Genomic DNA, 55,449 nt, shown 5'->3' with positions numbered 1-55,449 from the left:
TTGTTGCAGGACCACTGCATACCGACCTTGAGGGACGCGTTCGCGCACGGCGCGGAGGCGATGTCGTTGCCGACCTTGGTGGCCGTGTTGGGCAGGGTGTACGGCACCGGGGCCTGCACCGGGGTGTCGATGTCCGGGACCACGCCGTGCTCCAGGGCCGCGGCCGCGGTGAGGATCTTGAACGTGGAGCCGGGCGGGTAGATCTCCAGGGACGCCCGGTTGTTCATCGGCTTGGACTTGTCCTTGATGAGGGCGGTGTACCGGTCGCCCTCCTTGAAGGAGCTGCCCGCGAAGACGGACGGGTCGTACGACGGCGTGCTCGCCATGGCGAGGATCTTGCCGGTGCCCGGTTCGAGGGCGACCACGGCGCCCTTGGCCTTGAGGTCGGTCAGGCTCTTGTACGCGGCCCGCTGCGCCTTCTCGCTGATGGTCGTCAGCACGTCGCCGCCGCGCGGCTTCTCCCCGGTCAGGATGTCCTTGGCGCGCTTGAGGAAGAGCTTGTCGTCCTTGCCGCTGAGGATGTCCTTGTAGACGCCCTCCAGGAACGTGCTGCCCTGCGACTGCGAGGCGTAGCCGGTGATGGGCGCGTACATCGGGCCCTCCTTGTAGACCCGCTTGTACTTGAAGTCGCCGGTCGTCTCGACCGAGCCGGTGATCGGCTTGCCGCCGACGATGATGTTGCCGCGCGGATAGGAGAACGCCTCGATCTTCACCCGGCGGTTGTTGTCGTCGTTCGCCAGCGAATCCGCCTGGACGAACTGGACCCAGGTGACACGCACCAGCAGCGCCAGCACCAGCACTCCGCAGAAGACGGCTATGTGTCTCAGCGGCCTGTTCATCGCTCTCCACTCCCCATGCCGTACGGCGCGGTGCCGCGCGGGACCAAGGCCGTAAGGGCGCCCGGATTGCGGCCTTCAGGGGTAAAGGATGTCCCAACTGGGGGTGGCGGTTGCAGGCGGGGTGTGTGAGCTGGTCCTCTTCGTCCGAATGTGCGAGACGGGTGCCCGGACCTGTCGCCGTGGAGACCGCCGGTGACCGCGGGCCGCGCGCCGACGCCGTGCCCCGCCCATGCCGGGCCCGACACCGTCCCCCGACGTCGCGTCGCGAAGACCGCCCGCGGCCCGGCCCCCGGATCTCTCAGGCCCCGCCGACCAGCATCACCATCAGCACGACCGCGGCGACGGCCAGCACGATGCCCATCCGGCGGAGCATCGCCTGCACCTGGCGCAACTCCTCGGGAGGCTCGTCGGGCGGATCGGACCACAGCATCCTTCGATCCTCCGCCGGGAACGCCGACGGCGCCTGAGTACGCGTACTCAAGCGCCGTCGGGCGGAAGGACTAGCGGAGGGACCAGTGGAGGAGGGGCCGGCGGCGGGGCCGGGCCACGGACGTCAGCGCGGCCAGTAGCTCGTACGCCAGGCCCGCGGGCCCGGGTGCGGCAGCCTGCGGTGCGGGACCGTGGATGCCGGGTCGGCCCATTCGTCCGTACGTTCCGTGCCGGGCGCGGCGGAGGCGGCGGCAGCGGCCGCCGCCGCGCGGGTGCGAACCACCGCCAGTGCGGCGGCCAGCTCCTCGGGTGTGGGGTTGCCCCGGACGACCTTGATCATGGTCAACCGACCTCCTGGCTCTGGCGGAATTGCGGCGAACGGCGGTCAGGGCCGCCGACGGGCACCGGCGGCCCTACAGCGGGATGTTGCCGTGCTTCTTCGGGGGCAGCGACTCGCGCTTGTTGCGCAGCGTGCGCAGCCCGCGGACGATGTGCCGACGGGTCTCCGAGGGCATGATCACCGCGTCGACGTAGCCGCGCTCGGCCGCCACGTACGGGTTGAGCAGCGCGTCCTCGTACTCCTGGATCAGCTCCTGGCGGCGGGCGTCCTGCGCGTCCTGGTCCTCGATCGCGGCGAGCGTGCGGCGGTGCAGGATGTTGACCGCGCCCTGCGCGCCCATGACCGCGATCTGCGCCGTCGGCCAGGCCAGGTTCAGGTCCGCGCCCAGGTGCTTGGAGCCCATGACGTCGTACGCGCCGCCGAACGCCTTGCGGGTGATCACGGTGATCAGCGGGACCGTCGCCTCCGCGTAGGCGTAGATCAGCTTGGCGCCGCGCCGGATGATGCCGTCCCATTCCTGGTCCGTACCCGGCAGGAAGCCCGGTACGTCCACGAACGTCAGCACCGGCACGTTGAACGCGTCACAGGTGCGCACGAACCGCGCGGCCTTCTCGCTCGCGTCGATGTCCAGCGTGCCCGCGAACTGCATCGGCTGGTTGGCGACGATGCCGACCGCGTGGCCCTCCACCCGGCCGAAGCCGGTGACCATGTTCGGCGCGAAGAGCGCCTGCGTCTCCAGGAACTCGCCGTCGTCGAGGACGTGCTCGATGGCGGTGTGCATGTCGTACGGCTGGTTCGCCGAGTCCGGGATCAGCGTGTCCAGCTCGCGGTCGTACTCCGAGGTCTCCAGGTCCGCCTCCTCGGGGAAGGCGGGCGGCTCGGAGAGGTTGTTGGACGGCAGGTAGGACAGCAGCGCCTTGACGTACTCGATGGCGTCCTTCTCGTCGCCCGCCATGTGGTGCGCGACGCCCGAGGTGCTGTTGTGCGTCCGCGCGCCGCCCAGCTCTTCGAAGCCCACGTCCTCGCCGGTGACGGTCTTGATGACGTCGGGGCCGGTGATGAACATGTGCGAGGTCTGGTCGACCATGACCGTGAAGTCGGTGATGGCGGGGGAGTAGACCGCGCCGCCCGCGCACGGGCCGACGATCAGCGAGATCTGCGGGATCACGCCGGAGGCGTGCACATTGCGGCGGAAGATCTCCGCGAACAGGCCGAGGGCCGCGACCCCCTCCTGGATACGGGCGCCGCCGCCGTCGTTGATGCCGACGACCGGGCAGCCGTTCTTCAGGGCGAAGTCCATCACCTTGACGATCTTCTCGCCGTAGACCTCGCCCAGCGAACCGCCGAAGATGGTGAAGTCCTGCGAGTACACGCAGACCGTGCGCCCGTCGACGGTGCCGTAACCGGTCACCACGCCGTCGCCGTACGGCCGGTTCTTCTCCAGCCCGAAGTTGGTCGAACGGTGCCGCGCGAACTCGTCCAGCTCGACGAACGAGCCCTCGTCGAGGAGCAGCTCCACGCGCTCACGCGCCGTCAGCTTGCCCTTCGCGTGCTGCTTTTCCACCGCCCGCGCGGACCCGGCGTGGGTGGCCTCCTCGATCCTGCGCTGGAGATCGGCCAGTTTGCCCGCGGTCGTGGTGATGTGTGCTTCCGGCTCGGACATCGGGATGCGGCTCCTGCTCGTCCTGGACTGGTGCTCGTACGAGGGTGGTACGGGGGTTGAACGGGATGGGCTACCGCTTCGTAGCGTATCGGCGGGACTGCTCAGGGGCACTGCGTCGTTGACCACACCTAGGCTGGGGCCATGACGTCTCAACCACCGGAAAACCAGGACAAAGACCGCTCGGGCGGCGGCGACGGCGACGCGGCGCGCACCGGCTCGGGCCCGGAGGCGGGCTCCGGCGGGCGCTGGTCCGACCTGGACCGGCCGCCGCTGAACGGGACGGCGCTACGGCGCGCCCTGCTGCGTCCCGGCGCGCTCTGGACCGGCCTCGACGTCGTGCCGGCGACCGGCTCGACCAACACCGACCTCGCCGCGCGCGCCGCCGGAGGGCTGGCCGAGGGAGCCGTCCTCGTCGCCGAGGAGCAGTCGGCCGCGCGCGGCCGACTGGACCGCAGGTGGTCGGCGCCGCCGCGCTCCGGCCTCTTCTTCTCCTTCTACCTCACCCCGCGGGTCCCTCCGGAGCGCTGGGGCTGGCTGCCGCTGCTCGCCGGGGTGGCGACCGCCAGCGCGGTGGCCCGCGTCACGGCCGTGGACACCGCCCTGAAGTGGCCCAACGACCTGCTGGTGACCGTCGGTGACGAGGAGCGCAAGGCCGGCGGCATCCTCGCGGAACGCGCCGGCGACGGCGTGGTCATCGGCATCGGCCTCAACGTCACGCTGCGCGCCGAGGAGCTGCCCGTACCCGGTGCCGGCTCGCTCGCGCTGGCCGGCGCCAAGGTGACCGACCGGGACCCGGTGCTGCGGGCCGTACTGCGGTCGGTCGAGGACTGGTACGGGCAGTGGACCGCGGCGGACGGCGACGCGGCGGCCTGCCGCCTCCAGGACGCGTACGCGGCCGGATGCGCCACGCTCGGCCGCTCGGTGCGCGCCGAACTGCCCGGCGACCGGGCCCTGCTCGGTGAGGCGGTGGCCATCGACGGTGACGGGCGGCTGGTGCTCGCCACGGAGGAGGGCATGCAGCAGCCGGTCGCCGCGGGGGACATCGTGCACCTACGGCCGGCGGCGCAGGAGTAGGGGGCGGACGGCGGGGCGGCGCTGAGCGGGGTGGCGCCGCCCTGGCCGGATGCTGCCCCGGCTCGTGTCGTGGCCCGGCCTTGACCGGCCCTTCGGCTCGTGTCGTGGCCCGCTCGGTCTCCGTCCAACTGCCGTCCAACCGGCGGGGCGGAATGCCGGGGACTTTCGTACGGTGGCCGGGCCAAGGGCTCCGAACGCGCGGCCGATCCGCTTCCCGTCCGCATCGCGATCAAAAATGATCAGATCCTGGTCAAGAAACCTCGGGAGCAATCGCACTTATGTGCCGATCGGGGCGATAGCGACGAGGTGTGAGAGTGAGCCAGAGCACACCTGCCGTATCGTTGAGGCCGTCCGCCGTGGAGCGGGCGAACGAGCGAGAAGTGATCGGAAGGGCAGTGCGCAGGGAACGGACAGGGAGCGAGCGGTGACCGCCGACGACTCGGGCGCCGGCCCGCGCGAAGCGGACATCGCCCCTCGTGAGACGGGGGCCGCTCCACGTGAGGGGGACTCGGCGCCTGCGGACGGCACGGCGGGCGCCGACAGTACGGGCGACGGCGCGGCGCGCGCCGACAGCGCGGGTGACGGTCCCGACGACGACACCATCGCCATCCGCCTGGAACAACTGATCCTCGGCTCCGACCGCCGCTACACCCCCTTCCAGGCGGCCCGCAGCGCCGGCGTCTCCATGGAACTGGCGTCCCGCTTCTGGCGCGCCATGGGCTTCGCGGACATCGGCCAGGTCAAGGCGCTCACCGAGGCCGACGTGCTGGCGCTGCGCCGGCTGGCGGGCCTGGTGGAGGCCGGCCTGCTCAGCGAGGCGATGGCGGTGCAGGTGGCGCGCTCGACCGGGCAGACCACGGCCCGCCTCGCCGACTGGCAGATCGACTCCTTCCTGGAAGGGCTGACCGAGCCGCAGGACTCCGGCCTGACCCGTACGGAGATCACCTACCCTCTCGTCGAACTGCTCCTGCCCGAACTGGAGGAGTTCCTCGTCTACGTCTGGCGCCGCCAGCTCGCCGCCGCGACCGGCCGCGTCGTGCAGGCCCAGGACGACGCGGAGATGGTCGACCGGCGCCTCGCGGTGGGCTTCGCCGACCTCGTCGGCTTCACCCGCCTGACCCGCCGCCTGGAGGAGGAGGAACTGGGCGAGCTGGTCGAGGCGTTCGAGACCACCGCCGCCGACCTGGTCGCCGCGCACGGCGGCCGGCTCATCAAGACGCTCGGCGACGAGGTCCTGTTCGCCGCCGACGACGCGGGCACGGCAGCCGAGATCGGGCTCCGCCTCATCGAGACCATGGCCAACGACGAGACCATGCCGGAGCTGCGCGTCGGCATCGCGTTCGGCACGGTCACGACGCGGATGGGCGACGTCTTCGGTACGACCGTGAACCTGGCCAGCCGCCTCACGTCGATAGCGCCGAAGGACACGGTGCTGGTGGACGAGGCGTTCGCGGAGGAGCTGGGACGCACGGGAGAGGCGCCCGTCTCCGAGGCCGACGCGAAGGCCGCCGCCGCGGCGGCCGAGGACGGGGCCGGGCCGCTGCCCGAGTACCGCTTCGCGCTCCAGCCGATGTGGCAGCGGCCGGTGCGGGGGCTGGGCGTCGTCGAGCCCTGGCTCCTCAGCCGCCGCGGCTGAACCTCCGTACGTCACCGCCCGCTGCCCGAGTGCCTGTTGCGCCCCTGACTAGAGTGACGGAACGATCGTTGACCAGGGAGGGTGCTGCATGGACGCGCAACGCTTCGGGGACTTCGTCGGCGTACACCGGCACGGGCACGTGGCCGAACTGCGGCTCGACCGGCCCAAGGCGATGAACGCCGTGTCCACGGCCATGGCGGACGGCATCAGCGCCGCCTGCGCCGCGCTCGCCGCCGACCGGGACGTCCGCGTCACCGTCCTCACCTCCACCCACGAGCGGGCCTTCTGCGTGGGCGCCGACCTGAAGGAACGCAACTCCTTCAGCGACGCCGACCTGATGCGGCAGCGCCCGCGCACCCGGGCCGCCTACACCGGTGTCCTGGAGCTGCCGATGCCCACCGTCGCGGCCGTGCACGGCTTCGCGCTCGGCGGCGGCTTCGAGCTGGCGCTGTCCTGCGACCTGATCGTGGCGGACCGCACGGCGGTGGTCGGGCTGCCCGAGGTGTCGGTCGGCGTCATCCCCGGGGGCGGCGGTACGCAGCTGCTGCCGCGGCGGGTCGGCGCGGCCCGCGCGGCCGAGCTGATCTTCACGGGGCGGCGGGTGGAGGCGGCGGAGGCGCGGGAGCTGGGGCTGGTCGACCATCTGGTGGACGAGGCCCGGGACACGCCGGAAGCCCTGGACCTCGCCGGACGCATCGCCCGCAACTCCCCGGTCGGCCTCCGCGCCGCCAAGCGCGCGCTGCGCCTGGGCCACGGCCTCGACCTGCGCACCGGCCTCGACCTCGAGGACGGCGCCTGGCGCAGCGTCGCCTTCTCGGCGGACCGGGCGGAGGGCGTGGCCGCCTTCGTCGAGAAGCGCAGCCCGGAGTGGCCGGGGGAGTAAGGGGTACCCGGCCCCGCCCGGTCGGAACAGGTCGGTACCGGTCGGAAAGGGCGAACGCTGTGGAACATTCCTACGCTGTAGTGACACGTAGTGCTCACGGTGACGGAATGCGAGGTCCGGTGACGGACGACGGCGATGACAGGCTCCGGGCCGTGGTGGCACTCGCGCAGGCGATGGCGGCGGCGCACACCCCGCGCGCTTCGGCGCGGGCCGCCGCGGACGGGGTGCGGGCGGCCCTGGGGGGCTCGTTCGCGGCGGTCTCGGCCTGGGAACGTGAGCTGGGCCGGCTGAAGGTGCTGGTCAACGTCGGTGAGCTGGCCGACGGGGAGGTGCCGTACCCCGAGGACGAGTCCTACCCGGTGCACGAGTTCCCGGAGATCGTCGGATTCCTGCACGAGCAGTGGGCCGGCGGCGGCCAGCCCAACGCCTGGGTGGAGACCGCCGGGGAGGGGCCGCAGGACGGCCGGTACAACCACCAGCGGGTGGCCGCGCTGCGCCGCCGGGGGCGTGGCTGCTGCGTGGTCGCGCCGATCGTGCTGCACGGGCGGGCGTGGGGCGAGCTGTACGTGGCCCGCTCGGCCGGGGAGCCGGTCTTCACGCGCGCGGACGCGGACTTCGCCACCGTACTGGCCGCGGTGGCGGCGGCCGGGATCGCACAGACCGAGCGACTGGCGGAGGCGCGCCGGCTGGCGTTCACGGACGCGCTGACCGGCCTCGCCAACCGGCGCGCGGTGGACATGCGGCTCGACGAGGCCCTGGAGCGGCACCGGCGGGACGGCGCGGTGGTGAGCCTGGTGGTGTGCGATCTGAACGGGCTGAAGCGGGTGAACGACTCGTGCGGGCACGCCGTCGGTGACCGGCTGCTGGAACGTTTCGGTTCGGTGCTGTCGCTGTGTGGCGCCATACTGCCGGGCGCCCTCGCCGCCCGGCTCGGCGGCGACGAGTTCTGCCTCCTCACGGTGGGCCCGTCGGCCGACGAGGTGGCCAAGGTGGCCGCCGAGCTGTGCGACCGGGCGGCGGAGCTGGAACTCGGCGAGGGGGTGGCGGTCGGCGTCGCGTCGACCGGCGATCCGATCGGCCCGGTGCGCTCGGCCCGTCGGCTGTTCCGGCTGGCGGACGCGGCCCAGTACCGCGCGAAGGGCTCCGGCTCACGCGGACCGGTGGTGGCGGGCCGGGACGGCGGTACGGACGACCCGGTGATCCGCCTGGCCGACGCCCCGAAACGCACCTCGTCGACGGAACGCCGCCGCTTCCGGCGGTGACCGGGCCCGGCCCGCCCGCGGCGTCCGGCCCGCCCGCGTACGAGGCGCGGCCCGCGCGTACGGTGTCCGGCGCGCCGTACCGCACGACGGCCACCGAGGTGGAGATCCAGTGGTGACATCCAGGGATTCAATCTCTAGGGTGCCTGAATATGGATATGCACACTGTGGTGCTGGGGACGTCCGGCACGACCGCACAGGACGTCATCGCCGTCGCCCGCGGCGCCGCCCGTATCGAGCTGTCCGAGGAGGCCATGGCGGCCGTCGCCGCCGCCCGCGCGGTCATCGACGACCTCGCCGCCAAGCCGGACCCGGTGTACGGCGTCTCCACGGGCTTCGGCGCCCTGGCCGTACGCCACATCAGCCCGGAGCTGCGGGCCCAGCTCCAGCGCAACATCGTGCGCTCGCACGCCGCCGGCATGGGCCCGCGGGTGGAGCGCGAGGTGGTGCGCGCGCTGATGTTCCTGCGCCTGAAGACGCTGGCCTCCGGCCGTACCGGCGTCCGGCCGCTCGTCGTCGGCACGATGGCGGAGATCCTCAACGCCGGGATCACCCCGGTCGTCCACGAGTACGGTTCGCTCGGCTGCTCCGGCGACCTCGCGCCGCTGTCGCACTGCGCGCTGACGCTCATGGGCGAGGGTGAGGCGGAGGGCCCCGACGGCGTCGTACGCCCGGCCGGCGAGCTGCTCGCCGAGCACGGCATCGCGCCGGTCGAACTGCGCGAGAAGGAGGGGCTGGCCCTCCTGAACGGCACCGACGGCATGCTCGGCATGCTGGTCATGGCCTGCGCCGACCTGGCCCGCCTCTTCACCACCGCGGACATCACCGCGGCGCTCTCCCTGGAGGCGCTGCTCGGCACGGACAAGGTGCTCGCGCCCGAGCTGCACGCCATCCGCCCGCACCCCGGGCAGGCCGCCTCGGCCGCCAACATGCTCAAGGTCCTGGCCGGTTCGGGACTCACCGGCCACCACCAGGACGACGCGCCGCGCGTCCAGGACGCCTACTCCGTCCGCTGCGCCCCGCAGGTCGCGGGCGCGGGCCGGGACACGCTGGACCACGCCCGCCTGGTCGCGAGCCGTGAGCTGGCCGCCGCCGTCGACAATCCGGTGGTGCTGGAGGACGGCCGGGTCGAGTCGAACGGCAACTTCCACGGCGCGCCGGTCGCGTACGTACTGGACTTCCTCGCCGTCGCCGCGGCCGACCTCGGCTCCATCGCGGAGCGCCGTACGGACCGCCTGCTGGACAAGAACCGCTCGCACGGCCTGCCCGCCTTCCTGGCCGGCGACCCGGGCGTCGACTCGGGCCTGATGATCGCCCAGTACACGCAGGCGGCGCTGGTCAGCGAGCTGAAGCGGCTGGCGGCGCCCGCCTCGGTGGACTCCATCCCGTCTTCCGCGATGCAGGAGGACCACGTCTCGATGGGCTGGTCGGCGGCGCGCAAGCTGCGGACCGCCGTGGACAACCTGACCCGGGTGCTCGCCGTCGAGCTGTACGCGGCGACCCGGGCGGTGGAGATGCGCGCGGGCCTGACCCCGGCGCCGGCCACCCGCGCGGTGCTGGACGCCGTACGGGCCGCGGGGGTCCAGGGCCCGGGGGAGGACCGTTTCCTCGCGCCGGACCTGGAGGCGGCGTACGACTTCGTCCGCGACGGCCGGCTGGTCGCGGCGGTCGAGCAGGTCACGGGCGAGCTGGCCTGACGGACGGGGCGGTGGCGAGCCGGTGACCGGGCGGGGCGGGCGTGGCTCGCTCCGCCCGGTACGTGCTTGCGCTCCGCCGGGCCGCCGTCCGGAGATCCGCGCGGTTCTCCGCGCTTCTTTGCCAGGTCGGGGCCAGGTCGGGTCGGTCAGGCCGCGTCGCCGCGGGTGCGGCGGACGGAGAAGCCGACCAGCCCGGCGCCGATGCCGAGGAAGGCGGCCCCTCCGACGACGTACGGCGTGGTGTCGAACGCGCCGGTGTCGGCGAGCAGCGCCCCCCGCGCGGCAGCGGAACCCTGCTGGTCCGTGCCGGTCTGCGCGGCGGCGTGCGACTGCGTCCTCGGGGCCTGCTGGGCCGACCGGGGGGTGTCGTGCGGCGTCCGTTCGCCGTGTTCGACGGTGGCGTTCGCGGACGGTACGAACCACAGGGCGAGCAGTACCGATCCCGCGGCTGCGGCGGTCAGCAGTGGTCGACGTGCGGTCACGGGCACGGAAACGATCCCCCTTGTGGGCTCGGCAAATTGACCGTTGACAACAGATGTTAGTGACAGCCGCGGGTCGTGGGGAAGTCAGGAGCCGGTGGTGCTTACGCTCCCTGACATGAGCAACGACGAGACATCACGGTTTGTCCGGCTCCATGTCGAACTCGTCATGGAGGTCGCCGACTCGGACCGGCTGACCGGCGCGGCACTCGACCACATCAACGGTGACCCTTCTCTACCCGCGGAGGAGCGTGGCCATGCGCGGGAAACGGTCCAGACCGATCCGGCGGAGGCGCTGGCGTACCTCGTGGACCCCTTCGACCTGGTCGAGGGCGTCCCCGGAGTGGAGCTGACGCAGGCGTCCTGGAGCAGCGAGGAGATCGACTACGACGCCGACGCGGAGTGGGTCCTCGGGCACGACGCCGAGGACGACGACTTCCCGGAGGACGAGGAGCCCGGGACGGCCGGGGCGGACGGGACGTCGGCGGACGGGGTGCGCGTCCGCTTCTGAGGAGCCGTCCGCGGCCGACGCCACGCGATCTCCGTACGGCCGCCACGCGATCTCCGTACGACGGCCGTCGCCGTACGGGGGTCGCGTGGCATTTCCCACAGCCGCCGCAGGCATGGAACGGACGAAACGGAACAGGCGTTCCTGATGGTGTCGGCCGGCGGTCTGCGGCGCGACGCCCGGCTCGGGGGTTTCGGGTTCGGCAGCAAGGCAATGGAGAATCGTGTGATGACGGACAGCAAGCGTCGCAAGGGCCTGATAGCCACTGCCGCGCTGCTCGGGGGTGTGCTGACACTCGGGGCGTGCGGTGGCGGTGACGGCGGTGACGGGGGCGGCCAGGACAACACGAAGAAGGTCGACGAGGCGGCGGCCAAGGACGCCTCGGAAGCCAAGATCAAGATCGAACCGAAGAACGGCTCCACCGACGCGGGCATCAACAGTGCCGCCAAGGTCACCGTCGACGGCGGCAAGCTCACCGACGTCACGATGACCGCCGGTGAGAACAAGAAGCCGGTCGAGGGCACGCTCGCCGCCGACGGCAGCTCCTGGCAGCCGAAGAAGCAGCTGGAGCGCTCGACCAAGTACACGATCACCGCGCACGCCGCCGACGGCGACGGCCGCAAGGCGGTGGAGCATTCGACCTTCACCACGGTCTCCCCGAAGAACAGCTTCATAGGCAACTACACGCCGGAGGACGGCTCGACCGTCGGCGTCGGGATGCCGGTGTCGGTCAACTTCGACAAGCCCGTGAAGAACAAGAAGGACGTCCAGTCCGCGATCAAGGTGGCGTCCAGCAGCAACCAGGAGATCGTCGGCCACTGGTTCGGTGACCAGCGCCTGGACTTCCGCCCCAAGGACTACTGGAAGCCGAATTCCAAGGTCAGCGTGGACCTGAAGCTCGACGGCGTCGAGGCGGCGCCCGGCGTCAAGGGCGTCCAGAACAAGAAGGTCGACTTCCGGATCGGCCGCTCGCAGATCAGCACGGTCGACGCCAAGACCCACCGGATGACCGTGGTCCGCGACGGCAAGACGATCAAGACCATCCCGATCTCGGCGGGCAGCAAGGACCACCCGACGTACAACGGGAAGATGGTCGTCTCGGAGAAGTACCAGCAGACCCGGATGGACGGCTCCACCGTCGGCTTCACCAACAACGACGGCAAGGGCGAGTACGACATCCCCGACGTCCCGCACGCCATGCGGCTGTCCAGCTCCGGCACGTTCCTGCACGGCAACTACTGGGGCAAGGGCATCTTCGGCAACGCCAACACCAGCCACGGCTGCATCGGCCTGGAGGACGTGAAGGGCGCCGGCGACCCCAGCACGGACGGCGCCTGGTTCTACCAGAACTCGCTGGTCGGCGATGTCGTCCACATGGTCAACTCCCCGGACCGGACCATCAAGCCGGACAACGGCCTCAACGGCTGGAACATGGACTGGAACGAGTGGGTGGCGGGCAGCGCCGTGAAGTAGCGCACGGTCGTCCCACGGAGGGCGGGCCCCCGCCGGTGCGCAGGCGGGGGCCCGCCCTCCGTATCGTGACCACGTGAGCAAGCGCGACGACGGACAGCGGCGGCAGGGCGGCCGGGCGGCGGCCGGTGACCTGGTCGGCACCGTACTCGGCACCGTCCGGTACGCCGAGGACGGGACATCCGCCGAGGACGCCCTGGAGGCCGGCGCCTCGATGCTGGCGGCGGCGCCCGCGGGCCCGGAAGCCGTCAGCGCCGCGCTGCTGGCCGCGGCGGAGGACGCCGTACGGCGTTGCTGGCAGGGCGGCTGGCAGCCCGCCGACCTGGAGCGGATCGTACGGCGTGAGACGGGCGGCGGCCCGCGTACCGCCGTCGTCGTGGACGCGATGGCGGCCGAGGCGCAGCGCGCGGGCCGGGCGGCGGAACGCGCCCGCGGCTCCCGCTGGGCGGCCCAGCTACGCGACCTCGAAGCCGAGACCTGGTGGCAGTCGGACTCCCGCTACCTGCAGGAGCTGGCGCACCGCCGCCGCAGCTCACGCTTCGAGACGACGTACGACGTACTGGCAGCGCTGCGCGTCCTGGCGCGCCTGCCCCGCATCACGCCTCTGCCGACCGCTCGGCCCGTACGCGGGGGTGCCCCCGCCGAGTCGCGGCACCTCGGCCGTATCCGCGGGCTGCTGGCCAAGGCCGAGGCCACGGACTACCCGGAGGAGGCGGAGGCGCTGTCGGCCAAGGCCCAGGAGCTGATGGCGCGGCACAGCATCGACGAGGCGCTGCTCGACCTCGCCGGTGGCGATGGCGGTGCGGGTGCGGGTGTCGGCGCCGACGCGGGCCCCGGCACCGGCGGCGGCCGGGGCGCCGGCCCCTCGGCCATCCGCACCGTCCCCTCCGCCATCCGCATCGGCATCGAAGGCCCGTACGAGCAGGCGAAGGCCCTGCTGCTCGACGCCGTCGCCGCCGCCAACCGCTGCCAGGCCGTCTGGTCCGGCGACGTGGCCTTCTCCACCCTCATCGGCTTCGAAGCCGACCTGGAGGCCGCCGAACTCCTCTACACGTCACTGCTTCTCCAGGCCACCACCGCCATGCACCGCGCGGGCGACGCCCACCACAGCCGCGGCCGCTCCCGCCGCACCCGCGACTTCCGCCAGACCTTCCTCGTCGCCTACGCCGACCGCATCCGCACCCGTCTGACCGCGGCCACGCAGGAGGCGACCACCGAGGCCGTGGCCGGCACCCCGGACCTCCTGCCGGTCCTGGCCGCCCGCGAGGTCGCCGTCGCCGAAACCACCGGCGAACTGTTCCCCGACACCGCCGCCGTCCGGATGCGGGGCGTACGCGACGCCGACGGCTGGGAACAGGGCGCCGCGGCAGCCGACCGCGCCCGCCTGGGCCACCGAAAGCCCTGACCCCGGCGGCGGCCCCGAACCTTCCCCGTCCCCCTCGCCCCCTGCGTCATCCGGACCGCTGCGCGGCGCCGGCCGCGTAACAGGCTTCCGGATCCTCCCCTCCGCCCGTCGGCGTGGCGGCGATGACGGCGTCCAGCGTCTCCCGTGCGGCCAGCAGGCCGGCCACGGCCTCGTCGATGCGTTCCCGTTCCCGTTGCAGGTCGGGCAGCATGCCGGAACAGGCCGGCGCCAGGGTCTGCCCGTCGTCGACCATGCAGGGCAGCAGTTCGGCGATCGTGGCGGTGCGGAGACCGGCGCCGAGCAGCATGCGGATGCCCCGGACGGTGGCGATGTCCGCTTCCGTGAATTCGCGGTATCCGCTCACCCGGCGCGACGGCTTGAGCAGCCCCTGTTCCTCGTAGTAGCGCAGCAGGCGTTGGCTGACCCCGGTCCGCCGGGAGAACTCCCCCATACGCATGTGACGACCACCACGTCCAGTTGACTCTCACACCGATGTGAGACAGCAGTCTATTGCGCATGACCGACAACCGATCAGGACCCGTTCAGCACGACCCCGTTACCATCATCGGCCTCGGCCCCATGGGCCTCGCGCTCGCCGAAACGCTCCTGCGCAACGGCCACCCCACGACCGTCTGGAACCGCACCCCGGAGAGAGCCGACACCCTCGTCGCCAAGGGCGCCCGCCGCGCGGGGACGGCCGCCGAAGCGATCTCCGAGAGCCCTGTCACGGTCGTCTGCCTCAAGGACTACGCGTCCATGTACGCGGTTCTCGACTCCGCCGGCGACGCCTTGAAGGGCCGCACCCTGGTGAACCTCAACTCCGGCACGCCGAACGAGGCCCGCGCGGCGTCCAGTTGGGCGGCCGGGCGAGACATCGCCTACCTGGACGGCGCGATCATGGTGCCACCGCCGCTCGTCGGGCATCCCGGGTCCGTCTTCCTCTACAGCGGTGCACGGCATGTCGTCGACGAGCACCGGACGACGCTGGCGAGCATGGGCGACCCCCGGTACCTCGGCCCCGACCCCAGCCTGGCGGTGCTGTACAACACCGCGCTGCTCGACCTGATGTACGCGACCATGAACGGCTTCCTGCACGCCACGGCGCTGGTCGGATCGGCGGACGTCCCGGCAGTCGAGTTCGCCGATCTCGCCCTCAACTGGTTCATGCCCACAGTGGTGAACGCAACCCTCACCGACCAGGCCCCCGCCCTGGACAAGGGCGACTACCCCGGCGACGCGGGCACCATGGAAATGAACCTCCACGCGCTCGACCACATCGCCCGCACCTGCGGGGAACAGGGCATCCACACCGACCAGCCGCAGCTCATGAAGGCGATCGCCGAGCAGGCGATCGCCCAAGGCCACGGCGGCAAGAACTACCTGGCCGTGCACGAAGTCTTCAAGAAGCCGACCCGGCCCCACCGCCCCGACTGACCCCCCGGCACCTCTCCACTCCCCCCTCCGCGAGCGCCCGGAAGCCCTCCGCCGCCCCGCCCACCAGCTTCCGGGCCTCCCGACCCACCAGCCCGCTCACCACCGTCACCCCCGGGCCGCCGCCACTCCGTCATCCGCCGCTGCCTTACCCCCGGGGTAATGGCCTCCGACCGTCCTCCGCCGACACAGTGAGAACAACGAACCAGCCCCACAAGCGCCTTACGGAGGACCCGTGCCCGCCTACGCCTTCGCCCACCTCCGCGACCGCGAGCCCCACCCCGACGTGTACGCGTACCTGGAGCTGATCCAGGCCACGCTCGCGCCGTACTCCGGGCGCTTCCTCGCGCACGGGGACAAGCTGGAGGTACGGGAGGGGGAGTGGCCGGGCAGCCTCGTCCTGCTGGAGTTCCCCGGGCTCGCCGAGGCCCGCGCCTGGTACGGCTCCGACGCCTACCAGGAAATCCTCCCCCTGCGCACCCGCCACATAGCGGGCGACGTCATCCTCTTCCCCGGCCTTCCCGCCGCCTACGACCCCACCGCCCGCGCCGAAGCCCTGAAGGCGGCCGAAGCACGTACGCCGCCTCAGTGAACGACGACCCCGGGGACCAGGGCGACGAGCCCGGAGACGAAACTCCCCAGCCCGGCCAGCGTGATGACGATGGCCTTGCCGTCCGAGAACAGTCCCGCGCAGAACGCGCGCACCTGCCGCCGGACGATCAGCATCTTCAGCTTCTGCCAGCGGTGCTGGCGGATGTGGCACCCCAGCAGTAGCCCATAGGCGTTGTTGCGGCAGCCGTCCGTGCGTCCGCGCACCGGGGCGCCGCACGGCACCGGCGCCTGGAAGAAGCTCCACAGGAACACGGCTGCGGACAAGGTGATCACCACAGCCGGACCCGCGGCGGCATGAGCCCACGCCGCGATCAGCAAGACGCCGGCCAGAACGCCCCACCACTGCCTCAGTCCACCGAAATGCCCGCCCCGTGCCCCCGAAGTCGCCATGGGAAAAGGGTGGCGGCTCAGGGGCGCGATGACGCCCGGAAAGAGCTGTTCGTCTGAAAGTGAGACTGCGGCTTCCGCAACGGGCATCCGACTGGTCCACCGGACCCGAACGCAGTACCGGCCCCGGCCCGCCCCACCGTCCCCGGCACAGCCATCAACCCCTCACTCACCCCACACGGCCTGCGCCACCCCCCCCTCACCGGGCAGCTCACTCCCGTCCGCCCCGATTGCGCCGTACTCCCGCCAGAAGGAAAGGCGATCAAAGCGCCACTCCCCCCTTGTCCTGCGGTCGGCTCACAACCCGGTCACGTACCCGTCATCAGTGTTTGCCGTACACAGAGCAGTCTGGGCCCTCACGATGCACACACCATCGTGAAAGGCCACACATGACCACCACTCTCACCAAGGGCGGCAACGCACCTCTGCCGACCGGGACCTGCCGTGTCTCCCTCACATCGTCCGCCGGCATCGATGTCTCCGCCGTCCTTCTTGGACCGGACGGCAAGGTGCGAAGCGATGACGACCTCGTGTTTTACCACCATCTGTCACAAGACGGCGTCGCCGTGAAAGGCCAGACCATCGTCGCGAACCTGGCGGCGGTCCCGTCCACGGTGGAACGCATAGCAGTTGTCGCCAGCATCGATCCGGAGCTCCCCGTCGCCCACTTCGATACGAGTAACACTCCGCAGGTCGTCATCCACAGCGAGGGTGCAAAGATCAGTTTCGTGCCACCCCCTCTGAAGAATTCGGAGACAGTGGCCGTCCTGGTGGAACTGTACAGACGAGGCGACGGATGGAAGGCGCGGGCAGTAGGCCAGGGTTGGGACACAGGATTGGCGGGGCTGGCTGCGGACGTCGGGATTGTCGTCGACGACCCCGCGCCGTCCCAGGCCCCGTCCCCACCTGCCCCAGTGACGCCCCGGCCTGTGGTCCCGCTGGGCAAAGTCGCCCTCTCCAAGGCCGGTCGAGCCACCATCGACATGAGCAAGGACGACCCGGGCCTCGTCGTCACCGCCACCCTTGAATGGAACGGTGGCAGCGCTGCTCGACGGAGAGCAGGAGCTGATCTCGACCTGTACGCGTTTTTCGTCCCCGGAAGTCTTGTCACGCCGCAAGGGAAGCGCCCGAACAAGACCGATGACGTGGTCTACTACCGCCAACTCGGATCGCTCTCCGTAGCGCCCTACATGGCTCTGGACGGCGATTCCCGAGTGCCCGGTCGTGAGACGGTCACGATCCGTCGCCCTGACCTGCAGGGGTACGTCCTCTTGTGTGCCTACAGCGCCGTAGAGAACGGCACGGGTTCATTCAAGTCCTACGGTGCCCGCGTGGTCGTCACTGATGGGCGAGGATCCACCGTGACGGTGCCACTCTTCAACAATCGCAACCTGTCCTATTGGGTGGCTATCGCCCTGCTTGACTTCACCGTCCCCAGCGGTGTGCAGATCCGGCACGTGGAGAAGTACAGCGGAAACCACGTCGAGGCCCGGCCGGTGCTGTACTCCAGCGGGAACTTCCGGATGAGTACTGGAAAGGTCGAATTCAAGACCAGGTAGTTGTTGAGCGGCGTTCGACGAAGCTGGACTCTGGCCATGTAGTGATCGGCTCACTGGACGCAGAGTAAATCTCCAGCAGCGAGACACAGCCGTCCTTCGTGAAGACCAGCACTCCGGCGTTCTCCGGTTGCACGTACCAGGCGTCCGCAGCCGGATTGCCGTGAGGGGCTCAGTCTTCCGCCTTGGCCACCCCCACCGGGCAGCTCACCCCCGTCCCCCCGATCCCGCAGTATCCCGCCGGATTCTTGTCCAGGTACTGCTGGTGGTAGCCCTCGGCCGGGTAGAAGGGGCGGTCGGTGGCCGGGAGGATCTCGGTGGTGATGTCGCCGTGGCCGGCGGCGTGGAGGACGGACTGGTAGGCGGTGCGGGAGGCTTCGGCTGCCTGGTGGTCGGCGGGGGAGTGGGTGTAGATCGCGGAGCGGTACTGGGTGCCGGTGTCGTTGCCCTGGCGGAAGCCCTGGGTGGGGTCGTGGGACTCCCAGAAGAGCTTCAGGAGGGCGGCGTAGGAGACCTTGGCGGGGTCGTAGACGACGCGGACCGCTTCGGTGTGGCCCGTCAGGCCGCTGCACACCTCTTCGTAGGTGGGGTTCGGGGTGTGGCCGCCCTGGTAGCCGGCCAGCGTCGTCCAGACGCCCTCGGTCTGCCAGAACTTGCGCTCGGCGCCCCAGAAGCAGCCCAGGCCGAAGTCGGCGGTCCGCAGGTGCTCGGGGTAGGGGCCGAGGAGCGGGGTGCCGAGGACCGTGTGCCGGTCGGGGACGGTGAAGTCGCGTTCGGGGCGGCCCTTCAGGGCCTCCTCCGGGGAGGGCAGGGCGTTCTTGAAGCGGTTGAAGAGCATGGCGTCTCGCTCCGGGGGTGAGGGAAGAGGGCGGTGACCGGCTGCCGGGACAACGCCGGGCGCGGGAGCCGCATTCCGGGGGGCGGGGACGGAAGCGGGGTTGGAGGCGTCGCCGGGTCGGCCGGTGGTCACGGGTGCGGGCGGAAGTCGGACGACGTGCCGCCGCCGCGTTCCCAGCCGGCCACGGCCAGGGCGCGGTACGCGGCGTACTCGGCGGCGGGGCTGCTGCCGTACGACCACGGGACGGCGCCGACATGGCCGTCGACCAGACGGAGCTGCTCCACGGCTTCCGCGTAGCGCTCGGCGTGCACGAGGAACCAGATGAGCAGGTGCCGGACGTGCGGGGCCATGGGGTGGTCCGCCGGGGCCTCGCGCAGGGCGAAGTGCGCGCCTTCGATCGCGCGTTCGACGACGGCGCTCTGGAAGAGGCCGCGGACCATGTTGGCCTCGGGCAGGTGGTCGTAGACGGCGAAGAGCGGGAGAGCGGGGAGCAGGCTCTTGGCGGGGGCGGCCGAGGCTGCGCTCTCGGTGAACGCGGCGGCCTCCTCCTTGGAGCCGTGCCACTTCTGCGACCAGTAGGGCAGGGCGGCGAGGTGCGCGCCCATGTGGTGCGGGGCACGCTGGGCGACCTTCGACCACAGAGCGTCGTAGTCCGCGCGGCGGTCGCCGAGGCCGCGGGCGACGGCCAGCTCGGTGATGTACGGGACGGGGCTGCCGGGGGCCAGCAGGGCCGCCTCGTGGCAGACCGTCCGGGCCTCCTCCAGGATCATGCGGAAATCCTGCGAGCCGGGGTCGCGCAGCGCCTGGATGACGAGGAACTGGGCGTGGGTCTGGGCGCCGCCCGGGTCCTTGGGCGCCTCGGAGCGCCACGTACGCAGCCAGATGCCGCCCTGCCCGGGCCGCTCCGCCAGCTCGAACGCCGCGGCTCCGGCGAGCGTCTGCACCCGCTGCCAGCGGCGCTCCCAGTCCTCGCCGGTGGCGCTCAGCAGTTGGGCGGCCGGACGCCAGTCGTGGCCGCGCCGGATCTCGTCGAGGGTGTCCTCCAACTCCTGGTCGGGGCCCGGCAGCCGTACGTCGAGCTCCTGGGCCGGCACGAATCCGTAGCCCGCCATGGGGTCGGCGGCCACCGCCAGCCCCTGCTGGGCCTGCTGCGCGGCCTGCCGGCGCCGCAGCCAGGGCAGCAGGACAAGACCGCCGAGCGCGGCAGCGGCGAAGAGAACCAGCAGAACGTCCATGTGGTCAGTCTCGGATTCCGGTCTTGGGGTGCGGATGGGGGTGAGGGTGGAGACGAGGGCGGGGAGTGTGGCTTGGTGGTGTCGCGGCAAGGATGGAGCGGGGTGGAGCGCGTATGTGTCTTGTATGTATCCACTATCCAGCGAAGCAGAAAGTTCCGAAAAGTTCGCGGGTGTGGACGACTACCCTCGGCAGACATGAGCGATCAGCGCGAGCAGCGCCCCCAGAATTTCGAGACCCTTGCCATTCACGCAGGTCAGGAGCCCGACGAGGCGACCGGCGCGGTGGTACCGCCCATCTATCAGGTGTCCACCTACAAGCAGGACGGCGTGGGCGGGCTGCGCGGCGGCTACGAGTACAGCCGCAGCGCGAACCCGACCCGTACCGCCCTGGAGGAGAACCTGGCCGCCCTCGACGGCGGCCGCCGCGGCCTGGCCTTCGCCTCCGGGCTCGCGGCCGAGGACTGCCTGCTGCGCACCCTCCTGGTCCCCGGCGACCACGTGGTCATCCCCAATGACGCGTACGGCGGCACGTTCCGCCTCATTTCGAAGGTCGTCGAGCGGTGGGGTGTGGAGTGGTCGGTCGCCGACACCTCCGACCCGCAGGCCGTACGGGACGCGCTGCGCCCCCGTACCAAGGCGATCTGGGTGGAGACGCCCAGCAACCCGCTCCTCGGCATCACGGACATCGCCGCGCTCGCGGCCGTGGCGCGCGACGCCGGGGTCCGCCTGGTCGTGGACAACACCTTCGCCAGCCCCTACCTCCAGCAGCCGCTGGCCCTCGGCGCGGACGTGGTGGTCTACTCCACGACCAAGTACATGGGCGGCCACTCGGACGTGGTCGGCGGCGCGCTCGTGGTCGACGACGCCGAGCTGGGCGACGAACTGGCCTACCACCAGAACGCGATGGGCGCGGTCGCCGGACCGTTCGACGCGTGGCTGGTGATGCGCGGTCTGAAGACGCTGGCCGTACGGATGGACCGGCACAGCGCCAACGCGACCCGGATCGCCGAGCTGCTCGCCTCGCACGACAAGGTGTCGCAGGTCCTCTACCCGGGCCTGAAGGACCACCCCGGCCACGAGGTCGCCGCCAAGCAGATGCGTTCCTTCGGCGGCATGGTCTCGTTCCGTGTCGCGGGCGGCGAGGAGGCCGCGGTGGAGGTCTGCAACCGTGCCAAGCTGTTCACCCTCGGTGAGTCGCTGGGCGGCGTGGAGTCGCTGATCGAGCACCCGGGCCGGATGACGCACGCCTCGACGGCGGGTTCGCTGCTGGAGGTCCCGAACGACCTCGTGCGGCTCTCGGTCGGCATCGAGTCGGTCGACGACCTGGTCGCGGACCTCACCCAGGCGCTGGGCTAGGAAACGCTCAGGCGCTGGGCCGGGAGACGGCCCTGGCGCCGAACCGGGAGACGCCTTGGCGCCGAACCGGGAAACGGCCCTGGCGCCGAACCGGGAAACGGCCCTGGCGCCGGGCTTGAGGGGCGTACTCCAGACGCCGGCCTTGAGGGGCGAACCTCCGGTGCCGGGCTTGAGTGGCACTGTCGGGCGCCGACCTTGAGGGGCACCGTCAGGCGCTGGGACAGCGGCGCCTGAGGCGCCCGGCCCTCCGCTCACCACCCTTCCAGTGGAGGGGTGGTGTGCGCCGGCGGCGGCAGCCACGGCTGGTCGACGGCCGCCCAGGCCAGGAGCGCCGCCAGCGCCGCAACGGTCAGCAGCCACAGCAGCCGGCGCGCCAGCCGCCGGTGGACCAGCAGCCGCCGGCCGCTGGCGGCGGCGCGCAGCGCCAGGTCGGGCGGGACCGGCGGATGCGGTCCGTCCAGCATCCGCCGTACCTCGGCCTCCTTGCGGTCCGGAAGGCTCATGGCGCGGCGGCTTCCGGGTGCGGGGCCGGTGGAAGTGGCTCCGGGGCGGGCGGCGCGGGTGGTGCGGGTGGTGCGCCCGGCGCGTCGGCGGGCCTCGGTGCCGGCACGCCGGAGGGTTCCGCCGCCGGTGCGCCGACCCGTACCGGCGGCTCCCCGCGCCCGGCAGGAGGGCGGCTGCGCATGTGCCCCACGGCCCGCAGGCACAGCGTGTGGACGCGTTCGGCGGGCAGGCCCAACTGCGCGGCGGTCTGCTCCTCGGCGACGCCCTCGTAGAGGCGCAGGACGAGCACCAGCCGCTCCTGCGGGGACAGTCGCCCCAGAAGGCCGCCGGGCGGTGGTCGTCTGCCGTGGGCCAGGGCGCGGGGGAGCCGTTCCCGCCAGGCGGAGTGCGCGAAGCAGGCGGCCATCTCCTGGCGCGTGCGGTCGTACGGGTCCTCGCCGCGCAGCCGGTCCCAGGCGGCGTACGTACGGGCCAGCGCCAGGATCAGCAGGCGCTCGGCGGCGGGCGCGCGCCGGTCCTCCGGCTCGGCGGTCAGCAGCGTGGCGGCGCGCAGCAGACGGCCGGCCGCGCCCGCGACGAACGCCTCGAACTCCCGGGCACGACGGCGTTCCTGGGCTGCCCGCCGCTCTCGCACAGCTCCATGGCACGGCAGGCCCGGCACGCGGTCAAGAGGCGGCAGGGAAAAAACCGGGGGGCGAGCATGGCCGGCTGCCGCTACGCCGCTGCCGCGCGGCGGCCGGGCCGCCGGCCGCCGAGGAACCGACGGGACGGGGTCCGGCCGCTCAGGAGCTGGACGGCACCGGCGGCAGCGTCGCGGTGACCGTGGACAGGGAGGCGTTGAAGCGCGTCAGCAGGCTGCAGAAGGAGTCCCGCTCCTCCTCCGTCCACTCCTCCGTGACCAGCGCCATCAGGGCGCGGCGGGAGGCCCGTACCTCTTCCAGCCGGGACCGGCCGCGCTCGGAGAGCTGGAGCACGACCGCACGGCCGTCCTCGGGGTGCGAGGCGCGGTTGACCAGGCCGGAGTCGACCAGCGGGGCGACCTGCCGGGTGACGGTCGAGGAGTCGATGCCCATGCCGGCGGCCAGCGCCTTGACACCCATCGGGCCCTCTTTGTCCAGGCGGTTGAGGAGCAGGTAGGCGGCACGGTCCATGGAATTGCGTGCCTGGCCGACGCCGCCGAGCCGGCTCTGTTCGGCGCGGCGGGCGAAAACGGCGACTTGGTGTTGCAGCGCGTCGAGAAGAGCGGGGTCGGTGTGGGTCGTCATGTCCGAAGAGGTGGGCATGGCCGGGAGCTCGCTTCATGGGATGCGTACGGATTGGGGGACAGAGTACGCGGCCCCGGCGCGGACCGTACCGGCGCTGTCCAAAGACGTGCCTACGTGGCACCGGTCCGGCGGCCCCGGGCATCCGCCGCGGACCGAACTGTAAGACTGGGTTTCATGGCCGATCACACGCCGCACGAGCACGCTCCTGCCTCCGGTTCCCCTTCGGATTCCGCTTCCGCTTCTGCCACCGGTCAGCGACCCGGTCCGGCATCGGTCCCGGCGCGTGCGGAGGCGTCCGGTACCGGTGCGGAACCGGCGTCGAATTCCGGTTCCGCCTCCGTTTCCGGTCCGGGCGCGGGCCCGGTGGCCGCCGCCTCCGCCGCGCTCACCGTCGAGGACGTACGGGAGGCGCAGAAGATCCTGTCCGGCGTCTCGCGGTCCACCGCCTTGGAGGGGAGCCGGCACCTGTCCGGTCTGGTGGGGGCCCCGGTGCATCTGAAGTGCGAGAACCTGCAACGCACCGGCTCCTTCAAAATACGTGGCGCGTACGTGCGGATCGCGGCGCTCTCCCCGCGGGAGCGGGCGGCCGGTGTGGTCGCCGCCAGCGCCGGCAACCACGCGCAGGGCGTGGCGCTGGCGGCCTCGCTGCTCGGGGTGCGCTCGACGGTGTTCATGCCGGTCGGCGCGCCGCTGCCGAAGGTCGCCGCGACCCGTGAGTACGGCGCCGAGGTGCGGCTGCACGGCCAGGTCGTGGACGAGACGCTGGCGGCGGCGCGGGAGTACGCCGACGCGACGGGCGCGGTCTTCATCCACCCCTTCGACCACCGGGACATCATCGCGGGCCAGGGCACGGTCGGCCTGGAGATCCTCGAACAGTGCCCGGAGGTGCGCACGATCGTCGTGGGCATCGGCGGCGGCGGGCTCGTCGCGGGCATCGCCCTGGCGGTCAAGGCGCTGCGGCCGGACGTGCGGATCGTCGGGGTGCAGGCGGCGGGCGCGGCCGCCTATCCGCCCTCGCTGGCGGCCGGGCGGCCGGTCTCGATCGAGGCGCCGGTGACGATGGCGGACGGTATCAAGGTCGGGCGCCCCGGCGACGTGCCGTTCAAAATCGTCGGCGATCTCGTCGACGAGGTCCGTACCGTGTCCGAGGACGAGCTCTCCAGCGCTCTGCTGCTCTGCCTGGAGCGGGCCAAGCTGGTCGTGGAGCCGGCGGGGGCGAGTCCGGTGGCGGCGCTGCTGTCGAGGCCCGAGTCCTTCGAAGGCCCGGTGGTCGCGGTGCTGTCCGGGGGAAATGTCGACCCGCTGCTGATGCAGCGCATCCTGCGGCACGGCATGGCCGCGGCGGGGCGTTACCTGTCGCTGCGCCTGCGGCTGACGGACCGGCCGGGGGCGCTGGCGACGCTGCTCGCGGTGCTGTCGGAGGTCGACGCGAACGTCCTGGACGTGAGCCATGTGCGGACCGATCCGCGGCTCGGGCTCACGGAAGCGGAGGTGGAGCTGCATCTGGAGACCAAGGGTCCGGAGCACTGCACGGAGGTCAGTTCGGCCCTGGAGGCGGCGGGTTACACCGTCATGGGGTGAGGTGCGCCGCGGGCGGACGTGCACGACGTGCGCCGCGGGCGTACGTGCGTGAGGTGCGCCATGGGCGGATGTGTGCCGTGGCGCGCGGCTGAGCTGACCGGCCGCGCGGCCGCACACGCCGTCCAACGTATGTCGCGATGTATCGCGAGTGCGCTATGGTCCGGGTCCGCGGGGGAGCTGCGCCGTGTTTCGGGGCCCCCTCGGTGCCGGGTATATGCCCGTAGAGCGGCCCATATCCGGTGAAAGTAAGATTCTTCCTGGAGTTAACCCCATACCTTGGGAGTACCCAATGCCAGGCGCCATTTACGCCGAGGGGCTGGTGAAGACCTTCGGCAAGGTGAGGGCTCTGGACGGCGTCGACCTCGACGTCCCCGAAGGAACCGTCCTCGGACTGCTCGGCCCGAACGGTGCGGGCAAGACCACCGCCGTACGGGTTCTGACCACCCTCCTCCAGCCGGACCGCGGCACCGCGGTCGTCGCCGGTATCGACGTCCTCAAGCACCCCGACGAAGTACGCCGCTCCATCGGCGTGTCCGGCCAGTTCGCCGCCGTCGACGAGTATCTGACGGGCCGTGAGAACCTGACCATGGTCGGCCGGCTCTACCAGATGGGCGGGCGCGCGGCGAAGGCCAGGGCCACCGAGCTCCTGGAGCGCTTCCACCTCACCGACGCCGGCGACCGTCCGGCCAAGACCTACTCCGGCGGCATGCGGCGCCGGCTCGACCTGGCGGCCGCGCTGGTCGTCAGCCCGCCCGTGATGTTCATGGACGAGCCCACCACCGGCCTGGACCCGCGCAACCGCCAGCAGCTCTGGGAAGTCATCCAGGAACTGGTCGCCGGCGGCACGACCTTGCTCCTCACAACCCAGTACCTGGAAGAGGCCGACCACCTCGCGCACGACATCTGCGTGGTCGACCACGGCAGGGTCATCGCCCGCGGCACCTCCGACGAGCTCAAGGCGCGTACGGGCGGCGAGCGGGTGGAGGTCGTCGTGCACGCCGCCGAGCACATCGGCACGGCCGACGCGGTGCTGCGCGGCTTCGGCAAGGGCGCGAGCAAGATCGAGCAGCACACGCGAAAGATCACGGTGCCGGTGACGGGCGGCGCCAAGCTGCTCGCCGAGGTCATCCGCGAACTCGACGCACGCGGTGTCGAGATCGACGACATCGGGCTGCGCCGGCCGACCCTGGACGACGTGTTCATCTCGCTGACCGGCCACGCCGCCGAGGTGGCGGAGGGCAACGGCGAGAACGGGGGCGGCGAGGCCGGGGACGGCGGCAACGGGGCAGGCGAGGGCGGGGCCACCGCGGTCGGTGACGCGCCCGCGGCACGGCGGTCCGCCGCCGGAAAGGAGCAGACGTCATGAGCAGCGCGACCGACTCCCTGGTCCTCGCCCGGCGGAACCTGATCCGCATGAAGCGGATTCCCGAGGTGGTCCTGTTCGGCCTGGTGCAGCCGATCATGTTCGTGGTCCTCTTCACGTACGTGTTCGGCGGCTCGATCCAGGTCGGCGGCTCGCTCTCGCAGCAGACCTACCGCGAGTTCCTGATGGCGGGCATCTTCGCGCAGACCGTCACCTTCGCCACCGCCGGTGCGGGCGCGGGCATCGCCGACGACATGCACAAGGGCCTGATCGACCGGTTCCGCTCGCTGCCCATGGCGCGCGGCGCCGTCCTCACCGGCCGTACCCTCGCCGACCTCGTCCAGACGACGCTCACCCTGATCGTGCTGGCCCTCGTCGCGCTCCTCCTCGGCTGGCGCACACATGAGCACATCGGCAAGGTCGTGGCCGGATTCGCCCTGCTGCTCCTGCTCGGCTACGCGTTCTCCTGGATCGGCGCGCTGATCGGCCTGACCGTACGGACGCCGGAGGCCGCCACCTCGGGCGGGCTGATCTGGCTGTTCCCGCTGACGTTCATCTCCAACGCCTTCGTGGACTCCAACAAGCTGCCGACGGTCTTCCGGCACATCGCGGAGTGGAACCCGTTCAGCACCACGGTCCAGGCCGCCCGTGAGCTGTTCGGCAACCTGCCGCCCGGCTTCAGGACCCCGGATGCCTGGCCCATGCAGCACCCGGTCATCGCCTCGGTGCTGTGGTCGGTGCTGATCCTCGTCTTCTTCCGCACGCTCGCGGTCCGCAAGTACCGCAAGGCGGCCGGCTGACCGGAGGCCGGGGCCGGGACCGGGGGAACACGGAAACGACCGGCCCGGAGCCGCTGGGGCTCCGGGCCGGTCGTCGTCAGGCCACGGGCGGGTGCCGCCCGGTGCTCAGCCCGTGTACGGCTTGGCTTCGAGGATCTTCACCGAGGCCTTCTTGCCGTTGGGGAGCTCGTACTCGGCGGTCTCGCCGATCTTCTTGCCGTTCACTCCGGAGCCCAGCGGGGACTGCGGGGAGTAGGTCTCGATCTCCGAGCTCGCGTACTCCCGCGAGGCCAGCAGGAACGTCAGGGTGTCGTCCGGGTCTCCGTCGAACGCGATGGTGACGACCGTGCCGGGGGCCACGACACCAGTGGCGGCGGGCGCCTCGCCGACCTTCGCCGTCTCCAGCAACTGCTTGAGCTGGCGCATCCGAAGGTCCTGCTTGCCCTGCTCTTCCTTGGCCGCGTGGTACCCGGCGTTCTCCTTCAGGTCACCTTCCTCGCGGGCCGCCGCGATCTTCTCGGTGATCTCGGCGCGTGCGGGACCAGACAGGTGCTCCAGCTCGGCCTTGAGCTGGTCATACGCCTCCTGGGTCAGCCAGGTGACGTTGTCGCTGGTCTGGGTCACAGGTGCTCCTCGTCGGTGCTGGGGATAAATCAAACGCCCTACCAGGAAGGCCGCAGGCTGCGCCTCCACGGGTGGGCGAAACCACGAGCCTAACAATTCCGGCACAAAACGGGGAAGGGGAATTTCGCCGGGAACGTCATCCGGCCGGATCGTGCCCGGTCAGCGCGCCGGCCCGGACGGGCCCGGCGACACACCGGGCGGTGCGCGGTGCGGGCCTGCCGCCGGGGGGCTTGCGGGGCGGCCGCCGGAGGCGCTGGAGCCGGGTGTCGGGCGGAGGGCGGGGCGGCCGTCGGGGTGCGCCGGGGCCGGGCGTCGGGTCGAGGGCCGCGGGGCGAGCGCCGGGTCAGCCGCCGGAGGACGTGCAGCCGACCAGGACGGCGTTGGTCGCCCGCGCCGTCGTACGGATCGTGACCTCGACGTCCACCTGCTCCTTCGGAGCGTCGACGGTGACGTCCTTGCGCCCCACCTCGGCGCCGCTGTCGGCCTGCGAGCGCAGTGTGCACGTACCGGTGTCGTCCTTGCCCTTGACGACCTCCAGATGCACCTTGACGGCGCTGTCCGAGACACGGTCCCAGGTGATCACCCGGCCGCTGAGGTCCTGCCCGGAGATGTAGGAGAAACCGGACCAGCCGACCACACCGAGCAGCGCCACGCCCAGCACGGCACCGACGATCTTCAGCTTGCGGTCGGCGCGCTGGTCGGCGGAGCGGCCGTAGCGTCCGTCGGGCAGCCCTTCGCGCACCGCGCTCATGATCGCTCCTCCTGCCGGGGGCTTCGGAATTAATCGCCCCGCGCTTCGGTCACTATAGGAAACATCTTCTCCGGCCTTTCACTGAGGATCGAGTCTTGACTGAGCAGCTGCGACTGATGGCAGTCCACGCCCATCCCGACGACGAGTCGAGCAAGGGCGCGGCCACCATGGCCAAGTACGTGTCCGAGGGGGTGGACGTGCTGGTCGCCACCTGCACGGGCGGGGAGCGCGGCTCCATCCTCAACCCCAAGCTCCAGGGCGACCCGTACATCGAGGAGCACATCCACGAGGTGCGCAAGAAGGAGATGGACGAGGCCCGGGAGATCCTGGGCGTCAAGCAGGAGTGGCTGGGATTCGTCGACTCCGGGCTGCCCGAGGGCGACCCGCTGCCGCCGCTGCCCGACGGCTGCTTCGCCCTCCAGGACGTGGAGGCGGCGGCCGAGCCGCTGGTGAAGCTGATCCGCGAGTTCAAGCCGCAGGTCATCACGACCTACGACGAGAACGGCGGCTACCCGCACCCCGACCACATCATGACCCACAAGATCACGATGGTGGCCTTCGAGGCGGCCGGCGACCCGGAGAAGTACCCGGAGGCCGGCGAGCCCTGGCAGCCGCAGAAGCTCTACTACAACCAGGGCTTCAACCGGCCGCGCACCGTCGCGCTGCACGAGGCGCTGCTGGAGCGCGGCCTGGACTCCCCGTACGGGGAGTGGCTGGAGCGCTGGAAGGAGTTCGAGCGCCGCGAGCGCACGCTGACCACGTACGTGCCCTGCGCCGACTTCTTCGAGATCCGCGACAAGGCGCTGATCGCGCACGCGACGCAGATCGACCCCGACGGCGGCTGGTTCCGGGTGCCGATGGACATCCAGAAGGAGGTCTGGCCCACGGAGGAGTACGAGCTCGCCAAGTCGCTCGTCGACACGTCCCTCCCCGAGGACGACCTCTTCGCGGGCATCCGCAACAATTGACTCCATGATGAGCGCGACTAGCACCCTCGCCGTGACGCACTTCGTCACCCTTGCCGACAGCTTCGACAAGGACAAGGTGACCCCGGGCGTCCTCGGCTTCATCGTGTTCGCGGTCATCGGCGGCGCCGTATGGCTGCTGATGAAGTCCATGAACAAGCGGATGAAGAAGGTCGACTTCGAGGAGACCCCGGAGGCGCCCGGCGCCTCCGGCACGGAGGCCCCGGCCAAGGGCACCGCGAACAGCCAGGCGAAGAAGAGCCAGGTGAAGGGGCAGCCCTCGGGGAAGGCACGGCCCGAGGCGGGCTGAGCACGTCCCCGGACGCCGGGCGGGGCGGGACATCGTCCGCCGGCCCGTCCGGCGTCATCGCGAGCGGGGGCGCCTCCTCCGTCTCCGCGAGCGAAGGCACCCCCGTCACCGTGCCGAGGTGACGCCTCCGGTCACCGCGCCGAGGGAACGCCTCCGGTCACCTGTTCACTGCGCCGAGGGAACGGTCACCCCCATGACCTCGCGCGCGTGGCGGTTCGGAACCATGCCGAGCCGCCATGCCTCCCACCCCGTTTCCGGCTCGACGCCGCGCTCCAGCAGCAGCGCGAACGTCTCCGCGCAGTCCTCCAGCTTCGAGTCCCGGGTCGGGTGCCCTTCCTGCGCCAGCCGGGCCAGCTCCTCCTGCGCGACCGCCGCGCCGACCACCGAGCCGCCCGGTGAGGCGAACGGCAGCAGCGTGCAGCGCAGGAAACGGGCCCAGTCCTCGCCGCGCCGGTCCCCGTAACCGGCGAACGTCCGCGCCGCCTCGTCGGCCAGCTCCAGCGCCTGCGCCGCCCGCCCGTTGCCCGCGTCGATGATCACCAACTCCAGGCAGGACCACGCCTCCCCGTGCGGGACGCCGATCCGCTGGAAGTCCTTGCGGGCGTCCTGGAGGAGCTGCCGTGCGAAACCGCTGTTGCGCAGCGAGCCGGTCTGCGCGGCCCGCAGGTCCCGGGTGACGCGCCCCGAGTGGTGCCGGGCGCAGGCGAGGCCGTAGCCGTCCTGCATCCGGCTGAACATCGTCCGGGACCGCTCCAGGTGCCGCAGCGCCGCGTCCAGGTCGCCCTGCTCCTCCAACGCCTGGCCCAGGTAGTACAGCGTCCACGCCTCGCCGCGGGCGTCCTCGTAGCGGCGGTGCAGGGGCAGGGCCTGGCGCAGCCGGTCCACCGCCGGGTCCGGGTCGGCGTCCACCAGCCGGGCCCGCGCGAGCTGGGTCATCGCCCACGCCTCGCCGCGGTCGTCGTGCGTACGGCCGTACAGCTCCATCGCCGCGTGGAACTCGCGCTCCCCCTCCGGGACCTCGCCCATCCGCAGATACACCTGGCCGAGCTGGAAGTGCGCCCACGCCTGGCCGTGCAGGCTCTCGCTCTCCCGGTGCAGCTCCAGGGACTCGCGCAGCAGCGCCAGCGCCTCCGCCACCTGCGCGCGGTCCCGTTCCACGGCCGCCAGCGCGTGCAGCGTCCATGCCCGGTCGCCGCGCACGTCCGGGCCGGACTGCATCTCCATGGCCTCGCGCAGCTTGGCCGCGGCCTCCGTCAGATTGCCCTGCTGCTGGAGCGTGATGCCCAGGTCACGCAGGGCGCGCGCGGCGCCGACCGGGTGCTGCGCCTCGAAATACAGGTCGACCACCGAGGTCAGGGTCGTACGGGCCTTGTCCAGCTCACCGAGCTGCCGGGCCGCGATGCCGGTGCGCCACTGCACGGACCGTACGAGCAGCCCCCGGTCGGCGGCCTTGGTCAGCTCGCTCAGCTCGCCGAGGCGGTACAGGTCACCGCGCAGCAGGCAGTAGTCGGCCAGTGCGCCCAGCAGGTGCGAGACGGTCGCCTGGTCCACGTCCTGGTCGGCGTGGCGCAGCGCGGCGGTGATGAAGCTGGTCTCGTCGTCCAGCCACTGGAGCGCGGCGTCCAGCGAAGTGAAGCCGTGCGAGCCGAAGCGGTCGGCGCGGGTGGACGTCCGGCCGTCCACCAGGCGGATCACCGAGTCCGCCAGCTCCGCGTAGCTGCGGATCAGCCGCTCCTGGGCCGTACTGCGCCCGGCCGGGTCCTCCTCGTCCACCAGGCGGGCGTGCGCGAAGTGGTGGACGAGGGCGTGCAGGCGGTAGCGGTCGCCGCGCACGTGCTCGATCAGGCCCGTGGCGGCCAGGGCCGACAGTTGCCGCTCGGCCTCCGGCACGTCCACGCCCAGCAGTGCCGCCGCGGCGGCCGCCCCCAGACTGGCGCGCCCCACCAGCGCCAGCCGGCGCAGCAGTCGGCGGGCCGTCTCCGACTGGTCGCCGTAGCGCAGCCACAGCGCCGCCTCGGCCGGGGACACCCCGGGCCCGGCGGCCGGGCACCGCGCGGCGCTCTCCGCCAGGTCCGCCGCCAGCGTGGCGGGCGACCTGGGCCCCAGCGACGAACCGGCCACCCGCAGCGCCAGCGGCAGCCCTGCGCAAAGCTGCGCGATCCGCTCCACGGACTGGTGGTCGTACGGTCCGGTCTCGCCCTCGGACTCGTCGGCCGCGGCCCGCAGCAGCTCCTCGGTGCCCGCCGAGTCCAGCGCGCCCACCGGTAGCTGGTGCACCCACGCCTGGAGATCGCCGGGCAGGTCCATCGGCTCGCGGGTCGTCACCAGCACCAGGCTGTCGGAGCGGTCCGGCACCAGCAGGCGCACCTGCTCCGGGTCAGAGGCGTCGTCCAGCAGGACCGTGACGGGCAGGCCCGTCAGATGCTTGTGGTACAGCTCCGTGAGCCGCTTGACGTGCTGCTCCTGGGAGGGCCGCTCACGGAAGAGAAGCTGCTCGCGCGGCGCGCCGAGCCGGTTGAGCAGGTGCAGCAGCGCGTCCCGTGTCGGCAGCGGCGTCTCGCCCGGGGTGTCCCCGCGCAGATCCACCACGCACGCGCCGCGGAACTGGTCCCGAAGCTGGTGTGCGGCCCGCACCGCCAGTGCCGTACGTCCCGAGCCGGGCTCGCCGTGCAGCACCACGACCGTCGGCCGGGTCTCCGTGCTCGCCCGGGCCGCGTGCACCCACTGCGCGATCTGCGCCAGATGCGCCCGCCGCCCCGCGAACAACTGCTCCGGCTGCGGCAAGTGCGCGAACGACTGCTCCAGCACGGACCGCTGGCGGGCCGCCGCGCTGCGGTCCGCGCCGCGCAACTGCGGCACCCGGCTGCCGCGGGAGGCGGCGGGCGTGCCGGAGGAGCTGCCGCGCGTCGCCGCCGTCAGCATCCGCTGCTGGTCCAGGAACGGCCGGATACCGCGCACCTCCAGCGCGGTCAGCCACTGCAACCGCAGTTGCTCGGGCCCGCCCGGCTGGCCGCGCATCCCCGCCTGCCGGTGGGCCGCCGGCCAGTGCCCCGCCGTCAGCTTCACGACCGTCGCCGCGGCGCCCGCCGCCGCCACCGAGACACCGACGCCGAGGGCCGTACCAGGACCCGTCCCGAACGCGAGGTCCGTGCCGAAGGCGGCGACCGCCGCGACCGCCGTGGCCACCGCGGGGGTGCTCAGCTCCTTGCGCGACAGCCGCGCGGACAGCGGGCGCTGCCCGGCCGCGGACTCGTCCAGCGCGTGTACGTACGCGCCGTACTCCTCGGACGCCGCACCGGCCATGTCGTCCAGCACCGCACGCGCCCGGGCCAGCAGCACGCCCCGGTCCAGCGTCCCGCCCGAACGCCGGACCTCCTCCTCGACGGCCCGCGCCAACAGCCCGTCCGCTTCCGCCCGGTGACGGTCGCGCAGCACAGCCGGTGAGCCCGCCATGCCTTCCCCCTCCTGCAGTTCCCAGCGTCCCGGCAGGTCCCGGTGCTCCCGGCCACCCCCGGCCTCCCACCGCTCCCCGACAGCCGGTGCAGCACACCCGCCCCGGCCCGCGGTGATCGGTTTCCGTACCCACAGTGTTCCGCTTCCGCGCGAAATCCGGCAGGCCTGTGGATAACTCCCCCCGCGGGCCCTGGGCTATCCACCGCGGGGCATTTCGTCTGCGTGGGCAGGCCAGTGGCGCAGAGGTATAGGGACAGCTATACGTGTTCAGCGAGTGCGGGTGGGAGGTCTTCCTCGTCTTCACCTCAATTCGTGGCGCAGCAACCTCTTGCTGATCACGGGCGACAAGTCGGGCCGATGGTCCGAGTGGTACGACGAAGCGATCCCCCTGGCCGAGCAGCGCTGCAAGACCTACGTGAGCGACCGGGGGAAGAAGGCGGACGACCGTGAGTGGATACACGCGTTGGCAGGACATCCGCGCCGGGCACGTCGCGCGCGCCGGTGGCGAGGACGCCGTGCGGGCGGGCAAAGAGGAGCCGCTGGCGGAGACGACGGGGCGCCGACTGGCGGAACTGCGGCGGGCCCGTGGGCTGACCAGCAGGAGGTGGCCGACCGTACGGGCGTCACCAAGCGGCGGGTGTCACAGATCGAGCGCGGACACATCTCCGGCCAGGACGTCCACGCCCGCTTCGCCGTCGCGCTCGGCGGCCGGCTGCACCAGGCCACCTACTTCGACGACGGGGACATCGCGGTGATCGCCTGAGCCGGTGAGCACGCCGTCCCGGCCTCGTGGGAGACGCCATGAAAGCCTTGCGCGACACGCCCGTCCGGGGCAGCCGGATGCGGCGTCGTGTCACTGGCGCCGGCGCACTCGCTGACCCCGCATCCAGGCATGAGGGAAGGGTTTCCAGCGCTTCAGGCGGATCCCAGGTCAATGGCCACGGAGAAGGGAACGGCAGTCTCGATCGCGCCAGTGAACATCTCACCGTCCCTGTAAACCTTGGTGGCGGGGTCGAGAACGTAGGTGTAGGTGATGGGGACACCGGTGGCGGCCTGTTCGACACGCCAGTAGAAGGGGATGCCGGCCTTGGCGTACTGGTCCACCTTCACGATCAGGTCCGTGGTCTCCGAACCGGGCGACACGACCTCGACCACCAGGAGTACGTGTTCGGGGCGGGTGGGCGTGAGGTCGATGGTCTCCGCCCGGCAGACGATGACGTCCGGACGGCGGTTGGTGAGGGGAACGTCCTGCAAGCGGACATCGAAGTCCGTGTCGGCGTTCCACTCGGAGCCCGCGGCGGCGTCCAGGGCATTGGCCAGGAGCCGGGCCAGCCTGTTATGGCGCTTGGAGGCGCTCGGGCTCACGACGACCATTCCGTCCACGATCTCGATGCCCGCACACTGTTCCTCGGACCACGAGTCGTACTGCTCCGCGCTGATCTGGGTGTGCATCCACGTGGGCACCACCATCTCGGCGGTCATGGTGCCTCCTTCGAGGAGCCTCGACAGTTCACGCGCTGCTGGGTTCAGCCTACTGTTCCGCTTGCCGTGGATACCGTCGCCGACGGCCGTGCTTCCGGCTCCGCCAGATGGGGCGGGCGCTGTGAGAGGCTGGTCCGCATGAACCGGTTGGCTGGCGTGACCTCGCCTTATCTGCTTCAGCACGCGGACAATCCGGTCGACTGGTGGCCCTGGACGCCGGAGGCTTTCGAGGAAGCGAAGCGGCGTGATGTGCCCGTGCTGCTGTCGGTCGGCTACTCCGCGTGCCACTGGTGCCACGTGATGGCGCACGAGAGTTTCGAGGACGCGGCGGTCGCCGCCGTGGTCAACGAGCACTTCGTACCGGTGAAGGTGGACCGCGAGGAGCGGCCCGATGTGGACGCCGTCTACATGGAGGCCGTGCAGGCCGCCACCGGGCAGGGCGGCTGGCCGATGACCGTCTTCCTGACGCCCGAGGGTGAGCCGTTCTACTTCGGTACGTATTTTCCGCCCGCGCCGCGCCACGGTATGCCCTCCTTCACGCAGGTTCTCCAGGGTGTGCGGAGCGCCTGGACGGACCGCCGGGACGAGGTGGGCGAGGTCGCCGGGCGGATCGTCGCCGACCTGTCCGCCCGGTCGCTCTCCGCGTCGCTGGCCAAGGGGGAGCCGGTGCCGCCGGGCCCGGAGGACCTGGCCTCCGCGCTGCTCACGCTGACCCGCGACTTCGACGCCGTGCACGGCGGTTTCGGCGGCGCGCCCAAGTTCCCGCCGTCCATGGCGCTGGAATTCCTGCTGCGCCACCACGCCCGTACGCGGTCCGAGGCAGCCTTGCAGATGGTGCAGGCGACGGCGGAGGCGATGGCCCGCGGCGGGATCTACGACCAGCTCGGCGGCGGCTTCGCGCGCTACGCGGTGGACGAGACCTGGACCGTGCCGCACTTCGAGAAGATGCTGTACGACAACGCGCTGCTGTGCCGTACGTACGCGCACCTGTGGCGCGCCACCGGGTCGGACCTGGCCCGCCGTGTCGCCGTCGAGACCGCCGAGTTCATGGTGCGGGAACTCCGTACGGAGCAGGGCGGGTTCGCCTCCGCGCTGGACGCCGACTCCGACGACGGCAGCGGCCGGCACGTCGAAGGCGCGTACTACGTGTGGACGCCGGAGCAGTTGCGCGACGTCCTGGGGGAGAAGGACGCCGGGATCGCCGCGCACTACTTCGGTGTGACGCAGGAGGGAACCTTCGAGGAGGGCGCCTCCGTCCTGCAACTGCCCGACACCGACGACCTGGTGGACGCGGCGCGGATCGCGGGCATCAAGGAGCGGCTGCGCGCGGCCCGGGACGCCCGGCCGCGCCCCGGGCGGGACGACAAGGTCGTCGCCGCCTGGAACGGCCTGGCCGTCGCTGCCCTCGCCGAGACCGGCGCCTACTTCGACCGCCCGGACCTGGTGCAGGCCGCCACGGACGCCGCCGACCTGCTCGTCCGCGTCCACATGGACTGGCAGGCGCGGCTGCACCGCACCTCGCGGGACGGCGTCGCGGGCGCCAACGCCGGTGTCCTGGAGGACTACGCGGACGTCGCCGAGGGCTTCGTCGCACTCTCCTCGGTCACCGGGGAGGGCGTCTGGGTGGAGTTCGCCGGCCTCTTCCTGGACACCGTGCTCGTGCACTTCACCGCCGAGAACGGCACGCTCTACGACACCGCCGACGACGCCGAGCAGTTGATCCGCCGCCCGCAGGACCCCACGGACAACGCCACGCCCTCCGGATGGACCGCGGCCGCCGGCGCGCTCCTGGCGTACGCGGCGCTGACCGGCAGCGCACCGCACCGGGACGCCGCCGAGCGCGCCCTCGGCGTCGTCAAGGCGCTGAGCGGCCGGGCACCGCGCTTCATCGGGTGGGGGCTGGCCGTCGCCGAGGCCGCGCTGGACGGGCCGCGCGAGGTCGCGGTGGTCGGTCCGGACGGCGACCCGGCCACCCGTGCGCTGCACCGCGCCGCCCTGCTGGGCACCGCGCCCGGCGCGGTGGTCGCCCTCGGGGAGCCGGGGTCGGAGGAGGTGCCGCTGCTGAAGGACCGTCCGCTGGCCGACGGCCGGGCCGCCGCGTACGTCTGCCGCCACTTCACGTGCGAGCGCCCGACGACCGACCCCGAGGAGCTGGGGGAGAAGCTCAGCGGCGGGTGAGGGAGGGCGGGCAGGGGCCGGTCCCCTGGTCCCGCCCCGCTCCGTCCGAAGTCCTAGGCCGCAAAGCGGGCTTGAACTTCACGCGGGCGTCAACTTTTAGCGTGACGGCATGACGAACCGCACGAACCGCACCGGTGGCGGCCTGCCCGCCACCCACCACGAAGTCCGCCTCACCGGCCGCCCGCGGGGCCCGCTCACCGACGACCTGTTCGAGGTCGTCGAGGTGCCGGTGCCCGAGCCGAAGTCCGGGCAGGTGCTCGTACGCAACACCACCATGGCCGTCGCCGCCGTCATGCGGACGCTCATGGACGAGGACACCACGGTCCCGATGCCGTCCTTCGTGCCGGGCGAGGCGCTGTACGGGGCGGCCGTCGGCGAGGTGGTGGACGCGCCCGGCACCGACTTCGCCCCCGGTGACCTGGTGGAGCACAACTTCGGCTGGCGGGAGTACGCCCTGGTGGACGCCGCCGAGGTGCACCGCAGGGACCGTGACCTGATGCCCGACCCGGCCGCCTACCTGTCGCAGGGCCCGACCGCCTACATGGGTGTCGTCCGGGGCGCCGAGGTGCGGCCGGGGGACACGGTGTTCGTGTCCGGCGCGGCCGGCGGGGTCGGGTCGCTGGCCGGCCAGATCGCCCGGCTGCGCGGCGCCGGGCGGGTCATCGGCAGTACGGGATCGCAGCGCAAGGCCGATCACCTGGTCGACGAGTTGGGGTACGACGCGGCGGTGATCCGCGGCGCCGGGCCGTTCGAGGAGCAGTTGCGCAAGGCCGCTCCGGAGGGCGTCGACGCGGTCTTCGACAACGTGGGCGGCGAGCAGTTGCAGGCCGCCATCGCGCTCGCCAACCGCGGTGCCCGTATCGCGCTCGTCGGCGCGCTCTCCAACCAGCTCTCCGGTTCCGGCACGTCCACCACCGAGGTCGACACGCTGTCCCTGGTGGCGCGCGGCATCACCCTGCGCGGCGTCGCGCTCTACGACCACCCCGACCTGATCGGCGAGTGGAACGAGCAGTTCGGGCGCGGCCTCCGGGACGGCACCCTCACCTTCCCGCACGCGCGGTTGCAGGGCATCCAGGAGGCGCCGCGAGCCCTGCGGGAGCTGATCGAGGGGCGGCACCTGGGGGCGGTGCTCGTGGAGTTGTGAGGGGAGCCGCGAGCGGTCTTCCCGTGGCGCGGGCCCGTCGGTGTGCTCCCGGCCGACGACGTACGGTCTGAGTGAGTCGACGTACGCAGCGGGGCACACCGACCGGGCCCCGGCGGGGGAGGACCGGATGCGCATCGGGGACGCCGCGGCCGCGGCGGGCATGACGGCCAGGGCACTGCGCTACTACGAGGAGCACGGGCTGGTGATCGCCCGGCGTACGCCGTCGGGGCACCGGGTGTACGAGCCGGAGGACGTACGCAAGCTCCGCACGGTGCGGGAACTGCTCGACGCCGGGCTGACGGTGGGCGACATCCAGTCCTTCGCGCCGCTCCTCGACGCGTTGCCGCCCGACGGCATTCCGGAGCTGTTCTTCGTACAGGAGGGGGCACGGGACGGTGACGGGGGAAGCGCGGCGGGCGGCGCGGCGGATCCCGGGCCGGAGCAGCACTGCCGTACGGCGACGGAGGTGGCCCGCCGTCGGCTGGCCGACCTGGACGCCCGGATCGAGCGGCTGACGCGGTTGCGCGGGCGGCTGGCCCGGCGGCTGGGGGAGCCGGCCAGGGAGCCGGGGCGGGTGGCGCCGTACGGGAGAGCCTTACGGGAGTGAGGCGGGCCGGACGGAGGCTGGGGCGGGCGCTTCTGTCGGGGGGCGGAGGTCGGGGTGCGTGGTGCCGTCGGGGGCGGGCGGGGACCGGGGCGTGTCTTTCCGTCGAGGGGCGGGCGGGGCGCGTGTTCACAACGTGAGGCCCCGGCCGAGTACGTCCATCGACCGGCCGATGAGGGTGCCGAGATCGTCCTGCTGCCCGTCCGCCACCCAGAGCAGCAGCGCCTCCTGGAGCCCGGCCAGAATCGCCGTGGAGATCACCCGGACCTCCAGGTCGTCGGCGGAGCGACCGGTCCGCTCCGCCAGTACCGCGCTGATCATGGCGCTGTCCCGTACGGCGTTCTCCGCCGTACGGCCGCGGATCGCGGGCACCTCGCGGATGAGCCGGGCGCGCTGGACCAGTTCGGCGTGCTCCTCGGCCGGGAGCCGCCGCAGTGCCTCGACGGCCACGTGCCGCATCGACTCGGCCATCGGCTCGTCGGCGGGCCTGGCCCGCAGCTCCGCCTCCAGGAGCGGGAGGTACTCGTCGGTGAGGACGATGTCCTCCCGGGTGGGGAAGTAGCGGAAGACCGTGCTGGGGGAGACGTCGGCGGCCTCGGCGATCCGGTCGACGGAGGCCGCCTCGTACCCCTGCTCCGCGAAGAGCCGGTAGGCGGCCCGGCGGATCGCCTGCCGGGTCTGGATCTTCTTCCGTTCCCGCAGCCCGATCTTGGGAGTGCCGGGCTGAGCGGCGGTCTTCTGTGCGGAGGCCATGAGCGCCATTGTCCGGCGGTGCGGGCCGCTTCCGCACGCAGGAGGGTGTCGGTCGTCGGTGTTCCTTGATATGCCCTTGTCTGTCAGTGGTGTGTGTAACGCTTCAGCGAGGGCAAGGTCACCGTCAGTGATGCTTGGAGGGGGTGTGGCGGGTATGCGTACTGCGATTGATGTGTTCGCCGTGTTCGCGGCAGCGCTGTGCGTCGGAGGGTTCCTCGTCGGCGGCACGACCGCGGTGGTCGCGCTGGTGCTGGCCGGAGTGGCGGCCCTGACGTGGCAGGTGGCCGCGGCGTCGAGGCCGCGGCCACGTACGGGCGCGGGGGGCGCGCGCCGGCGGAGCGGGGAGGCCGGCGCGAAGGACGGCGGTGCGGGTGTTCCCGGTGTTCCCGGTGGCGCGGGTGCCGCGCCGGGCACCTCAGGCGTGCGAATAGGCCACCAATGAGATGCCGACGTAGTGCACCGCGAACGCCGCCAGCGTGAGGGAGTGGAAGACCTCGTGGAAACCGAACCACCGCGGTGAGGGGTTGGGGCGCTTGATGCCGTAGATGATGCCGCCCGCGCTGTAGAGGACGCCGCCGACGATGACGAGGACGAGGACGGCGACGCCGCCCTTGTGCAGGAAGTCGGGCAGGAAGAAGACGGCCGCCCAGCCCATAGCGATGTAGCAGGGGGTGTAGAGCCAGCGCGGCGCGCCCACCCAGAAGACGCGGAAGGCGATGCCGGCGAGGGCGGCCGCCCAGACGGCCCACAGGAGCGCCTGGCCCCGGCCGCCGGGGACGAGCAGCATGGTCAGCGGGGTGTAGGTGCCCGCGATGATCAGGAAAATATTGGCGTGATCCAGTCGCCGTAGCACGGCTTCGGTGCGCGGACCCCAATTTCCACGGTGGTACAGGGCGCTGATCCCGAAGAGCAGGCACGCGGAGAGGGTGTAGACGGCGCAGGCGATCCGGCCGCGGGTGCTGTCGGCCAGGGCCGTGAGCACCACACCGGAGACGAGGGCGGCGGGAAACATCCCCGCGTGCAGCCAGCCCCGCAGCTTGGGCTTGAGCGGCGCGGCCTTCGCGGCGACCGCGGATACTGCGTCGGCGGCCGCGCTGGTGACGGAGGAAGAGCGGCTTTCGGCGGCGTCGGGCGCGGAAGTCATGGCCGCAATGCTACCTACGCAACCGTAGGTTACAGATCGGTCCGGAAGTGGTGACGGTCACGAGAACCCCCTCTGGACAGATGCCCATGAGGATCGGATGATCAAATGAGTGCGGTCGGCACCGGATGAGCGGTCGCGAAGCATCCGGGTCGCAGCCCCCAAGGGGCAGGCATCTTCAGAAGCGGGCTCTGCCGGCGTGTACGCGGACAGTGGTCCGTCCAAAACCCTCATCTAGGAGCGATCGTGGCGCGCGACAACGCGGCTCCCTCCCCCGTACCGACCAACCACCAGGAACTGATCTCCTGGGTCGACGAGATCGCAGCCGTCACCGAGCCGGACCGCGTCGTGTGGTGCGACGGCTCGGAGGCGGAGTACGAGCGCCTGTGCGAGGAGCTCGTCGCGAAGGGCACCTTCACGAAGCTGGACCCGGTCAAGCGCCCCAACTCCTACTACGCCGCTTCCGACCCCTCGGACGTCGCCCGGGTCGAGGACCGCACCTTCATCTGCTCCGAGAAGGAGGAGGACGCCGGTCCGACCAACCACTGGAAGGCCCCGGCGGAGATGCGCGACATCTTCACCGGTGAGCAGGGCGTCTTCCGTGGCGCGATGCGCGGCCGGACGATGTACGTCGTCCCGTTCTGCATGGGCCCGCTCGGCTCGCCGCTCTCCGCGCTCGGCGTGGAGATCACCGACTCGGCGTACGTCGCCGTCTCGATGCGCACCATGACCCGGATGGGCCAGGCCGTCCTGGACGAGCTGGGCGAGGACGGCTTCTTCGTCAAGGCCGTGCACACCCTCGGCGCCCCGCTCGCCGAAGGCGAGGCCGACGTGCCGTGGCCGTGCAACTCCACGAAGTACATCTCGCACTTCCCCGAGGACCGCGAGATCTGGTCGTTCGGCTCCGGCTACGGCGGCAACGCCCTGCTGGGCAAGAAGTGTTACGCGCTGCGCATCGCCTCCGTCATGGCGCGCGACGAGGGCTGGCTGGCCGAGCACATGCTCATCCTCAAGCTCACCCCGCCGCAGGGTGAGGCCAAGTACGTCGCCGCGGCCTTCCCGAGCGCCTGCGGCAAGACCAACCTCGCGATGCTGGAGCCCACGATCTCCGGCTGGACGGTCGAGACCATCGGCGACGACATCGCCTGGATGCGGTTCGGTGAGGACGGCCGGCTGTACGCGATCAACCCCGAGGCCGGCTTCTTCGGCGTCGCGCCCGGCACCGGTGAGCACACCAACGCCAACGCCATGAAGACCATGTGGGGCAACTCGGTCTTCACCAACGTCGCACTGACCGACGACGGCGACGTGTGGTGGGAGGGCATGACCGAGGAGCTGCCCGCCCACCTGACCGACTGGAAGGGCAACGACTGGACGCCGGAGTCCGGCACCCCGGCGGCCCACCCCAACGCCCGCTTCACCGTTCCGGCCGGCCAGTGCCCGATCATCGCGCCCGAGTGGGAGGACCCCAAGGGCGTGCCGATCTCGGCGATCCTCTTCGGCGGCCGCCGCGCCAGCGCCGTACCGCTGGTGACCGAGTCGCTGACCTGGCAGCACGGTGTCTTCCTCGGCGCGAACGTGGCGAGCGAGAAGACCGCCGCCGCCGAGGGCAAGGTCGGCGAGCTGCGCCGCGACCCGTTCGCCATGCTGCCGTTCTGCGGCTACAACATGGGCGACTACATGGGCCACTGGATCAAGGTCGGCGCCGACAAGGACCAGGCCAAGCTGCCGAAGATCTACTACGTCAACTGGTTCCGCAAGGACGAGTCGGGCCGCTTCGTGTGGCCGGGCTTCGGCGAGAACAGCCGGGTGCTCAAGTGGATCGTCGAGCGCCTGGACGGCAAGGCCGGGGGCGTCGAGACGCCCATCGGTGTGCTGCCGACGAAGGAGTCGCTGGACACCGACGGCCTCGGCCTGGACGACGCCGGACTGGACTTCCTGCTCTCCGTCGACAAGGACGTGTGGCGCGAGGAGGCGGCACTCATCCCCGACCACCTGAACACCTTCGGCGACCACACGCCGAAGGAGCTGTGGGACGAGTACCACGCGCTCGTACGCCGACTGGGCTAGTACGGGAACGGCCCGGTACGGACCGGGCCCCACGGTCGACGGCCGGGGTCACGTGCACGAACACGTGACCCCGGCCGTCTCGTTTCGGCGGCTGGCGGCCCGCCGCCGTCACGCCCGTACCCGGCTCGGGCCCGTACCCGTACCCGGCTCGGGCCCGTACCCGGCTCGGGCCGGCTGGGATCGGGCCGGCTCAGGCCGTGGCCAGCTCCGGCACCGCCCCATCGGCCTCACGGGCCTCATGGATCTCCATACGCTCCGCCGCGAGCGCGGCGGCAGCGGCGTCGGCCCGCGAGGTGGCGACGGCCAGGGCGCTCCCGGCCAGCATCCGGGCCCGCCGGTGCAGCCGGGGCGCGCGGGCCGGGTCGCCGCCGCCGGTCGGCGCGGCACGCAGCGGGTGGACCCCGCCGCGCAGCCGCGTCACCTGCTCGGCGATGCGCTCGGCGGCGTCGTCCAGGGCGGGGTCGGCAACGGTGGCGCGCAGCTCGTCGGTGACGGTGAGCAGCGCGGTCAGATGACCGGCGAGCCGGATGTCCAGTTCCTCCGTGCGGGAACGGTGCGGGACCTCCTGGTCGACGGCCATGGAGTGGACCGACTTGGTGCGGATCGGTTCGTACATGGGACGGCCTCCTGGCAACGCTCAACGGCTAGGAGACCATCCTAGCTTAGACAGTGTCTAAAGTTGTGATCCGTACAGTCCGCGTACGGGTGACATTCCCCGGGGCGCGCTACCGGCCCGAGCTCAGTACTGCCCGTAGCCGTCCAGGAACCTGCCGATGCGGGTCACCGCGTCCGTCAGATCGTCCTTGTTCGGCAGTGTGACCAGGCGGAAGTGGTCCGGCTCCGGCCAGTTGAAGCCCGTACCGTGCACAATCATGATCTTCTCGGCGCGCAGCAGGTCCAGCACCATCTGCCGGTCGTCCTTGATCTTGTAGACCTTCGGGTCCAGCCGCGGGAAGGCGTACAGCGCGCCCTTGGGCCGGGTGCAGGTGACGCCCGGGATCTGGGTGAGCAGGTCGTACGCGGTGTCCCGCTGCTCCACCAGGCGCCCGCCCGGCAGCACCAGGTCGTTGATCGACTGGTGTCCGCCGAGGGCGGTGGCCACGGCGTGCTGCGCGGGCATGTTGGCGCAGAGTCGCATGTTGGCGAGGATCGTCAGCCCCTCGATGTACGAGGCCGCGTGCGCCTTCGGGCCGCAGACCGCCATCCAGCCGCTGCGGTAGCCCGCCACCCGGTAGGACTTGGAGAGCCCGTTGAAGGTCAGGGTCAGCAGGTCGGGGGCGAGCGCGGCGAACGGGGTGTGGGTGACGCCGTCGTAGAGGATCTTGTCGTAGATCTCGTCGGCACAGACGATCAGGTTGTGCCGGCGGGCGATCTCGGCGATGCCGCGCAGCAGCTCGTCGTCGTACACGGCACCCGTCGGGTTGTTCGGGTTGATGACGACGATGGCCTTGGTGCGGTCGGTGACCTTGCGCTCGATGTCGGCCAGGTCCGGCATCCAGTCCGCCTGCTCGTCGCAGCGGTAGTGCACCGCCGTACCGCCGGACAGCGAGACCGAGGCGGTCCACAGCGGGTAGTCCGGAGCCGGTACGAGCACCTCGTCGCCGTCGTCCAGCAGCGCCTGCATGGACATCTGGATCAGCTCGGAGACGCCGTTGCCGAGGTAGACGTCGTCGACCGACAGCTCGATGCCCTTGGTCTGGTAGTGCTGCATCACCGCGCGGCGGGCGGAGAGCAGCCCCTTCGCGTCGCCGTAGCCGTGGGCGGTGCCGACCGTACGGAGGATGTCCTCCAGGATTTCCGGCGGGCACTCGAATCCGAACGCCGCCGGATTGCCGGTGTTGAGCTTGAGGATGCGGTGTCCCGCTGCTTCGAGCCGCATCGCCTCCTCAAGGACCGGGCCCCGGATCTCGTAGCAGACGTTGGCGAGCTTCGTTGACTGGATCACCTGCATGCCAGCCACCATACGGGCGCGTAACACGCCCCGCCTGGTGTTTTAGTTCACCCTGGACACCTGGTGGTGTGGGGTTGCTCACCCGCCGTGACGGAGCGGGCGCCCCACGCGCCGCCGAGGGGCGTGCGCGAACGGCCCCCGCGCCCGGCGCATCAGCGGTACGCTCCGGCGCGGTGAGCGGACGACCACGGGGGCGGCATGGTGGCATCGGAACAACGGCTCGCGCTGCTCAACGACGAGCCGGTGGACACCGCCGGCACCGACCTGCTCGGCTCGGGGCAGGCCGCCCGGCAGCTCGCCGGCCTGCTGGTCGCCTCCCGCGCCTCCACCCCGTTCACCCTCGCCGTCGACGCCGGGTGGGGGATGGGCAAGAGCAGCCTGATGCGCTTGGTGGACGCGGAGCTGTCGTCGGTGCCCGAGGTGCACACCGTCTGGTACAACGCCTGGACCTCGACCGGCGCCGACGCCCTGGAAGGGCTCATCAAGTCGGTGCTGATGCGCTTCGACCGCAGACTGCTGCGGCGCGCGCTGCACCGGGCCTCCGAACAGCGGGCGCTACTGCGCGTCCTACGGGCGCTGGCGGCCCTCGTGGCCGGTCCGCTGGGCGCCGCCGGGCTGGTCGACGAGCTGTGGAGCAACCTGTCCGTCAACTCCCAGGCCCGCAACGAGATGCGCGACGCGATCCGCGACCTGGCCCAGGAGTGGGCCGAGAACGCGGAGTATTCACCGCGACGGATGCTGGTCGTCTTCATCGACGACCTGGACCGCTGCTCCGAGGAGACGGTGCTCGCGGTGTGCGAGGCGGTCAAGGTCTACCTGGACGTACCGGGGCTGGCGTTCGTCATCGGCTGCGACCGTTCGGCGCTGGGCCCGAGCGGCCTGCTGCGCGACCTGTCGCCGGCCGGGGCCGCCTTCATGGAGAAGATCTTCCAGACCACTTACCGCATCCCGGTGGCCGGCGGTCAGGGCGTGCAGGAGTACATCGGGTGGTGCGCGCGCACCGCCGGTATCGAGCGGCTGCTGGACGAGCCGCTGGTCGAACTGCTCGCCGAACGCTCGGCCCGTAACCCGCGCCGCATCAAACGGCTGGTCAACGGCTTCGTCCTGGAGGCCACCCTCAACCCGATGTGGGCGGACCACCCGCCGGAGGCCGTCCTCCGCACGTTGCTGATCCAGTACTTCTACGCCGACTTCTACCGGATGATGACCAGCCCGCCGGGGGCCGACGGCGGGGATGTGATCGCGGACTTCTGTACGTACCGGCGGGTGCGGACGCTGCTGCGGGCTCCGGGGGCCGTCCCCGAGCAGGAACGCCCGATGGTGAACGCCTTCCTGGAGCAGCGTGATGTGGCGCGCGACCCGGGGAATCCCCGTGCGGCGCTGCAACGCCTGGAGCGCGAACTGCCCACGGTCTTCCCCGACATGGTCGCCGATCCCGGCTTCAACTCCCTGCTCGACGGCCTGCTCGGCCTGCCGCGTGCCGAGGAGCTGGTGCGCAGGCTGCGCGAGGGCGCGCCGTCGATGGTGACGCTGCCGCGGCGAGGGCCGGGCCCGGTGACCGACGTGCCGTCCGTACGGGGTGGTGTGTACGGGCCGGACCCCGGCGCGATCGACTACGGGTCGCCCCGGCCCGCGGCCGCCGTTGAGCCCTTCACCAGCCGCACGATCCTCTGGGTCGACGACCATCCCGAGAACAACGTCACCCTGGCCGCCTGGTTCCGGGGGGAAGGGGCGACCGTGGAGACCGCCGTCGACTCCCGGTCCGCCGACGCCGCCATCGCCGCCCGGACACCGTCATTGATCATCTCCGACATCGCCCGGGGCTCGGACGGCCGGGCCGGATTCACCCACGTGGAGGCGCTGCGCCGGGAACAGCGCTACACCGGCCCGGTCGTCTTCTACGCAGGACGGGTCACACCCGCCCGCCAGGACACCGCCCGCGCGCTGGGCGCACTGGGCGTCGCGGCCGACGGCGACGAGCTGTTACGGCTGGTCAGGAGCGCGTTCGCCGCACCGACCGCCCCGCCAGCACATCCGTCCGCCGCCCGTCCTCGATGACGAACCGCCCGTCGATCAGGACGTGCGGGATGCCGGCCGGCAGCACCCGCGGCGTCTCGAAGGTGGACCCGGCGCCGACCGTCTCCGGGTCGAAGAGGACCAGGTCGGCGCGGTAGCCCTCGCGGACCAGGCCGCGGTCGGGCAGCCGCAGCCGGGCGGCGGCGCGCGAGGTCAGATGCGCGACGCACTCCTCCAGCGACAGCACACCCAGCTCCCGTACGTACGTACCCAGGTACTTCGGGAACGTGCCGTACGCCCGCGGGTGCGGCTTGTGGCCCTGGAGGATGCCGTCGCTGCCGCCGGTGTGCACCCGGTGGCGCATGATCGCGCGGACGTTCTCCTCGTGGCCGACGTGCTGGAGGATCGTCGAGCCGAGCCGGTCCTCGACCAGCAGCCGCCGGGCCGTCGTCCACGGCTCCTCGCCGCGCTCCCGCGCCGACTCGGCCACCGTCCGGCCGACGTACCCCGCCAGCGCCGGGTGGGAGACGCCGGAGATCTCGATGGTGTCCCACTCGATCGGCACGCCGTGGCAGCCGTCCGCGCCCTCCACCTCCATGACGTGCCGGATGCGCTCGGCGGCCGCGTCGTCCCGCAGCCGGTCCAGGATCGCGTCGGGCCCGCCCTCGCTCGCCCAGCTCGGCAGCATGGCGACCAGCGTCGTACAGCCAGGCGTGTACGGATACGTGTCGAGGGTGATGTCCGCGCCGGACTCCAGGGCGCGGTCCAGGAGGGCGAGGAGTTCGGGGGCGCGGCCCTTGTTCACGCCGAAGTTCATGGTGGCGTGGGCGAGGTGCAGGGCGCAGCCCGCCTGGCGGGTCAGGCCGACCATCTCCTCGTACGCGCCCAGCGCGCCCGCGCCGTACGAGCGGTGGTGCGGGCAGTAGTAGCCGCCGTAGCGGGCCACGACCCGGCAGAGTTCGGTGAGTTCGGCGTCGTCCGCGTACATGCCGGGGGTGTAGGTGAGGCCGGAGGACAGGCCGACGGCGCCCTGCTCCAGGCCCTCGGCGACGAGCTGCTGCATCCGGGCGGTCTCGCCGGGCGTGGCCGCGCGGTCGTCCCAGCCGAGGGCGAGCATCCGGACCGTGCCCTGCGGGATCAGGTACGCGGCGTTGACGGCGATGCCCTGGCCGTCGAAGCCGTGGTCGAGGCGGTCCAGGTACTCGCCGACCGTGCGCCAACTGAAGTCGATGTCCGAGCCGTCCCCGTTCCAGCCGGTGATCTGCGCGCGGACCTCGGCGAGCGTACGGTCGTCGACCGGTGCGTACGACAGGCCGTCCTGGCCGATCACTTCGAGGGTGACGCCCTGCGCCGCCTTCGCCTCGTGCGCCGGGTCGCGCAGCAGCGCGAGGTCGCTGTGCGCGTGCATGTCGATGAAGCCGGGGGAGAGGGCCAGGCCCGCGCCGTCCAGCACGCGGGCGGCGCCGGGGCGCGGCCCGGAGTCCGTCTCCCGGCGTATCTCGGCGATCCGGCCGTCGGCGAGGGCGACGTCCGCCCGGTAGGAGGGGGTGCCGGTGCCGTCGATGACGCGTACGTCGCGGACCACGGTGTCCATGACCGAACTGCCTTTCCTGTCGAACAAAGGCCTCGAGCCGGGCCGCGCCGCGCGGCCATGGCGTACGGGCCCCGCTCCGGCATCGGGGGGATGAGCCGGAGCGGGACCCGGGCGCGCCCGGGGGTGGGCGCGCCGGCCGGGGGCGGGGGGTGCCCCCGGCGTTCGGCACGGGACTCGGGGGTGGTGCCCCGCGCCGAAGTCTCGCGGCCCTCAAGGGGAGGGCCGTCGTACGGGTTCCGTCAGAAGAACGTACGGACGTAGTCCACGACCGTGCCGTCCGCCTCGGCCACCGGGATCAGCTGCCACTTGTCGAAGGACGTGCACGGGTGCGACAGACCCAGCCCGACCCAGTCGCCGACCTCCAGGTCACCGGCCCGCTCCGTGCTGACCCAGGCGTGCTGATCGGACAGTTGGGTGACGGTGACGCCGTCCGCGGGCCGTACGGTGCCGTCCCGGCCGGACCGTACGACCTGGGCCTGCGGCAGGTCGAGGTCGTACGCCGCGTCGCGCTTGCCCGCGTTCAGGAACGCCTGCTCCGGCGTCGGGCGGGAGACGACCTGGGACCAGAGCCGGAAGGCGGGCTGCAGGGCGCCCTCGTCCGGGACCCGGTTGAAGGGCGTCAGGCGGCGGTAGTGGCCGTCGTCGTGCGAGACGTACGCGCCGGAGCGCAGCAGCTTCAGCAGCGGCCGGGACAGCTCGGGTGCCTCGTCGAACACCTCGGCGACCGCGTCGAACCAGGCGCTGCCGCCCGCGCTGAGCACGATCTCGTCCAGGTCGGCGAAGCGTCCGGAGCGGTCGAAGGCGACGGTGAGCGCGAGGAGGCGGCGCAGCCAGGCCGTCACCCGCTCGTGCGTGGCGTCGGGCACCTCGCCCTCGTACCCGGCGATGCCGACCAGGCGCAGGGTGTCCACGCCCGCCACGGCGTCGGCCAGTTCGACGCACTCCTCGTCGGTCCGCACGCCGGTACGGGCGCCCTCGCCCGCGGCCAGCTCGACGACCACGTCCACCGGACGGGTCGCGCCCGCCTCGCGCAGGGCGGCGTCCATCAGCTCGATGCCGCGCAGCGAGTCGACGTAGCAGACGCAGTGGAAGCCGGGGTCGGCGTCCAGTTCGGCGGCGAGCCAGCGCAGCGCGGCGGCGTCGACCACCTCGTTGGCGAGGAAGATCCGCTGGATGCCGTAGGCGCGGTAGACGCGGGCCTGGTGGGGGACGGCGGCGGTGATGCCCCAGGCGCCGTGCGCGAGCTGGCGGGCGAAGAGCTGCGGGGCCATGGAGGTCTTGCCGTGCGGGGCGAAGGCCAGGCCGTGCCGGTCGGCGTAGGTCTCCATCAGCGCCAGGTTGTGTTCCAGCGACTCGGCGGACAGGGCGAGGACGGGGGTGGTGAAGCCGCCGGTGAACAGGTTCCGGCGGTCGGCCGCCAGCTCGCCGACGGTACGGCCCGCGGCATCCGGGGGAAGCCCCTTGAAACGGTGGTCGACCCGTTCGTCCGCGAGGGTCCTCGCGTGCCGCTCGGCGGTGGCTGCGTCGGCGCCGGGTGCGGCGCCGGTGGCGCTGCGGTCGGCGTGGGGCGCGGCGGCCATGGGGGCCTCCTCAAGTTCTTGTTGCACTATATGCAACACCCATTGCGCATATCGCTTACTGCTGTCTAACATCCGAGCCATCGCCGGGTCAATGGTGCGTAACACGTCGCGGAACGGCTCAACACGGCCCGTACGCAAAGGAGTGCAGGAAATCGTGACCACGTCCAGCAACGTCAGCGCCGACGGCAACGACGCGACGGACGGCACCGCGCCCGCCCGCGACGACGCGCCAGGCGGTACCGCACCCGCCCGGAACGACGCGGCGGACGCGACCGCGCCCGCCCGGCCGGGCGCCGATGTCGTCTGCCTCGGCGAAACCATGGTCACCTTCATGCCCACCCGGCCCGGGCGACTCGCCGACGTGCCCTCCTTCGAGCGCGGCGTCGGCGGCGCCGAGTCCAACGTCGCCTGCGCCCTCGCCCGCACCGGCCACCGCACCCGCTGGATCTCCCGCCTCGGCACCGACGGCTTCGGCGACCACGTCCGCGACGCCGTCGCCGCCTGCGGCGTGGACGTCTCCCACGTCCAGCGCGACCCGGTCCGCCCCACCGGCGTCTACTTCCGCACCGCCGGAGAACGCGCCACCGGTACGGAGACCGGAGCGGGCGAGGCCGAGGTGGCGTACTACCGCGCCGGATCCGCCGCCTCCGCCATGTCCCCCGAGCTGCTCGACGCCGACGCCCTGCGCGACACCCGCGTCCTGCACCTCACCGGCATCACGGCAGCCCTCTCCGACAGTTGCCTCGACGTGCTGCGCGCCCTCACCGCGCCGGCTCCCGGCCGCCCGCTCGTCTCCTTCGACGTGAACTACCGCGTCGGCCTCTGGCGCGACCGCACCGTACGCGGCCCCGAACTCCTCCTCGACCTCGCCCGCCGCTGCGACCTGGTCTTCGTCGGCGAGGACGAGGCCGCGGCCGCCTGGGACCTGCGCGGACCCGACGCCGTACGCGACGCCCTGCCCGAGCCCGCCGTCCTCGTCGTCAAGCAGGGCGCCGACGGGGCCACCGCGTACGCCCGCCGGACCGACGGCACCGACACGGTCACCCACGCCCCCGCCCTCACCGTCGACGTCGTCGCCCCCGTCGGCGCCGGAGACGCCTTCGCCGCCGGATTCCTCTCCGCCACCCTCCGCGACCTGCCCCTCTTCGCCCGCCTCCGGCACGGCCACCTGATGGCCGCGGCCTCCCTCACCGTCCCCGGAGACGTCGGCCCGCCCCCGTCCCGCGACCTCGCCGACCACCTTGCGGGCCTCGACCCCGCCGCCTGGGGGAGACTGCGACTCGGCCCCGGCTGGACCACCGACGGTGACGCACCCACTGACCGCAGCAGCGACACCACCAGCCACGGGGTGCACAACCCACGGGTGGAGGTCCGTACCCCATGAGTCAGACAGTCGACCGCGCACTGAGCATCCTGCCCCTGCTGGCGGAAGGCCCGGCCAACCTCGAACAGGTGGCGGGCCGTCTCGGCGTGCACAAGTCCACCGCCCTGCGCCTGCTGCGCACACTCCATGAACACGGCATGGTCTACCGCCAGAGCGACCAGCGCTACCGCCTCGGCGCCCGGCTCTTCGCCCTCGCCCAGCAGGCCGTGGAGAACCTCGACGTCCGCGAGATCGCCCACCCGCACCTCGTCGAACTGAACGAGCAGTGCGGGCACACGGTGCACCTCGCCGTGTACGAGGAGAACGAGGTCCTCTACATCGACAAGGTCGAGAGCCGCTATCCCGTACGGATGTACTCGCGCATCGGCAAGCCGGTCGCCATCACCGTCGCGGCCGTCGCCAAGCTGCTGCTGGCCGACCTGCCCGAGCCCGAGCGCCGCGCGCTCGCCGAAAAGCTCGACTACCCCCTCTACACGTCCCGTTCGACACCCCACGCTCAGGCATTCCTGGCCGAGCTGGCCAAGGTGCGCGAACAGGGCTGGGCCACCGACCTCGGCGGCCACGAGGAGTCCATCAACTGCGTCGGGGCCCCCATCCGCGGCGCGGACGGCCGGCTCGTCGCCGCCATGTCGGTCTCCGCGCCGAATGTCGTCGTCACGGCCGAGGAACTCCTCACCCTGCTCCCGCTGGTACGCCGCACCGCGGACGCCATCAGCCGGGAGTACTCCGGAAACACCCGCGTACCCGACACGCAAGACCAGAAGGAAGCCCGACCATGACCGAGAAGACCGCCCTCACCCCGGCCACCCACACCACCCCGCCCGCCAAGTTCTCCCACGGCGTCAAGAAGGGCAACATCCTCCAGGTCGCCGGCCAGGTCGGCTTCCTGCCCGCCGTCGAGGGCCAGGCCCCCACCCCGGCCGGCCCCACCCTGCGCGAGCAGACCCTCCAGACCTTCGCCAACGTCAAGGCGATCCTCGAAGAGGGCGGCGCGAGCTGGGACGACGTCATGATGATGCGCGTCTACCTCACCGACGTCGACCACTTCGCCGAGATGAACGAGATCTACAACGCCTACTTCGAGGCCGAGGGCCTCAAGGAGGCGCCGGCCGCCCGTACGACGGTGTACGTCGGCCTCCCCAAGGGCCTCCTCATCGAGATCGACGCCCTCGCGGTACTGGGCTGACCGGGGCCTCCCCTTGCCGTTACCGCCGCTGAACCCGCCGCACGGCACGGCGCCCCACCCGCCCGGGGCGCCGTGCCGCGGTCCCCCCTGCCTGGAACCACCCTGTCTGACAACGGAGTCGTCACATGGTCCACGCTTCCCTCGCCGCTGCCGCGGCCCCCGCCGCACCACCGGCCCCACCCCACACCGGCGGTCTGCTGGCCCTCATACCGGGTACCCCCGGCCTCCTCACGGTCGCCGCCCTCGGAATCCTCCTGCTCCTCTTCCTCATCATCAAAGTCCGCCTCCAGCCCTTCGTGGCGCTGCTGGGCGTCTCCATAGCCGTAGGTCTGGCAGCCGGCCTCTCGGTCACCGAACTCTTCGGCACCGTCCAGAAGTCGTCCCTCCCCTCCCTCATCGAGAGCGGCATGGGCGGCATCCTGGGCCACGTCGCCATCATCATCGGCCTGGGCACCATGCTCGGCGCGATCCTCGAAGTCTCCGGCGGCGCGGAAGTCCTGAGCGCGCGCCTGCTCGGCCTCTTCGGCGAACGCCGAGCCCCCCTGGCGATGGGCCTGACCGGCCTGATCTTCGGCATCCCGGTCTTCTTCGACGTGGGCATCTTCGTCCTCGCCCCCATCGTCTACGCGGCAGCCAAGCGAAGCGGCAAAAGCATCCTCCTCTACTGCATGCCCCTCCTCGCCGGCCTCTCCATGACCCACGCCTTCCTGCCTCCGCACCCCGGCCCGGTAGCCGCCGCCGGCCTGTTCAAGGTGGACCTCGGCTGGATCATCCTCATGGGCATCGTCTGCGGCATTCCCGCCGTCCTGGCCGCCTGGGCCTACGCCGCGTGGATCGGCAAGCGCCTCTTCGTCCCCGTACCGCAGGACATGGTCGAGGCCGCGGAGGAGGCCCGCGCAGCGGTGATCGCCGAGCAGTCCGCGGCAGGCGTCCAGCCCCACGAGAAGCCGGTGGCCCTCGGCACCGTCCTCACCATCATCGGCACCCCCCTCGTCCTCATCCTCCTCGCCACCTTCTCCTCGATCGCCCTTTCCCCCTCCACCCTCCGCTCGGTCGTCGAATTCTTCGGCAACCCCTTCGTGGCCCTGACGATCGCCCTGCTCCTCGCGTACTACCTCCTCGGCATCCGCCGCGGCTGGTCCCGCAAGTCCCTGGAAACCGTCTCCACCGCCTCCCTCAAGCCGGTGGGCAACATCCTGCTGGTGGTCGGCGCGGGCGGCATCTTCGGCGCCGTCCTCAAGGGCAGCGGCGTGGCCGACGCCCTCTCCGACACCTTCCACAACGTCGGCCTGCCCGTCATCCTGCTCGCCTGGCTGGTCTCCGTCGTCCTCCGCGTGGCCCAGGGCTCGGCGACGGTCGCCATCGTGACGACCGCCGGCATCGTCCTCCCCCTGGTCGACGGCCAGCACCTCTCCCAGCCCCACCTCGCCCTGATCATCATGGCCATCTCGGCCGGTTCGATCTTCGCCTCCCACGTCAACGACGGCGGCTTCTGGATGGTCGCCAAGTACTTCGGCATCTCCGAACGCGACACACTGAAGTCGTGGACGGTGCTGGAGACGGTGCTGTCGGTGGTGGGGTTCGCGGTGGCGGCGGTGGTGAGTCTGGTGGTGTAGGTCAGCCCTTTCCGCGCCCGAGCCCCGCGAGTACGGCGTCCGCCCGCTCGTCGGCGTCACCGAAGGTCGTGGCCGTACAGCCGCGGGCTCGGGAGACCCGCTGCTGAAGCGTGTGGCGCAGCGCGTCGTCATGAGCGAGCCTGCACCAGTGGTGTACGAGGCAGATCGCGGTCCGGCGCCGTGCTGGGTCGCGCATCGTGTCAACGAGCGCCGAGAACTGCGGTCGCGTGCTGCTCAGCGCATCGTCTCCCCGATCCACCCACAGGCCCGCGATCTGCCAGCCGTGGCGGTCGGCGTAGTTGACGCAGCCGGAGAGACGTAGGTCGAGGATGGCGCTGGACCGCGTCGCATTACGGTCGTAGATGAAGACGAGCGGTGACGGGGTAACTGTGTTCACCCCGTCAGATTCGTGCTTTGCGACTAGGATCTCGATACCCGGCCGGTAATCTCACGGTGCGATGACTTTCCGTCCCGCCGTGAGCACGAGGGGCGCCGATTTCGACGGTGATGATGCCGGTCGAATTGCCGGACTGTGCCTGGCAGCACGCGTATGTACGCCAGGCGTTGAGATCACGCGACATCGGTGCCGTGTTCCGGCATGTGCAGCAGTACGGCGGCGCCAGCCAGGCCCGTATCGCCATGGCGGTGGGCATGACGCAAGGCACGCGTCAACGAGGTCATCAACAGGCGCCGTGAAGTCGTACGTCTCGACGTGTTCGAGCGGATCGCCGATGGGCTGAGCTTGCCGGACGACGCACGCCACCTGCTTGGTCTGGCGGCAGGCCGGGAACGCCGTACTGGTGGTCCGGCCTTCGACCTGGCGTCGTACCCCGAAGTGGTCCGCGTCTACCAGACGCAGTCGGCAGCAGCCCAGGACATCCGTGGGCAGGCGCGTACTGCGTCGGAGTGGGACGTACTGGCCGTACGCGGACTCGGCCTCATCGGTTCGAAGGACTCGCTGCTGCGCCCTTGCCTGACCTGGCCGCAGGAAGCGTCGCCGCGCGTGCGGGTTCTCCTCCTGGACCCCGCGGCTCCTGCGCCGGCACGCCGGGCGGCCGAAATCGGTGAGTCGGCGGAATCATTGGCCGGCGGGGTGCGGCTCGCCGAGGCGCGACTCCGAGAACTTGCCGACGGCCGTGACGTGGCGGTGTACCGGTACAGGACCTTGCCCACGTGGCGGATCATCCGACTGGACTCCACCATGTTCGTGTCTGCTTTCGACTCCGGATGGGAAGGACACGAGTCCGCGACATACAAGGTGATGGAGACGCCGCACGGTCCGTTGTTCCACGGCTTCCGGCGCATGGTGGAAACGACCGTGGCCGACAGCGAACGTACGGTATGACGACGGGGAGCAGGGGCGTGATCGAAGCCGAGCTGAAAGCGCGTGTGCGCGAACCTGCGCTGGTGCGGGGGCGTTTGGAGCGGTGGACCGACGGGCGTGACGAGGTGTACCGGGACACGTATTTCGACACCCCGGGCGGGAGCTTGGGGGCAGGCGACCGGGAACTGCGGCTGCGCACCGTGGACGGTCCGGGCGGAACGCGGGCTCTGTTGACGTACGAAGAGCCACGGGTCGACGAAGCGTCGGGATCGAAGCCGGAGTACGAGACGGGTATCGGCGACCCGGCAGCCCTCCGGGACATGCTCAACGGTCTCGGATACATCGAGGCGATCGCCTTTGCGAAGCACTGCCGGAATTACGAATTCATCGCACACGGGCGGTCGATGCTTGCCACCCTCGTCCGAGTCCCGGAAATCGGTGGCACTTGGGTCGAGTTGGAAACGCAGGTGGCGGGTCGAGGAGAATTGCGTGACGCCCTGGAGGATGTGCGGGCGGTGCTTGCCGGGTTGGGGATCGGAGAAGGCGACCTGACCGCGGAGCTGTACACCGACGCCGTACGGGCGGTGCGTGCCGGGGAATCCTGACGGCCGGGGGCCGCTGTGCGGCGGCCCCCGGCCACTAGGCGGTGTCTTCAAATGATCTTGCGTGTTGGATCATGGTCGGGTGATACGTCGACATGAGCTGTCGGATGCCGAGTGGGAGTTTGTCCGGCC

At 71.6% G+C, this 55,449-nt stretch carries 53 protein-coding genes (1 of these 53 only partly in view); 30 read left to right on the top strand and 23 right to left on the bottom strand.

The window, feature by feature from the left end:
- From AB0A97_RS39505 to AB0A97_RS39490, 4 genes are all read right to left on the bottom strand, one after another.
- Positions 1–839: the 5' portion of a penicillin-binding protein 2 gene (locus tag AB0A97_RS39505; protein ID WP_361160260.1), read on the bottom strand. The gene continues 631 nt to the left of window position 1, outside the view; 839 of the gene's 1,470 nt are visible here — the first part of the coding sequence; it begins with the start codon at positions 837–839; the stop codon falls past the left edge of the window.
- Between the two features lie 298 nt (positions 840–1,137).
- The gene (locus tag AB0A97_RS39500; RefSeq protein WP_003981923.1) at positions 1,138–1,269 is read right to left on the bottom strand and encodes a hypothetical protein; all 132 of its coding nucleotides are present in this window, start codon (positions 1,267–1,269) and stop codon (positions 1,138–1,140) included.
- 123 nt (positions 1,270–1,392) lie between these two features.
- Entirely contained in the window at positions 1,393–1,608 is a 216-nt protein-coding gene (locus tag AB0A97_RS39495; protein WP_361160257.1) for an acyl-CoA carboxylase subunit epsilon, read from the bottom strand.
- A 73-nt stretch (positions 1,609–1,681) separates the two neighbouring features.
- Complete coding sequence (locus AB0A97_RS39490; RefSeq protein ID WP_361160254.1) at positions 1,682–3,271, bottom strand: acyl-CoA carboxylase subunit beta; 1,590 nt, start codon at positions 3,269–3,271, stop codon at positions 1,682–1,684.
- 141 nt (positions 3,272–3,412) lie between these two features.
- Here AB0A97_RS39490 and AB0A97_RS39485 point away from each other — a divergent pair, with 141 nt between their 5' ends.
- The 5 genes from AB0A97_RS39485 to hutH all read left to right on the top strand — a co-directional run bounded on the left by AB0A97_RS39485 (position 3,413) and on the right by hutH (position 9,820).
- A complete protein-coding gene (locus AB0A97_RS39485) occupies positions 3,413–4,345 on the top strand; it encodes a biotin--[acetyl-CoA-carboxylase] ligase (protein ID WP_361160251.1) in 933 nt (310 codons plus the stop codon).
- Positions 4,346–4,769: 424 nt separating this feature from the next.
- On the top strand, positions 4,770–5,981 hold the full coding sequence (locus AB0A97_RS39480) for an adenylate/guanylate cyclase domain-containing protein (RefSeq protein WP_361160248.1): 1,212 nt from the start codon (positions 4,770–4,772) through the stop codon (positions 5,979–5,981).
- A gap of 88 nt (positions 5,982–6,069) precedes the next feature.
- Positions 6,070–6,864, top strand: coding sequence for an enoyl-CoA hydratase-related protein (locus AB0A97_RS39475; RefSeq protein WP_361160246.1), 795 nt, complete (start codon positions 6,070–6,072; stop codon positions 6,862–6,864).
- 107 nt (positions 6,865–6,971) lie between these two features.
- Positions 6,972–8,126 (top strand): GGDEF domain-containing protein, encoded by a 1,155-nt coding sequence (locus AB0A97_RS39470; protein ID WP_361160243.1) that lies wholly within the window; start codon positions 6,972–6,974, stop codon positions 8,124–8,126.
- A 149-nt stretch (positions 8,127–8,275) separates the two neighbouring features.
- The gene (hutH, locus tag AB0A97_RS39465; protein WP_361160240.1) at positions 8,276–9,820 is read left to right on the top strand and encodes a histidine ammonia-lyase; all 1,545 of its coding nucleotides are present in this window, start codon (positions 8,276–8,278) and stop codon (positions 9,818–9,820) included.
- A gap of 146 nt (positions 9,821–9,966) precedes the next feature.
- Here the strand turns inward: hutH and AB0A97_RS39460 are convergent, their stop codons facing one another.
- The gene (locus AB0A97_RS39460) at positions 9,967–10,302 is read right to left on the bottom strand and encodes a hypothetical protein (protein ID WP_361160237.1); all 336 of its coding nucleotides are present in this window, start codon (positions 10,300–10,302) and stop codon (positions 9,967–9,969) included.
- Positions 10,303–10,417: 115 nt separating this feature from the next.
- Here AB0A97_RS39460 and AB0A97_RS39455 point away from each other — a divergent pair, with 115 nt between their 5' ends.
- From AB0A97_RS39455 to AB0A97_RS39445, 3 genes are all read left to right on the top strand, one after another.
- The gene (locus tag AB0A97_RS39455) at positions 10,418–10,810 is read left to right on the top strand and encodes a hypothetical protein (protein ID WP_125054538.1); all 393 of its coding nucleotides are present in this window, start codon (positions 10,418–10,420) and stop codon (positions 10,808–10,810) included.
- A gap of 225 nt (positions 10,811–11,035) precedes the next feature.
- A complete protein-coding gene (locus tag AB0A97_RS39450; RefSeq protein ID WP_361160233.1) occupies positions 11,036–12,280 on the top strand; it encodes an Ig-like domain-containing protein in 1,245 nt (414 codons plus the stop codon).
- Positions 12,281–12,353: 73 nt separating this feature from the next.
- Positions 12,354–13,682 carry a DUF2786 domain-containing protein gene (locus AB0A97_RS39445; protein ID WP_361160230.1) on the top strand — a complete coding sequence of 443 codons (1,329 nt, stop codon included), beginning with the start codon at positions 12,354–12,356 and terminating at the stop codon, positions 13,680–13,682.
- A 46-nt stretch (positions 13,683–13,728) separates the two neighbouring features.
- Here the strand turns inward: AB0A97_RS39445 and AB0A97_RS39440 are convergent, their stop codons facing one another.
- Positions 13,729–14,139, bottom strand: a complete 411-nt coding sequence (locus tag AB0A97_RS39440; RefSeq protein ID WP_361160227.1) for a MerR family transcriptional regulator — start codon at positions 14,137–14,139, stop codon at positions 13,729–13,731.
- 59 nt (positions 14,140–14,198) lie between these two features.
- Between AB0A97_RS39440 and AB0A97_RS39435 the strand changes: the two genes are divergently transcribed.
- Positions 14,199–15,116, top strand: coding sequence for an NAD(P)-binding domain-containing protein (locus tag AB0A97_RS39435; RefSeq protein WP_361160224.1), 918 nt, complete (start codon positions 14,199–14,201; stop codon positions 15,114–15,116).
- Positions 15,117–15,348: 232 nt separating this feature from the next.
- Entirely contained in the window at positions 15,349–15,705 is a 357-nt protein-coding gene (locus AB0A97_RS39430) for a DUF1330 domain-containing protein (RefSeq protein WP_361160221.1), read from the top strand.
- On the opposite strand, the gene AB0A97_RS39425 is transcribed toward AB0A97_RS39430, so the two are convergent.
- Positions 15,699–16,115, bottom strand: coding sequence for a hypothetical protein (locus AB0A97_RS39425; protein ID WP_361160218.1), 417 nt, complete (start codon positions 16,113–16,115; stop codon positions 15,699–15,701). The two genes, AB0A97_RS39430 and AB0A97_RS39425, sit on opposite strands and share 7 nt — an antisense overlap.
- A gap of 386 nt (positions 16,116–16,501) precedes the next feature.
- Here AB0A97_RS39425 and AB0A97_RS39420 point away from each other — a divergent pair, with 386 nt between their 5' ends.
- Positions 16,502–17,671 (top strand): TerD family protein, encoded by a 1,170-nt coding sequence (locus AB0A97_RS39420; RefSeq protein WP_361160215.1) that lies wholly within the window; start codon positions 16,502–16,504, stop codon positions 17,669–17,671.
- Positions 17,672–17,840: 169 nt separating this feature from the next.
- Here the strand turns inward: AB0A97_RS39420 and msrA are convergent, their stop codons facing one another.
- Positions 17,841–18,506, bottom strand: a complete 666-nt coding sequence (msrA, locus tag AB0A97_RS39415; protein ID WP_361160212.1) for a peptide-methionine (S)-S-oxide reductase MsrA — start codon at positions 18,504–18,506, stop codon at positions 17,841–17,843.
- A 128-nt stretch (positions 18,507–18,634) separates the two neighbouring features.
- The gene (locus AB0A97_RS39410) at positions 18,635–19,741 is read right to left on the bottom strand and encodes a hypothetical protein (RefSeq protein WP_361160209.1); all 1,107 of its coding nucleotides are present in this window, start codon (positions 19,739–19,741) and stop codon (positions 18,635–18,637) included.
- Between the two features lie 195 nt (positions 19,742–19,936).
- Between AB0A97_RS39410 and AB0A97_RS39405 the strand changes: the two genes are divergently transcribed.
- Positions 19,937–21,097: a cystathionine gamma-synthase gene (locus AB0A97_RS39405; RefSeq protein ID WP_361160206.1), complete on the top strand. Its 1,161-nt coding sequence runs from the start codon at positions 19,937–19,939 to the stop codon at positions 21,095–21,097.
- A gap of 251 nt (positions 21,098–21,348) precedes the next feature.
- On the opposite strand, the gene AB0A97_RS39400 is transcribed toward AB0A97_RS39405, so the two are convergent.
- From AB0A97_RS39400 to AB0A97_RS39390, 3 genes are all read right to left on the bottom strand, one after another.
- Positions 21,349–21,600: a hypothetical protein gene (locus tag AB0A97_RS39400; protein WP_361160203.1), complete on the bottom strand. Its 252-nt coding sequence runs from the start codon at positions 21,598–21,600 to the stop codon at positions 21,349–21,351.
- Positions 21,597–22,235 carry a sigma factor-like helix-turn-helix DNA-binding protein gene (locus AB0A97_RS39395; RefSeq protein ID WP_361160200.1) on the bottom strand — a complete coding sequence of 213 codons (639 nt, stop codon included), beginning with the start codon at positions 22,233–22,235 and terminating at the stop codon, positions 21,597–21,599. Before AB0A97_RS39395 ends, AB0A97_RS39400 begins: the two co-directional genes overlap by 4 nt.
- Positions 22,236–22,383: 148 nt before the next feature.
- Entirely contained in the window at positions 22,384–22,884 is a 501-nt protein-coding gene (locus AB0A97_RS39390; RefSeq protein WP_031007890.1) for a MarR family transcriptional regulator, read from the bottom strand.
- A gap of 345 nt (positions 22,885–23,229) precedes the next feature.
- Between AB0A97_RS39390 and ilvA the strand changes: the two genes are divergently transcribed.
- The 3 genes from ilvA (at position 23,230) to AB0A97_RS39375 (ending at position 26,610) form a co-directional block, all read left to right on the top strand.
- Entirely contained in the window at positions 23,230–24,447 is a 1,218-nt protein-coding gene (gene ilvA, locus AB0A97_RS39385) for a threonine ammonia-lyase (RefSeq protein ID WP_361160196.1), read from the top strand.
- Between the two features lie 289 nt (positions 24,448–24,736).
- Positions 24,737–25,813, top strand: a complete 1,077-nt coding sequence (locus AB0A97_RS39380) for an ATP-binding cassette domain-containing protein (protein WP_361160193.1) — start codon at positions 24,737–24,739, stop codon at positions 25,811–25,813.
- Positions 25,810–26,610, top strand: coding sequence for an ABC transporter permease (locus AB0A97_RS39375; protein WP_361160190.1), 801 nt, complete (start codon positions 25,810–25,812; stop codon positions 26,608–26,610). Before AB0A97_RS39380 ends, AB0A97_RS39375 begins: the two co-directional genes overlap by 4 nt.
- A 105-nt stretch (positions 26,611–26,715) precedes the next feature.
- Here the strand turns inward: AB0A97_RS39375 and greA are convergent, their stop codons facing one another.
- On the bottom strand, positions 26,716–27,213 hold the full coding sequence (gene greA / locus AB0A97_RS39370) for a transcription elongation factor GreA (RefSeq protein WP_361160187.1): 498 nt from the start codon (positions 27,211–27,213) through the stop codon (positions 26,716–26,718).
- Between the two features lie 343 nt (positions 27,214–27,556).
- Positions 27,557–27,964, bottom strand: coding sequence for a DUF4307 domain-containing protein (locus tag AB0A97_RS39365; protein WP_361160184.1), 408 nt, complete (start codon positions 27,962–27,964; stop codon positions 27,557–27,559).
- Between the two features lie 95 nt (positions 27,965–28,059).
- Between AB0A97_RS39365 and mca the strand changes: the two genes are divergently transcribed.
- Both mca and AB0A97_RS39355 read left to right on the top strand, forming a co-directional pair.
- Positions 28,060–28,932 (top strand): mycothiol conjugate amidase Mca, encoded by an 873-nt coding sequence (mca, locus tag AB0A97_RS39360; protein ID WP_361160181.1) that lies wholly within the window; start codon positions 28,060–28,062, stop codon positions 28,930–28,932.
- 4 nt (positions 28,933–28,936) lie between these two features.
- The gene (locus AB0A97_RS39355; protein WP_361160178.1) at positions 28,937–29,239 is read left to right on the top strand and encodes a hypothetical protein; all 303 of its coding nucleotides are present in this window, start codon (positions 28,937–28,939) and stop codon (positions 29,237–29,239) included.
- 165 nt (positions 29,240–29,404) lie between these two features.
- On the opposite strand, the gene AB0A97_RS39350 is transcribed toward AB0A97_RS39355, so the two are convergent.
- Positions 29,405–32,692, bottom strand: a complete 3,288-nt coding sequence (locus AB0A97_RS39350; RefSeq protein ID WP_361160175.1) for a tetratricopeptide repeat protein — start codon at positions 32,690–32,692, stop codon at positions 29,405–29,407.
- 604 nt (positions 32,693–33,296) lie between these two features.
- On the opposite strand from AB0A97_RS39350, the gene AB0A97_RS39345 reads away from it, so the two are divergent.
- Positions 33,297–33,455, top strand: coding sequence for a hypothetical protein (locus tag AB0A97_RS39345; RefSeq protein WP_361160171.1), 159 nt, complete (start codon positions 33,297–33,299; stop codon positions 33,453–33,455).
- A gap of 152 nt (positions 33,456–33,607) precedes the next feature.
- On the opposite strand, the gene AB0A97_RS39340 is transcribed toward AB0A97_RS39345, so the two are convergent.
- On the bottom strand, positions 33,608–34,174 hold the full coding sequence (locus tag AB0A97_RS39340) for a Uma2 family endonuclease (protein WP_361160168.1): 567 nt from the start codon (positions 34,172–34,174) through the stop codon (positions 33,608–33,610).
- A 138-nt stretch (positions 34,175–34,312) separates the two neighbouring features.
- On the opposite strand from AB0A97_RS39340, the gene AB0A97_RS39335 reads away from it, so the two are divergent.
- From AB0A97_RS39335 to AB0A97_RS39325, 3 genes are all read left to right on the top strand, one after another.
- The gene (locus tag AB0A97_RS39335; protein ID WP_361160165.1) at positions 34,313–36,352 is read left to right on the top strand and encodes a thioredoxin domain-containing protein; all 2,040 of its coding nucleotides are present in this window, start codon (positions 34,313–34,315) and stop codon (positions 36,350–36,352) included.
- Positions 36,353–36,461: 109 nt separating this feature from the next.
- Positions 36,462–37,496, top strand: a complete 1,035-nt coding sequence (locus AB0A97_RS39330) for an NADP-dependent oxidoreductase (RefSeq protein WP_361160162.1) — start codon at positions 36,462–36,464, stop codon at positions 37,494–37,496.
- Positions 37,497–37,623: 127 nt separating this feature from the next.
- Positions 37,624–38,103: a MerR family transcriptional regulator gene (locus AB0A97_RS39325; RefSeq protein ID WP_361160160.1), complete on the top strand. Its 480-nt coding sequence runs from the start codon at positions 37,624–37,626 to the stop codon at positions 38,101–38,103.
- A 126-nt stretch (positions 38,104–38,229) separates the two neighbouring features.
- Here the strand turns inward: AB0A97_RS39325 and AB0A97_RS39320 are convergent, their stop codons facing one another.
- On the bottom strand, positions 38,230–38,862 hold the full coding sequence (locus tag AB0A97_RS39320) for a TetR family transcriptional regulator (protein ID WP_361160157.1): 633 nt from the start codon (positions 38,860–38,862) through the stop codon (positions 38,230–38,232).
- A gap of 406 nt (positions 38,863–39,268) precedes the next feature.
- Positions 39,269–39,997, bottom strand: coding sequence for a hemolysin III family protein (locus tag AB0A97_RS39315; protein WP_361160154.1), 729 nt, complete (start codon positions 39,995–39,997; stop codon positions 39,269–39,271).
- 243 nt (positions 39,998–40,240) lie between these two features.
- Here AB0A97_RS39315 and AB0A97_RS39310 point away from each other — a divergent pair, with 243 nt between their 5' ends.
- Positions 40,241–42,064, top strand: coding sequence for a phosphoenolpyruvate carboxykinase (GTP) (locus AB0A97_RS39310; RefSeq protein ID WP_361160152.1), 1,824 nt, complete (start codon positions 40,241–40,243; stop codon positions 42,062–42,064).
- A 190-nt stretch (positions 42,065–42,254) separates the two neighbouring features.
- On the opposite strand, the gene AB0A97_RS39305 is transcribed toward AB0A97_RS39310, so the two are convergent.
- Positions 42,255–42,680: a hypothetical protein gene (locus AB0A97_RS39305; RefSeq protein WP_361160149.1), complete on the bottom strand. Its 426-nt coding sequence runs from the start codon at positions 42,678–42,680 to the stop codon at positions 42,255–42,257.
- Positions 42,681–42,803: 123 nt separating this feature from the next.
- A complete protein-coding gene (locus tag AB0A97_RS39300) occupies positions 42,804–44,015 on the bottom strand; it encodes a pyridoxal phosphate-dependent aminotransferase (RefSeq protein WP_361160146.1) in 1,212 nt (403 codons plus the stop codon).
- Between the two features lie 198 nt (positions 44,016–44,213).
- Between AB0A97_RS39300 and AB0A97_RS39295 the strand changes: the two genes are divergently transcribed.
- Entirely contained in the window at positions 44,214–46,073 is a 1,860-nt protein-coding gene (locus tag AB0A97_RS39295; RefSeq protein ID WP_361160143.1) for a P-loop NTPase fold protein, read from the top strand.
- On the opposite strand, the gene AB0A97_RS39290 is transcribed toward AB0A97_RS39295, so the two are convergent.
- Positions 46,009–47,625 (bottom strand): D-aminoacylase, encoded by a 1,617-nt coding sequence (locus tag AB0A97_RS39290; RefSeq protein WP_361160140.1) that lies wholly within the window; start codon positions 47,623–47,625, stop codon positions 46,009–46,011. The genes AB0A97_RS39295 and AB0A97_RS39290 overlap by 65 nt on opposite strands.
- 239 nt (positions 47,626–47,864) lie before the next feature.
- Entirely contained in the window at positions 47,865–49,205 is a 1,341-nt protein-coding gene (locus AB0A97_RS39285; protein ID WP_361160137.1) for an amino acid deaminase, read from the bottom strand.
- Between the two features lie 154 nt (positions 49,206–49,359).
- Between AB0A97_RS39285 and AB0A97_RS39280 the strand changes: the two genes are divergently transcribed.
- The 4 genes from AB0A97_RS39280 (at position 49,360) to AB0A97_RS39265 (ending at position 53,391) form a co-directional block, all read left to right on the top strand.
- Entirely contained in the window at positions 49,360–50,589 is a 1,230-nt protein-coding gene (locus tag AB0A97_RS39280; protein WP_361160134.1) for a sugar kinase, read from the top strand.
- Positions 50,586–51,368, top strand: coding sequence for an IclR family transcriptional regulator (locus AB0A97_RS39275; protein WP_361160131.1), 783 nt, complete (start codon positions 50,586–50,588; stop codon positions 51,366–51,368). Before AB0A97_RS39280 ends, AB0A97_RS39275 begins: the two co-directional genes overlap by 4 nt.
- The gene (locus AB0A97_RS39270) at positions 51,365–51,775 is read left to right on the top strand and encodes a RidA family protein (RefSeq protein ID WP_030020660.1); all 411 of its coding nucleotides are present in this window, start codon (positions 51,365–51,367) and stop codon (positions 51,773–51,775) included. The genes AB0A97_RS39275 and AB0A97_RS39270 overlap by 4 nt, the downstream gene beginning before the upstream one ends.
- A 125-nt stretch (positions 51,776–51,900) precedes the next feature.
- Positions 51,901–53,391, top strand: coding sequence for a gluconate:H+ symporter (locus tag AB0A97_RS39265; RefSeq protein WP_361160127.1), 1,491 nt, complete (start codon positions 51,901–51,903; stop codon positions 53,389–53,391).
- 1 nt (position 53,392) lies between these two features.
- Here the strand turns inward: AB0A97_RS39265 and AB0A97_RS39260 are convergent, their stop codons facing one another.
- A complete protein-coding gene (locus tag AB0A97_RS39260; RefSeq protein ID WP_361160125.1) occupies positions 53,393–53,788 on the bottom strand; it encodes a recombinase family protein in 396 nt (131 codons plus the stop codon).
- A gap of 107 nt (positions 53,789–53,895) precedes the next feature.
- On the opposite strand from AB0A97_RS39260, the gene AB0A97_RS39255 reads away from it, so the two are divergent.
- The 3 genes from AB0A97_RS39255 to AB0A97_RS39245 are packed head-to-tail and all read left to right on the top strand — an operon-like array spanning position 53,896 to position 55,320.
- Entirely contained in the window at positions 53,896–54,087 is a 192-nt protein-coding gene (locus AB0A97_RS39255) for a hypothetical protein (protein ID WP_361160122.1), read from the top strand.
- A gap of 16 nt (positions 54,088–54,103) precedes the next feature.
- Complete coding sequence (locus AB0A97_RS39250; protein WP_361160119.1) at positions 54,104–54,736, top strand: XRE family transcriptional regulator; 633 nt, start codon at positions 54,104–54,106, stop codon at positions 54,734–54,736.
- A 17-nt stretch (positions 54,737–54,753) separates the two neighbouring features.
- The gene (locus tag AB0A97_RS39245; RefSeq protein ID WP_361160117.1) at positions 54,754–55,320 is read left to right on the top strand and encodes a class IV adenylate cyclase; all 567 of its coding nucleotides are present in this window, start codon (positions 54,754–54,756) and stop codon (positions 55,318–55,320) included.
- Positions 55,321–55,449 lie beyond the last annotated feature (129 nt).

Source organism: Streptomyces sp. NPDC045470, assembly GCF_040646595.1.
In the GTDB taxonomy this organism is placed as follows: Bacteria; Actinomycetota; Actinomycetes; order Streptomycetales; family Streptomycetaceae; genus Streptomyces.
This window is presented reverse-complemented; position numbering and strand designations above follow the sequence as displayed.

Excerpts from the sequence above, each read along its gene's own strand:
- AB0A97_RS39500 (WP_003981923.1), bottom strand. The coding sequence starts at position 1,269 with ATGCTGTGGTCCGATCCGCCCGACGAGCCTCCCGAGGAGTTGCGCCAG.
- AB0A97_RS39495 (WP_361160257.1), bottom strand. The coding sequence starts at position 1,608 with ATGATCAAGGTCGTCCGGGGCAACCCCACACCCGAGGAGCTGGCCGCC.
- AB0A97_RS39490 (WP_361160254.1), bottom strand. The coding sequence starts at position 3,271 with ATGTCCGAGCCGGAAGCACACATCACCACGACCGCGGGCAAACTGGCC.
- AB0A97_RS39485 (WP_361160251.1), top strand. The coding sequence starts at position 3,413 with ATGACGTCTCAACCACCGGAAAACCAGGACAAAGACCGCTCGGGCGGC.
- AB0A97_RS39475 (WP_361160246.1), top strand. The coding sequence starts at position 6,070 with ATGGACGCGCAACGCTTCGGGGACTTCGTCGGCGTACACCGGCACGGG.
- AB0A97_RS39470 (WP_361160243.1), top strand. The coding sequence starts at position 6,972 with ATGCGAGGTCCGGTGACGGACGACGGCGATGACAGGCTCCGGGCCGTG.
- hutH (WP_361160240.1), top strand. The coding sequence starts at position 8,276 with ATGGATATGCACACTGTGGTGCTGGGGACGTCCGGCACGACCGCACAG.
- AB0A97_RS39455 (WP_125054538.1), top strand. The coding sequence starts at position 10,418 with ATGAGCAACGACGAGACATCACGGTTTGTCCGGCTCCATGTCGAACTC.
- AB0A97_RS39450 (WP_361160233.1), top strand. The coding sequence starts at position 11,036 with ATGACGGACAGCAAGCGTCGCAAGGGCCTGATAGCCACTGCCGCGCTG.
- AB0A97_RS39440 (WP_361160227.1), bottom strand. The coding sequence starts at position 14,139 with ATGCGTATGGGGGAGTTCTCCCGGCGGACCGGGGTCAGCCAACGCCTG.
- AB0A97_RS39435 (WP_361160224.1), top strand. The coding sequence starts at position 14,199 with ATGACCGACAACCGATCAGGACCCGTTCAGCACGACCCCGTTACCATC.
- AB0A97_RS39425 (WP_361160218.1), bottom strand. The coding sequence starts at position 16,115 with ATGGCGACTTCGGGGGCACGGGGCGGGCATTTCGGTGGACTGAGGCAG.
- AB0A97_RS39420 (WP_361160215.1), top strand. The coding sequence starts at position 16,502 with ATGACCACCACTCTCACCAAGGGCGGCAACGCACCTCTGCCGACCGGG.
- msrA (WP_361160212.1), bottom strand. The coding sequence starts at position 18,506 with ATGCTCTTCAACCGCTTCAAGAACGCCCTGCCCTCCCCGGAGGAGGCC.
- AB0A97_RS39410 (WP_361160209.1), bottom strand. The coding sequence starts at position 19,741 with ATGGACGTTCTGCTGGTTCTCTTCGCCGCTGCCGCGCTCGGCGGTCTT.
- AB0A97_RS39405 (WP_361160206.1), top strand. The coding sequence starts at position 19,937 with ATGAGCGATCAGCGCGAGCAGCGCCCCCAGAATTTCGAGACCCTTGCC.
- AB0A97_RS39400 (WP_361160203.1), bottom strand. The coding sequence starts at position 21,600 with ATGAGCCTTCCGGACCGCAAGGAGGCCGAGGTACGGCGGATGCTGGAC.
- AB0A97_RS39390 (WP_031007890.1), bottom strand. The coding sequence starts at position 22,884 with ATGCCCACCTCTTCGGACATGACGACCCACACCGACCCCGCTCTTCTC.
- AB0A97_RS39380 (WP_361160193.1), top strand. The coding sequence starts at position 24,737 with ATGCCAGGCGCCATTTACGCCGAGGGGCTGGTGAAGACCTTCGGCAAG.
- AB0A97_RS39375 (WP_361160190.1), top strand. The coding sequence starts at position 25,810 with ATGAGCAGCGCGACCGACTCCCTGGTCCTCGCCCGGCGGAACCTGATC.
- AB0A97_RS39365 (WP_361160184.1), bottom strand. The coding sequence starts at position 27,964 with ATGAGCGCGGTGCGCGAAGGGCTGCCCGACGGACGCTACGGCCGCTCC.
- AB0A97_RS39355 (WP_361160178.1), top strand. The coding sequence starts at position 28,937 with ATGATGAGCGCGACTAGCACCCTCGCCGTGACGCACTTCGTCACCCTT.
- AB0A97_RS39350 (WP_361160175.1), bottom strand. The coding sequence starts at position 32,692 with ATGGCGGGCTCACCGGCTGTGCTGCGCGACCGTCACCGGGCGGAAGCG.
- AB0A97_RS39340 (WP_361160168.1), bottom strand. The coding sequence starts at position 34,174 with ATGACCGCCGAGATGGTGGTGCCCACGTGGATGCACACCCAGATCAGC.
- AB0A97_RS39335 (WP_361160165.1), top strand. The coding sequence starts at position 34,313 with ATGAACCGGTTGGCTGGCGTGACCTCGCCTTATCTGCTTCAGCACGCG.
- AB0A97_RS39330 (WP_361160162.1), top strand. The coding sequence starts at position 36,462 with ATGACGAACCGCACGAACCGCACCGGTGGCGGCCTGCCCGCCACCCAC.
- AB0A97_RS39325 (WP_361160160.1), top strand. The coding sequence starts at position 37,624 with ATGCGCATCGGGGACGCCGCGGCCGCGGCGGGCATGACGGCCAGGGCA.
- AB0A97_RS39320 (WP_361160157.1), bottom strand. The coding sequence starts at position 38,862 with ATGGCGCTCATGGCCTCCGCACAGAAGACCGCCGCTCAGCCCGGCACT.
- AB0A97_RS39315 (WP_361160154.1), bottom strand. The coding sequence starts at position 39,997 with ATGACTTCCGCGCCCGACGCCGCCGAAAGCCGCTCTTCCTCCGTCACC.
- AB0A97_RS39305 (WP_361160149.1), bottom strand. The coding sequence starts at position 42,680 with ATGTACGAACCGATCCGCACCAAGTCGGTCCACTCCATGGCCGTCGAC.
- AB0A97_RS39300 (WP_361160146.1), bottom strand. The coding sequence starts at position 44,015 with ATGCAGGTGATCCAGTCAACGAAGCTCGCCAACGTCTGCTACGAGATC.
- AB0A97_RS39295 (WP_361160143.1), top strand. The coding sequence starts at position 44,214 with ATGGTGGCATCGGAACAACGGCTCGCGCTGCTCAACGACGAGCCGGTG.
- AB0A97_RS39290 (WP_361160140.1), bottom strand. The coding sequence starts at position 47,625 with ATGGACACCGTGGTCCGCGACGTACGCGTCATCGACGGCACCGGCACC.
- AB0A97_RS39285 (WP_361160137.1), bottom strand. The coding sequence starts at position 49,205 with ATGGCCGCCGCGCCCCACGCCGACCGCAGCGCCACCGGCGCCGCACCC.
- AB0A97_RS39275 (WP_361160131.1), top strand. The coding sequence starts at position 50,586 with ATGAGTCAGACAGTCGACCGCGCACTGAGCATCCTGCCCCTGCTGGCG.
- AB0A97_RS39270 (WP_030020660.1), top strand. The coding sequence starts at position 51,365 with ATGACCGAGAAGACCGCCCTCACCCCGGCCACCCACACCACCCCGCCC.
- AB0A97_RS39265 (WP_361160127.1), top strand. The coding sequence starts at position 51,901 with ATGGTCCACGCTTCCCTCGCCGCTGCCGCGGCCCCCGCCGCACCACCG.